The 52,207-nt window shown below is 57.4% G+C and carries 46 protein-coding genes and 4 pseudogenes; 27 read left to right on the top strand and 23 right to left on the bottom strand.

What is annotated here, in order from left to right; all coding sequences use genetic code 11:
• Positions 1 to 82 precede the first annotated feature (82 nt).
• Positions 83 to 223, bottom strand: coding sequence for an IS66 family insertion sequence element accessory protein TnpB (tnpB, locus tag QN219_RS34340; RefSeq protein ID WP_405052288.1), 141 nt, complete (start codon positions 221 to 223; stop codon positions 83 to 85).
• Between the two features lie 966 nt (positions 224 to 1,189).
• On the bottom strand, positions 1,190 to 1,624 hold the full coding sequence (locus QN219_RS30085; RefSeq protein ID WP_284004082.1) for a hypothetical protein: 435 nt from the start codon (positions 1,622 to 1,624) through the stop codon (positions 1,190 to 1,192).
• A gap of 147 nt (positions 1,625 to 1,771) precedes the next feature.
• On the opposite strand from QN219_RS30085, the gene QN219_RS30090 reads away from it, so the two are divergent.
• Entirely contained in the window at positions 1,772 to 2,152 is a 381-nt protein-coding gene (locus QN219_RS30090; RefSeq protein WP_284004083.1) for a hypothetical protein, read from the top strand.
• 995 nt (positions 2,153 to 3,147) lie between these two features.
• Here QN219_RS30090 and QN219_RS30095 read toward each other — a convergent pair.
• Positions 3,148 to 3,852: a GntR family transcriptional regulator gene (locus tag QN219_RS30095; protein ID WP_284004084.1), complete on the bottom strand. Its 705-nt coding sequence runs from the start codon at positions 3,850 to 3,852 to the stop codon at positions 3,148 to 3,150.
• Positions 3,853 to 4,268: 416 nt separating this feature from the next.
• Here QN219_RS30095 and QN219_RS30100 point away from each other — a divergent pair, with 416 nt between their 5' ends.
• The 20 genes and pseudogenes from QN219_RS30100 to QN219_RS30200 form a co-directional block, all read left to right on the top strand.
• On the top strand, positions 4,269 to 5,162 hold the full coding sequence (locus tag QN219_RS30100) for a 3-keto-5-aminohexanoate cleavage protein (RefSeq protein ID WP_284004087.1): 894 nt from the start codon (positions 4,269 to 4,271) through the stop codon (positions 5,160 to 5,162).
• On the top strand, positions 5,159 to 5,935 hold the full coding sequence (locus QN219_RS30105; protein ID WP_284004089.1) for an SDR family oxidoreductase: 777 nt from the start codon (positions 5,159 to 5,161) through the stop codon (positions 5,933 to 5,935). Before QN219_RS30100 ends, QN219_RS30105 begins: the two co-directional genes overlap by 4 nt.
• A gap of 36 nt (positions 5,936 to 5,971) precedes the next feature.
• The gene (locus QN219_RS30110) at positions 5,972 to 7,225 is read left to right on the top strand and encodes an ABC transporter substrate-binding protein (protein ID WP_284004090.1); all 1,254 of its coding nucleotides are present in this window, start codon (positions 5,972 to 5,974) and stop codon (positions 7,223 to 7,225) included.
• Between the two features lie 74 nt (positions 7,226 to 7,299).
• Entirely contained in the window at positions 7,300 to 8,163 is an 864-nt protein-coding gene (locus QN219_RS30115) for a branched-chain amino acid ABC transporter permease (protein WP_284004091.1), read from the top strand.
• The gene (locus tag QN219_RS30120; protein ID WP_284004093.1) at positions 8,163 to 9,146 is read left to right on the top strand and encodes a branched-chain amino acid ABC transporter permease; all 984 of its coding nucleotides are present in this window, start codon (positions 8,163 to 8,165) and stop codon (positions 9,144 to 9,146) included. Before QN219_RS30115 ends, QN219_RS30120 begins: the two co-directional genes overlap by 1 nt.
• The gene (locus tag QN219_RS30125) at positions 9,139 to 9,897 is read left to right on the top strand and encodes an ABC transporter ATP-binding protein (RefSeq protein WP_284004094.1); all 759 of its coding nucleotides are present in this window, start codon (positions 9,139 to 9,141) and stop codon (positions 9,895 to 9,897) included. Before QN219_RS30120 ends, QN219_RS30125 begins: the two co-directional genes overlap by 8 nt.
• Positions 9,890 to 10,597 carry an ABC transporter ATP-binding protein gene (locus QN219_RS30130; protein WP_284004095.1) on the top strand — a complete coding sequence of 236 codons (708 nt, stop codon included), beginning with the start codon at positions 9,890 to 9,892 and terminating at the stop codon, positions 10,595 to 10,597. The genes QN219_RS30125 and QN219_RS30130 overlap by 8 nt, the downstream gene beginning before the upstream one ends.
• 3 nt (positions 10,598 to 10,600) lie before the next feature.
• The gene (locus tag QN219_RS30135; protein WP_284004096.1) at positions 10,601 to 11,053 is read left to right on the top strand and encodes an acyl-CoA thioesterase; all 453 of its coding nucleotides are present in this window, start codon (positions 10,601 to 10,603) and stop codon (positions 11,051 to 11,053) included.
• Positions 11,054 to 11,119: 66 nt separating this feature from the next.
• A complete protein-coding gene (locus QN219_RS30140; protein ID WP_284004097.1) occupies positions 11,120 to 13,213 on the top strand; it encodes a hydantoinase/oxoprolinase family protein in 2,094 nt (697 codons plus the stop codon).
• A complete protein-coding gene (locus QN219_RS30145) occupies positions 13,210 to 14,973 on the top strand; it encodes a hydantoinase B/oxoprolinase family protein (protein ID WP_284004098.1) in 1,764 nt (587 codons plus the stop codon). The genes QN219_RS30140 and QN219_RS30145 overlap by 4 nt, the downstream gene beginning before the upstream one ends.
• 57 nt (positions 14,974 to 15,030) lie before the next feature.
• On the top strand, positions 15,031 to 15,948 hold the full coding sequence (locus QN219_RS30150) for an NAD(P)-binding domain-containing protein (protein WP_284004099.1): 918 nt from the start codon (positions 15,031 to 15,033) through the stop codon (positions 15,946 to 15,948).
• 15 nt (positions 15,949 to 15,963) lie between these two features.
• The gene (locus QN219_RS30155; RefSeq protein WP_284004100.1) at positions 15,964 to 16,662 is read left to right on the top strand and encodes a CoA transferase subunit A; all 699 of its coding nucleotides are present in this window, start codon (positions 15,964 to 15,966) and stop codon (positions 16,660 to 16,662) included.
• Between the two features lie 18 nt (positions 16,663 to 16,680).
• Positions 16,681 to 17,310 carry a 3-oxoacid CoA-transferase subunit B gene (locus tag QN219_RS30160; RefSeq protein ID WP_284004102.1) on the top strand — a complete coding sequence of 210 codons (630 nt, stop codon included), beginning with the start codon at positions 16,681 to 16,683 and terminating at the stop codon, positions 17,308 to 17,310.
• Between the two features lie 71 nt (positions 17,311 to 17,381).
• On the top strand, positions 17,382 to 18,563 hold the full coding sequence (locus tag QN219_RS30165; protein ID WP_284004103.1) for an acetyl-CoA C-acetyltransferase: 1,182 nt from the start codon (positions 17,382 to 17,384) through the stop codon (positions 18,561 to 18,563).
• A gap of 21 nt (positions 18,564 to 18,584) precedes the next feature.
• A pseudogene (locus QN219_RS30170) lies at positions 18,585 to 18,821 on the top strand (UPF0262 family protein); the annotation flags it as partial.
• Between the two features lie 196 nt (positions 18,822 to 19,017).
• On the top strand, positions 19,018 to 20,124 hold the full coding sequence (locus QN219_RS30175; protein WP_284004105.1) for an extracellular solute-binding protein: 1,107 nt from the start codon (positions 19,018 to 19,020) through the stop codon (positions 20,122 to 20,124).
• Complete coding sequence (locus QN219_RS34345) at positions 20,121 to 21,230, top strand: ABC transporter ATP-binding protein (RefSeq protein ID WP_405052289.1); 1,110 nt, start codon at positions 20,121 to 20,123, stop codon at positions 21,228 to 21,230. The genes QN219_RS30175 and QN219_RS34345 overlap by 4 nt, the downstream gene beginning before the upstream one ends.
• A gap of 13 nt (positions 21,231 to 21,243) precedes the next feature.
• Positions 21,244 to 22,074, top strand: a complete 831-nt coding sequence (locus QN219_RS30190) for an ABC transporter permease (RefSeq protein WP_284004106.1) — start codon at positions 21,244 to 21,246, stop codon at positions 22,072 to 22,074.
• A complete protein-coding gene (locus tag QN219_RS30195; RefSeq protein ID WP_284004107.1) occupies positions 22,023 to 22,856 on the top strand; it encodes an ABC transporter permease in 834 nt (277 codons plus the stop codon). The genes QN219_RS30190 and QN219_RS30195 overlap by 52 nt, the downstream gene beginning before the upstream one ends.
• 203 nt (positions 22,857 to 23,059) lie before the next feature.
• Positions 23,060 to 23,381, top strand: a pseudogene (locus tag QN219_RS30200) (IS21 family transposase); the annotation flags it as partial.
• Between the two features lie 269 nt (positions 23,382 to 23,650).
• Here the strand turns inward: QN219_RS30200 and QN219_RS30205 are convergent.
• The 11 genes and pseudogenes from QN219_RS30205 to QN219_RS30255 form a co-directional block, all read right to left on the bottom strand.
• A complete protein-coding gene (locus tag QN219_RS30205) occupies positions 23,651 to 24,400 on the bottom strand; it encodes a DNA methyltransferase (protein ID WP_284004108.1) in 750 nt (249 codons plus the stop codon).
• Positions 24,401 to 24,763: 363 nt separating this feature from the next.
• Positions 24,764 to 25,255, bottom strand: coding sequence for a hypothetical protein (locus QN219_RS30210; protein WP_284004109.1), 492 nt, complete (start codon positions 25,253 to 25,255; stop codon positions 24,764 to 24,766).
• A gap of 45 nt (positions 25,256 to 25,300) precedes the next feature.
• A complete protein-coding gene (locus tag QN219_RS30215; protein WP_284004110.1) occupies positions 25,301 to 25,963 on the bottom strand; it encodes an RloB family protein in 663 nt (220 codons plus the stop codon).
• Positions 25,964 to 25,965: 2 nt separating this feature from the next.
• On the bottom strand, positions 25,966 to 27,159 hold the full coding sequence (locus QN219_RS30220; RefSeq protein ID WP_284004111.1) for an ATP-binding protein: 1,194 nt from the start codon (positions 27,157 to 27,159) through the stop codon (positions 25,966 to 25,968).
• Positions 27,160 to 27,276: 117 nt separating this feature from the next.
• A complete protein-coding gene (locus QN219_RS30225) occupies positions 27,277 to 27,714 on the bottom strand; it encodes a hypothetical protein (protein WP_284004112.1) in 438 nt (145 codons plus the stop codon).
• A 136-nt stretch (positions 27,715 to 27,850) separates the two neighbouring features.
• The gene (locus QN219_RS30230; RefSeq protein WP_284004113.1) at positions 27,851 to 28,225 is read right to left on the bottom strand and encodes a hypothetical protein; all 375 of its coding nucleotides are present in this window, start codon (positions 28,223 to 28,225) and stop codon (positions 27,851 to 27,853) included.
• A gap of 371 nt (positions 28,226 to 28,596) precedes the next feature.
• Positions 28,597 to 29,025: pseudogene (locus tag QN219_RS30235) on the bottom strand (tyrosine-type recombinase/integrase); the annotation flags it as partial.
• Between the two features lie 74 nt (positions 29,026 to 29,099).
• Complete coding sequence (locus QN219_RS30240; RefSeq protein ID WP_284004115.1) at positions 29,100 to 30,299, bottom strand: IS256 family transposase; 1,200 nt, start codon at positions 30,297 to 30,299, stop codon at positions 29,100 to 29,102.
• Positions 30,300 to 31,094: 795 nt separating this feature from the next.
• Positions 31,095 to 32,600: an MFS transporter gene (locus QN219_RS30245; protein ID WP_284004116.1), complete on the bottom strand. Its 1,506-nt coding sequence runs from the start codon at positions 32,598 to 32,600 to the stop codon at positions 31,095 to 31,097.
• A gap of 103 nt (positions 32,601 to 32,703) precedes the next feature.
• Entirely contained in the window at positions 32,704 to 33,489 is a 786-nt protein-coding gene (locus QN219_RS30250) for an HAD family hydrolase (protein ID WP_284004117.1), read from the bottom strand.
• Positions 33,490 to 33,593: 104 nt separating this feature from the next.
• Positions 33,594 to 34,439, bottom strand: a complete 846-nt coding sequence (locus QN219_RS30255; protein ID WP_284004118.1) for a MurR/RpiR family transcriptional regulator — start codon at positions 34,437 to 34,439, stop codon at positions 33,594 to 33,596.
• 278 nt (positions 34,440 to 34,717) lie between these two features.
• On the opposite strand from QN219_RS30255, the gene QN219_RS30260 reads away from it, so the two are divergent.
• The 5 genes from QN219_RS30260 to QN219_RS30280 all read left to right on the top strand — a co-directional run bounded on the left by QN219_RS30260 (position 34,718) and on the right by QN219_RS30280 (position 39,992).
• Positions 34,718 to 35,917 carry an ABC transporter ATP-binding protein gene (locus QN219_RS30260; protein WP_284004119.1) on the top strand — a complete coding sequence of 400 codons (1,200 nt, stop codon included), beginning with the start codon at positions 34,718 to 34,720 and terminating at the stop codon, positions 35,915 to 35,917.
• A complete protein-coding gene (locus QN219_RS30265; protein ID WP_284004120.1) occupies positions 35,914 to 36,837 on the top strand; it encodes a sugar ABC transporter permease in 924 nt (307 codons plus the stop codon). The genes QN219_RS30260 and QN219_RS30265 overlap by 4 nt, the downstream gene beginning before the upstream one ends.
• A 128-nt stretch (positions 36,838 to 36,965) precedes the next feature.
• Positions 36,966 to 37,706, top strand: a complete 741-nt coding sequence (locus QN219_RS30270; RefSeq protein WP_284004133.1) for a carbohydrate ABC transporter permease — start codon at positions 36,966 to 36,968, stop codon at positions 37,704 to 37,706.
• 86 nt (positions 37,707 to 37,792) lie between these two features.
• On the top strand, positions 37,793 to 39,073 hold the full coding sequence (locus tag QN219_RS30275; RefSeq protein WP_284004121.1) for an ABC transporter substrate-binding protein: 1,281 nt from the start codon (positions 37,793 to 37,795) through the stop codon (positions 39,071 to 39,073).
• Between the two features lie 85 nt (positions 39,074 to 39,158).
• On the top strand, positions 39,159 to 39,992 hold the full coding sequence (locus tag QN219_RS30280) for a phosphodiesterase (protein ID WP_284004122.1): 834 nt from the start codon (positions 39,159 to 39,161) through the stop codon (positions 39,990 to 39,992).
• Between the two features lie 349 nt (positions 39,993 to 40,341).
• Here QN219_RS30280 and QN219_RS34350 read toward each other — a convergent pair whose 3' ends face one another.
• From QN219_RS34350 to QN219_RS30320, 9 genes and pseudogenes are all read right to left on the bottom strand, one after another.
• Positions 40,342 to 40,896, bottom strand: coding sequence for a GNAT family N-acetyltransferase (locus QN219_RS34350; RefSeq protein WP_405052290.1), 555 nt, complete (start codon positions 40,894 to 40,896; stop codon positions 40,342 to 40,344).
• Positions 40,841 to 42,616: a GMC family oxidoreductase gene (locus QN219_RS30285; RefSeq protein WP_284004123.1), complete on the bottom strand. Its 1,776-nt coding sequence runs from the start codon at positions 42,614 to 42,616 to the stop codon at positions 40,841 to 40,843. The genes QN219_RS34350 and QN219_RS30285 overlap by 56 nt, the downstream gene beginning before the upstream one ends.
• Entirely contained in the window at positions 42,534 to 43,007 is a 474-nt protein-coding gene (locus tag QN219_RS30290; RefSeq protein ID WP_284004124.1) for a hypothetical protein, read from the bottom strand. Before QN219_RS30290 ends, QN219_RS30285 begins: the two co-directional genes overlap by 83 nt.
• On the bottom strand, positions 43,004 to 45,034 hold the full coding sequence (locus tag QN219_RS30295) for an aminotransferase class III-fold pyridoxal phosphate-dependent enzyme (protein WP_284004125.1): 2,031 nt from the start codon (positions 45,032 to 45,034) through the stop codon (positions 43,004 to 43,006). Before QN219_RS30295 ends, QN219_RS30290 begins: the two co-directional genes overlap by 4 nt.
• 41 nt (positions 45,035 to 45,075) lie before the next feature.
• A complete protein-coding gene (locus QN219_RS30300) occupies positions 45,076 to 45,591 on the bottom strand; it encodes a hypothetical protein (protein WP_284004126.1) in 516 nt (171 codons plus the stop codon).
• 2 nt (positions 45,592 to 45,593) lie between these two features.
• Positions 45,594 to 47,138, bottom strand: a complete 1,545-nt coding sequence (locus QN219_RS30305; protein WP_284004127.1) for a nucleoside-diphosphate kinase — start codon at positions 47,136 to 47,138, stop codon at positions 45,594 to 45,596.
• 24 nt (positions 47,139 to 47,162) lie between these two features.
• The gene (locus tag QN219_RS30310; RefSeq protein WP_284004128.1) at positions 47,163 to 48,449 is read right to left on the bottom strand and encodes a DegT/DnrJ/EryC1/StrS family aminotransferase; all 1,287 of its coding nucleotides are present in this window, start codon (positions 48,447 to 48,449) and stop codon (positions 47,163 to 47,165) included.
• Positions 48,450 to 49,523: 1,074 nt separating this feature from the next.
• A complete protein-coding gene (locus QN219_RS30315; RefSeq protein ID WP_284004129.1) occupies positions 49,524 to 49,829 on the bottom strand; it encodes a hypothetical protein in 306 nt (101 codons plus the stop codon).
• Positions 49,830 to 49,926: 97 nt separating this feature from the next.
• Positions 49,927 to 50,236, bottom strand: a pseudogene (locus tag QN219_RS30320) (hypothetical protein); the annotation flags it as partial.
• Between the two features lie 309 nt (positions 50,237 to 50,545).
• Between QN219_RS30320 and QN219_RS30325 the strand changes: the two are divergent.
• Positions 50,546 to 51,481: a hypothetical protein gene (locus tag QN219_RS30325; protein ID WP_284004130.1), complete on the top strand. Its 936-nt coding sequence runs from the start codon at positions 50,546 to 50,548 to the stop codon at positions 51,479 to 51,481.
• Positions 51,482 to 52,207: the final 726 nt, after the last annotated feature.

Below are 52,207 nucleotides of genomic sequence, written 5' to 3' on the forward strand. Positions count from 1 at the left end.
CGTCGATCGACGCCCCAAGTTTTATGAAGATTATCAATACGATAAAGTCGTGCGGTTGCCCGGAATCTGATGGAGGGATGCATTATGAAGCGCACTGTGCTCTTTTCGCCCGAAACAGGAAGAGATGGCCGCTACAGGGATCGCCATTCAACGTATTGACGACCTCCGCCGACAGACCATCGAACCCACGGCGCAGATCGACCGGCCGGCAAGCCTTGTACACTTTCGTCCCAGCGGCAATCTGGATCGCGACGCCTCACTCAGCGCTGCAAGAACACGCCGCAAGGCGTTCTCGTTAACGAAGGCGTCAACTCGAACGCGAACACCATCGGCAAGGTCCATTTCGATGATGCCGGGGCGCTCGCCTCGTCTAACACGCCGATCGGAATAAAGATCATAGCGTCTGCTTTGAACTTCCCGCATTCTCATCAGATCGTAGAGGCTTACGCAATCGCAGGGCCGACTTCGTTCACTCCCGTGACGACGGCCAAAACCAGCGTGTCATGCAAGGGCTTGAGGCAGACCAACTCGACGTCATCGTGTAGGTGAGAAAACTCGGCGGAGGCTTTGACCATCCAAAGCTGGCTGTCGCCGCTGTGTTCAGCGCCTTCGGGAACCTGTCACCGTTCGTGCAGTTTGTCGGCCGCATTATGCGGGTCACAGACCAGAATGCCCCTGATAGCCTCAGTAACCCGGGTACTGTCATCTCCGGTAAGCTGGCACGAGCCAGGAGGCGTCGGCGCGTTGGCCACGGTGCGGCCGGAACGGTCGCGGTAACGGACCGGGTACGGGGGATCGGTCAGGATGAAATCCACCGACCCGCCCGGGAGGCGCTGCATCAAGGTGATTCAGTCGCCCCAATAGGATCGTGTTGCGCGCCGGTATCGCGGCCGGTCGGGGAATTTCAACGGACGCCGCATCTGAACTCCTGGTGGCGGCAGGCAACCGCAACGCGGGAGCGCCAGCGAATGGAGTGGGCAGCGGATTGCCGGCGGCAGAGACCGGACACATACCCCGACGTGCCGGCCGCGTGGTTCTGGCGGACACGGGCGAAACCGCGAAACAGCAAACAGCAATTCCGCATAGCAGCTCTCATGAAGGAGTAGAGCTTATAAGGCGATACTGCCGCGGAGACGATCTCAGTCGGTGGGCCATACCTTGACGGCAAGACGCTTGAACTCCGGCACACTCAACGCGCCGCGCTCACGGGCTTTCGATCGCGGTTTTGCAAGTCGCTCCGCGACGGCCGCGTCGGGGGCTTTCCACATTTCGCGAAGATCCAGTGTGGCGTTGTCGAGCAACACCAGCAGGACCGTGTCGCATGCGGTTGCCTGCTTAATCCGCCCGAGCCGCTGCCCGGGCTTCGCGTCCGCACCGAAGGCGCGTCCCTTGATCTGGATACGCTCCTCGCTCCCATCGGGGGCAAAGAGGATCGCATCGTGGCCGCCGTGCGGGCAGGAGCCAGCTCGAGACCCAGGACGTCGGCTGCAACCGCTTCGGCGACTTCGCCGGTGACCCCAAGGGGCTCGCCGGTCAGCCGGTAGTACTCGGCGGCCAGCGGCTTGATGGCGGTCAGGATCTCGCGGATCCGGTCGGCTGCGGCGCTCTTGGTCATCACGTCCAAGTCGGACTCTCCTTACCTGATTGGGCCGCAACAAAGGCGAACATTTTCAATTTGTAAAATGCGACGGACCAGACTGACAACTTTTTAAAAGGCCGTGTGTAGACGAGTGCGCGCATAAATTGAGGAAAGGGAAGCAGGGTGTCATTCTTGGGTCGATTCGAAGGCAAGGGAAAGTGGGCATTTGATCCGTGGGCTGGTCTCTGGCTATGGGGTGCGTTCGTGGTTCCGTTCTCCGTTGTGCGGCTATGGATCGGCCTGTCGCCAATCACCACCGCCACGTTAGCCCTGTATGGGGCGGTGATGGCATGCCTGGGCGTGTTTACGATCGCCCGGCCTGTACTTCGTGCCGGAGGCTACAAATCATGGCTTGCGAAGAAGCACATTATCGGTGGAGCGCCGTTTACGGCGAGCTCGGCCGAAAATAAGGAAGCCGAAGAAACAGAAAAGGATGCGCTTGCCGTCAATATTATTGGCCCGGCGCTTGCAATTGTCGGGACTCTCATGAACGGGGCGGGCGGGTTCTATTGATCCTGTAAGTCCGCGGGAGGAGAAGCGTGAGAGGGAAGGCTTCCCGCCCTGACATTGTCGATTCCTACGATTGATCGGGCACCAACGCTTTTGCGAGTAGCGGTCTGGCTGGCGCAGGCCATATCCAGCGAAACAGCTACCAAACGTCCCCGAAACCATTTGGAGGTAAGGCATATCCCAAGGCGAATCGTTCACCTTTTTACACTTACGCACGTGTCGACGAAGGCCGTGACGATCGCTGGGCCTATACAGGTATTCCCGATTTTTTCTTTTGCGACGAAGATAGGCGCGCGTGAGGCGATTTATGAGCTCCGCGAAAATGTCGAGAGCGAGGAGAATGAGGAGTGGTCACTGATGCAACTCGAGAAGATCGAAACCCTTCCGATCTCGAAGGAAAGCATCCTGGCGCTGCTCAATGATGGAATGGGCGCGTTTGTGAAGAGCTACGACGTCATCGAGATTTTCGACTGATTTTCGCGGGTGGGAGGAGAGCGCGAGGGGAGGGGCCGCGACGGGGGCTCTCTTAGCCTTGGCGCGGCGCGGGTCGGACCCGGCCGGGGCAGGTTGCTAGGAACGCGCATGAGATGCACCATCGTATCAAGGTCCGGGCTCTTTACATGGACCGGACTCTTCAAATTGGCGTCCCAAACTGCCCGCCTACCAGGGCCTCGTGGCTTTTTCGATCTCCGCTATTTTTTCCCACCATGATTGAGCCAGAGGTACCAACGCAACACCGGGAGCTGGAGAGTTCGTCAGGTCCGTCAGGGAGGGCTACAGATGTTGTCGGACATTGGCCTGCCCTTGGGCGGGCGCACCCAGGGGCTTATTGCCCCCGGGAGCGAACTAAATCTTCTCGGGCGGGCAATTCGGCGAAGACGCGGTTGCGTCTGCGGCGTGCAAGTTTTTGAGAGCCGTATAAAGGAGATGGCGGACCCGTGGGGTCAGTCATCATTTTACTGCCAGCCGCCCCACCTCGCCGAAGCCACCACACCGTTTCAGGTTCGCTCTGGCCAGCCTTTCTCGATGATAGTCAACATCTTCGCATAGGCTTCCCGAATGTCGTTTTTTAACGCCTCGCTTGCGCCAACGCCGTCACCTGCCGCAAGACACGCGACGACCTCGGAATGGCGTTTATGTCCATGTTGCAACGACATTCCCGCTGTAAGCAAATGGAGGAGGGGGCCGCTCTGAAGCCAGAGAATTTCGATAGTTTTCAAAAGAATTTCGTTCTGAGACAGAGCATAGAGCGTGAAATGGAACGACTGATTGAACTTCAAGTACTGCCGCACGTCGAACTCTTCAGAGTTCTCAAGTTCGTCCAGCTTCGAGTTCAGCGTCGCAAGTTTTGCAATGTCAGCCGATGTGCAGAATTTCGCTGCCCACTCGACCGCCTGGCCTTCATTGACCAAGCGGACCGCCAAAAGGTCGTGAATCTGCTTTTCTGTCAACCGGGGAATGCGAACGGAGCGCCGTGGCGCCTGTTCGAGAGCACCTGCGACCACGAGCCTGTTCAGAGCTTCGCGAACCGGCATGTGACTGGTTCCAAAAGCCGTCGCAAGCTCCTCTAGCCTCATTGGCTGCCCGGGCTGAAACTCTCCAGCCATAACCGCATGCTTCAACTCCGAGTAAACATGGTCGAGCGTCGAACTGGGAGAGACCTCTCGGAGTGGGGGAACTTTGAACTTAGTGATGGCGAACATCCTTACCTAAATGGCGCGCCGAACCCTATAGTGTCGCGGACGGCGGCATCAATAGCTTGTGGAGATGAAATCAACAGCCAATTGTTGATCAAATGTCAAGATGCTGGCAATCGAATATGGCTGGTGTTCCTGTTTCATGAAAGAATTGCGACACTGCTTAGTTCGAAAAGAAATAATTGAAATCAGTTACATAGAAGCCTTCTGACAATCGTCTCGTGCGTTTTTTTAAAATTTCGTTGACAAACAATCGAGTTGAGCTACTGTTTTCTTGATCAAAGATCAATGAATGGGAACAGCCTTATCGCCCGATTTCGTGCCAGCTCTCTGAGTTGGTCCGTGCTTATCCACGACGGGAAGCGAAACCGTCGATTGGATGCGGACGCTTGCGCAGGTCCCGCAGCTCGGAGAACTAGCGTATGAACAACGACGTCTTCATCACATGTGCTGTTACGGGAGCGGGTGAAAACTTTAAAAAGAACCCGAACGTTCCGATCACGCCGGAGGCGATCGCAAAGGACGTCCTTGCAGTGGCAGAGGCCGGTGCAGCAATTGCACACATCCACGTGCGTGATCCTGAGACAGGCGTCGGCAGCCGCCGTACCGACCTCTACAAAACCGTCATCGAGCTCGTTCGTGAAACGAACAAAGACATCATCATTAACACCACTGCCGGCATGGGAGGGGATCTGACCTTCGGCAAGGACGACCCGTACGCATTCGTCACTGAGGAAAGCGATCTCGTTTCCCAGAAAGAGCGCTTGGTGCATGTCGATGCTCTTAGGCCCGATATTTGTACGCTGGATTGCGGCAGCTACAACGTTGGCCCTGGCAATCTCGTTTACATCAGCACCTCAGAGCAGATCCGCCAAGGCGCGGAAATGATCCGCGCTACGGGCGTGAAGCCGGAGCTCGAAGTATTTGATCTTGGCCACATGAGCTTTGCGCTCGAACTCCTGGATAAGGGATATTTTGAGGGAAGCGCCATGGTGCAGTTCTGCTTGGGAGTGAATTACGGCGCCCCAGCCACGACGACCGCGATGAAGGCGTTCGCGGATATGGCTCAAGGAAAGAATGTCGTCTGGTCTGCCTTTGGCGTTGGCCGGATGCAGCTTCCGATGGTGGCCCAGGCTGTCTTGCTTGGTGGCAACGTCCGTGTCGGCCTTGAAGACAATATCTGGTTGAAGAAGGGTGAACTTGCCACCAACGTTGCTCTCGTGGATCGTGCCAAGACGATCATCGAAGCTGTGGGCTCTAAGGTGATGAGCTCCAGTGCCGCCCGCGACCTCCTCGGCCTCAAGGCAGGTGCATGATGGTCAGCCTCGTCAACCAACGTGCAATCGTTTCTGCAGGAGCGAGCGGGATCGGGCGTGTAGTCGCCCGTACGCTCCATTCAGTCGGGGCGAAAGTCGCGATCTGCGACATCAGTGAAGCTGCGCTTCAGTCTTTCCGCCAGGAAAACCCTGAGATCGCGGCCTACCAGTGCGACGTGCGCGACGCCGCCGCCGTCACGGCAGTTTCCGAAGAAATGATCGCGACGCTTCAGGGCGTTGACATTCTGGTCAACAACGCTGGCATCGCCGGACCGACGAAGAACGTCGAGGATATCGCACCGGCGCAGTGGGACGAAACCGTCGTCGTTAACCTCAATGCGCAGTTCTATTTCTGCCGGACCGTGATCCCTCACCTCAAGCGCCAGAAATCCGGGAGCATCATCAATCTATCATCCGCCGCTGGACGCCTAGGGTTTCCGTACCGCACACCATATGCGGCCGCCAAATGGGGTGTGATCGGCTTTACCGAGTCCCTCGCCATGGAACTTGGTGAGTTCAACATCCGGGTGAACTCGATTCTGCCGGGATCGGTGAACGGTGACCGCATGAACCGCGTCATTGCCGAGCGTGCGAAGCTCTTGGGCATTTCCGAAGAGGCTGCCTGGGCCGACGAGCTCAAGAATATCTCCATGCACAAGATGATCGACCCTGAGGAGATCGCCGACCTTATTGCCTTCGTATGCTCGCCGTCCGGACGCTCGATTTCGGGCCAGTCACTCGGCATCTGCGGAAATACGGAGGTCATCCGCTAGACACCACTCCAACTCAAGCAAAGGGGAACTACCAGAATGATAAAGCGACATACTCTTGCGGCAGCAGCCGCTCTGGCCACAACCACATTCGCGCACGCCGACGCAATCAAAGTCGGCGTGATCACGCCCCAATCGGGACCGTGTGCTCAGTACGGCATCCCGATCACGCGTGGCGTTGAGATGTGGGCCGACGAGTTGAACAAGGCAGGTGGCATCGCCGATGCGATCGGCAAGCAACATACAGTCGAAGTTCATGCATACGACAACAATTGCTACACGCCAGGTGATGAGCTTGCTTCTGCCCGTCGCGCCGTGCAGGACGACGGCGTCCAGTTTCTTCTCCAGACGTGGACGCCCGCGGCCCGCAAAGCAATTGCCTCCTTCGTGACCGAAAACAAGGTTCTCACCATAACCTATGGTGGGGGCTATCTGAGTAAGCAGTTTCCGTATCTCATCGGTGCAATCACTGGAGCACCAGCAAACTACATGCATGTCGCGGCACAAGTCGTCGAACATCATCCCGAGGTCAGAAAGGTTGCAATCCTGGTGCCGGATGCTTCTTACGGCCATACCGCTGCGGCGTACTTCAAGGCCGGCTTGGCGCCGTACAGCGACCACGTCGAGATAGTCTACGAGACTCCATACGACATGGCGATGTCGAACGACATCATGGGTGTTGTAACGCCTGTCGCCGCCGCCCAGCCAGACCTGGTCCTTGAACTCGGGTTCCCCCCGGGTCAACAGGCTCTGATGGTCGAAGCGATGCAACAGCTTGGCTACAGAGGACTTTTTGCCAGCGAAGGGTGGTCTTTGAAGTTCCTGCTGGAACGCCTCGCGCCCGAAGATATTGCCAACCGCTTCTTCAGCGCTTACGCGATCGATGCCCAGCTAAAGGGCCAGAACGAGCGTCTCGATGCTCTCTTCTCCGAATATGCCAAGAAGTACGGTGAGGCCGACTGGACCTATTTGACGTCGATGGCTTACGCATCGATGACAACGTTTGAACCGGGGATCAAGGCTGCGAAGTCTCCGGATGGAGCATCTGTTCTCGCTGCTCTGAAAAGCGGTCCATCTGTTGAACATCCGATTTTCGGAACCTCGCCGTGGGGCGGAATGGATATTTACGGTGTCGATAATCTGCTGACCACGCCAATGCCGATCTACCAGATCGATGAAACTGGCAAAGCGATCAAACGGGATGACACGGTCGACACGGCTGCCTGGTGGAAGAAGAACAAAGCGGCCGCGCTGCCCGTACTTCAATCGACCGGTGAAGTGACGAAGGACTAAGCAAGTCTCATCGAAAGGGTTCTTGCGCACGGCGCAAGAACCACCCCCTGTGGCTTTTCCGAGGTGAGCGCGTCATGCAAATCACGTTGAATATCCTATCGTTGACCTCATTCTACGTCTGTTTTTCCCTTGGATTGGCACTCGTTTTTGGAGTGATGCGGGTCGTTAATTTCGCACACGGCGACTTCTACATGGTCGGTGCGTACACAGCTTGGGCGACATTGGCTGTCATCTCACCGGTCACCGGCAGCATTGTCGGCTACGCAGTGAGTGCCGGTATAGCCGCTTTGGTGCTCGCAGCGATGGGTCTTCTTGCCAACGCAGCAATCATACGGCCACTCGCCGATCGGCCTCTTGGTATCTATGTGGCCACGCTCTCGCTCTCCTACATTCTGCAAGTCTGCGTCGTCCAAGTCTTCGGCGCCGTTGGCCAAATCGTCAAGCCGCCGGTCCCAGGAGTCCTGTTCTTCGGGGGAGCGATCATGCCCTATCAGCGCGTGCTGGTTATGGTGGTTGCCGCGATCATGATCGTTGCCCTTTGGCTGTTCATGGAGCGCTCTCGACTCGGTCGAGCAATGCGGGCCGTCGCTCAAAACAAAAGAGGCGCTTTGCTTCAGGGCGTCAACATTAAGCTCGTCGGATCATTGGCGGTGGTAATAGGTGCCGTCATGGCGGGAACCGCAGGTGTCGTCATGGCACCCGTGGCGGGCGTTAATCCTTTCATGGGAGTCGACGCTCTCTGGAAGGCATTCATTATCATCATCGTCGGTGGGATCGGTTCAATTTGGGGCGCGGTCGCAGCAGCCTTGATGTTCGGCATCTTTGACACGTTGGTGTCCGTGGCAGGCTTCGGCAGGTTTCTCGCAATGTTTAGCGCACTCATCATGCTGATCGTTCTGTCAATTCGGCCCCAGGGTCTTTTCGGGGAGAACGACTGATGAGCGGATCGGTCGCAAAAGTTGCTTCTCCATCCATCCCGGTGGCGACGCAGCTGGCAATATTGAGTTGTCTGATGGTGGGGTTGGCAGTTCTGCCGGCACTTGTAACCTCCTACTGGAAGGATGTGACTGTCATCTTCCTTCTCAACTGCCTTCTGGTTGTTAGCTACCGACTCATTACGCTGATGGGCGGATGGTCGTTTGCACATGTGGCAACGATGGGCCTCGGTGGGTATTCTGTCGCGCTCCTTTCCCAGGCGCCGTACAATCTTCCGATCGGCGTCACGATTGTGATCGGCGGTTTTATCGCCCTGATCTTCGGGGTAGTGATCAGTTATCCGGTTCTTCGAACGCGCGAGTATTACTTCTTCCTTGCGACGTTCGCTGCGGGCGAGGCTCTTCGCCAGAGCTTTATCCAGTTTCGCGAAATAACGGGTGGCACCAGCGGGATCGCGTTTATCAAACGGCCCCAGGGCTTCGAAGACGTGACAAGCTTCCACTTCCTGCTTCTGACTGTGTTGGCGATCGTAATTCTTGCACTCCTCGCATTCGAGCGGTCTCGGGTCGGAAAGACCGTTCAGGCTGTCGGCCGGAACGAGGAACTGTCCGTTTCTCTCGGGATCAACGCCTGGGGTTATAGGAGTCTCGTGTTCGTCATGGGATCGGCGCTCGCCGGGATCGCCGGAGGGTTCATGGCGAGCTACAACGGTATCGTTTCGCCTGCCGATTTCAGCTCAACCTTGATGTTCAAGATTGTCGCTTCCGCAATCGTCGGCGGCGTGAGCAGCTGCATCGGACCTATCGCAGGTCTCATCTTCTTGACGGGCATCGAGCAGCTCTTTCGTGGCGTACCCCAGGTCGTGCCTTTGATATGGGGCGTGTGCGTTATCTTCGCCCTCCTTGTCGCGCCCGGCGGCATCGAATCCAGAATCCAATCCTTCCCTTTGAGACGGCGCTGGAAAAAGGAGGTTTCCAATGCTTGAACTGGAAAATGTTACCCGTCGCTTTGGCAACCTTACCGCAATCGAGAGCGTCTCAACCAAGGTTTCGAGGGGGCACATACACGGATTGATCGGTCCAAACGGATCCGGAAAGTCGACGATGATGAACCTGATCAGTGGGTTCCTGAAGCCGACCACCGGAAGCATCAACTTTGAAGGGACGCGAATTTCCGGCCTGAGGCCGCATGTCGTCTCACGCGCTGGAGTCGTTAGAACCTTTCAGCTCATTAAAGTCTATTCTGAGGCAACGGTTCGCGAAAACATCCGTATGGCTGCCATCGCGCGTCTTTCTCCTCCCTGGGCTCCAGCCGGGTTTCTCAACAACCCGGGATCAAAGGAAATCGAGGGAGATGTCGACCGCGTGCTCGAGATCATGAAGCTTGGTCATGTTGCAAACCAGACCGCAGGCATCCTCCCAAGTGGAATGCAGCGGACACTTTCCGTCGCGTCCGCCTTTGTTGCAAAGCCAAAGCTTCTCCTTCTGGACGAGCCTCTCGCAGGTCTGAATGCAACGGAGAAGGCAGGGCTGGCGGCGTCAATTCGTGAAATCAACAAGAGCGGCATCACGATCCTGCTGGTCGAGCATGACATGAAGACCGTTCTCAGCCTCTGTTCGCACATGACTGTCATCAACTTCGGAAAGAAAATTGCCGAGGGGCCACCCTCTGACATCGTCACTAACAGCGCGGTGATCGAGGCTTATCTTGGAAGCCGGGGAGGGAAAGATGCTTGAGGTTCGCAATCTCTCCGTCGACTATTCCGGGATCAAGGCGGTCGATAAGGTCTCGATCGATGTCGGCGCGGGCGCCATCACCGCTCTTATCGGGAGCAACGGCGCCGGCAAGACGTCATTGCTAGGCGCGATATCGGGGCTGATCACGCCGTCAACCGGAACCATAACCTTCAACGGTGTTGACCTGACAGCTGCCAACCCGGCGGCCATTGTCGCGGCCGGTGTGGCCCAGGTTCCGGAAGGACGTGAGCTCTTCCCGCGAATGACCATACAGGAAAATCTGCTTCTCGGAGCGCACCTTCGAACCGACAAGCGCACAATCAGCCGCGACATGGATCGCGCTTACGAGATCTTTCCTGTTCTGGCGCGAAAGCGCGCGTTGAAGGCGAGGCAATTGAGCGGGGGCGAGCAGCAGATGTTGGCGTTCGCTCGAGCGATGATGTCTGACCCGAAACTTTACGTTCTCGATGAACCCTCGATCGGGCTTGCTCCACTCATCGAAGCGCATCTCATGCAGTCGATCGTTCAGATCTGCAAGGAGACAGGGGCGGGTGTCCTCCTCGTTGAGCAGAATGCCATGCTCGCCCTGGAAATCTCGACGAATGCTTACGTGATGGAACTCGGATCGATCACGCTTTCCGGACCTTCTTCGGGTTTGATCAACAATCCTGCGGTCGCCGCAGCATACCTTGGACAATAAGCAATGACCGATGACACCTGGATCGAGACGGCGCGGACAATGGTCTACCCGGCCGACTGCGACTCCCAGAACCATTTGAATACGGCAGGATATATGCGGGTTTTCGACATCGCGATCTTCCAGCTGTTCTTTCGGCTCGGATATACCGTCGACGATCTCGAGACGAACATGGTCGGCTGGGCCGATGTGTCTCACCAGATCAGCTATCTCAAAGAGGTGAAGTCTGGCTGGCCACTCTTCGTCAGAAGCGCGGTCGTCAAGATCGGCCGCAGTTCGATCGGCTCCGTCCATGAGATTGTTGTCGAAGGCACCGGCGAAGTGACTGCCAGATTGCAGGCAACGACCGTGCAGTTCGATTTGCGGGCGAGAGCCTCACTTCCGGTCCTGGATGCGGTGAGGAACGCCGCCGAAATGCGTTTCGCATCTCGCCTGGAGATCAGACCTTCGGCGTCGTGACAAGCGCAACTCAAGCGCGCCGACCGCAACCCGCTTCATAAAACAGAGATACTAAGGGGAGTCAAAATGAGATTAGCTTGTGACACTGGGGGAACATTCACGGACCTGATGGTTGAGGGCGATGACGGATCGCTCAGAATGTTCAAATCGTCGACGGTCCCGTCGGATCCCGCTCAGGGGATTCTCGATGTCCTGTCGCTGGCGGCTGCGGATTTCGGTCAGACCCTCTCCGAGTTCCTCGCCACCTGCGGAACATTTATCCACGGCACGACGCATTCGATCAATGCCATCATCACCGGCAACACCGCCAAGACCGCGTTCCTGACATCGCTCGGTCACCCTGAGATTCTGCTACTTCGTGAGGGCGGTCGCTCAAGCGCATTTCCGGACCATATCAGCTATCCTGAGCCCTATGTTCCGCGTTCCTTGACGTTCGAAGTCCCAGGCCGACTGCTCAGCGACGGTTCGGAAGATACCCCGCTCGACGATGTTGCGGTGATGGCGATTATCGACGAGCTCAAGAGACAAAACGTGGAAGCCGTCGGCGTCTGCCTTCTCTGGTCGATCGTCAATCCCGCCCATGAAATTCGCGTTGGCCAGTTCCTTGCCGAGCATCTCCCAGATGTAGCTGTAACGTTGTCGCACCAGCTCAACCCGTCGATGCGTGAATTCAGACGTGCATCGTCGACCTGCATGGACGCTTCGCTGAAGCCTCTAATGGGCAAATACCTCGGCCGCCTTGAAACGAGGTTGCGCGAATCCGGATTTGACGGCCGTCTGCTCGTTCTTACCTCGCAAGCAGGGATGATCGACTCTCACGAACTGGCTAAGACGCCGATCCATTCCCTGAACTCTGGTCCGTCGACCGCTCCGGTTGGTGGTCGGCACTTTTCGGTTCTCGATACGGGCAATTCGACCGCGATCATCAGTGATACAGGCGGGACGACATACGACGTCAGCCTCGTGCGTCACGGCGCCATTCCCACGACCCGCGACATGTGGATCGGTGAGCCCTATATCGGCCACAACACGGGTTTCTCCTCGGTTGATGTCCGCAGCATTGGCGCGGGTGGTGGCAGTATCGCTCGGATCGACGAAGGCGGAATGCTGCACGTCGGCCCGAAGAGTGCGGGCGCCATGCCTGGCCCCGCCTGCTTTGGAAATGGCAACACCGAGCCCACTTTCACCGACGCATGCGTCGTTCTTGGATACATCGACCCGTCTTACTTCCTCGGCGGCCGCATGAAGATCGACGCTTCTCTGTCCCGTGCCGCCGTCGAACAGGCTGTGGCGCGCCCACTCGGCGTAACGATTGAGGAAGCTGCTGCTGCCATCGTCGACATCGCGACCGAGAACATGGTCCAGGCGATCGAGGAAATCACCGTCAATCAAGGAATCGATCCCTCCGAAGCCACTCTGATTGGCGGCGGCGGTGCAGCCGGCCTGAATTCCGTCTTCATCGCAAAGAGGCTCAACTGCCTCGACTTGTTGTACCCCGAGACGAGCGCGACCTTGAGTGCCGCGGGTGCGTTGATGTCCGATCTGGCAGCTGACCACCAACTGACCGGTTACACCATCTCCGATCGTTTCGACCGCGAGAAGGTGAATGGCATCATCAACGATCTTAAGGCGAAGTGCGATCAATTCGCTTCCGGCGCCGGCAAGGGCGCGCTCGAAACCACGATCCACTATTTCGTCGAAGCACGCTACGAAAAGCAGGTCTGGGAAGTTGAACTTCCGCTGCCGAAGGCCGCTTTTGTTACGGACGCCGACGTCGATGCCCTGATCGAGGCGTTCCACGCAAAACATCGTGATATTTTCACTTTCCATGACGAGAATTCGCCCGTCGAATTCATCACGTGGATCGCGAGAGTTCGTTGCCGATTCCGCGACGCGGCACTCGGTCGCCTTTCCAACCGTTCGACGGGCGACCGTCCCAGTCATAGGCAATGCTACTTCAGCGGCTACGGCACCATCGAGACGGCGATCGTCTCGTCCTCCAGCATGCGGGTCGGCGAAGAATATCGCGGGCCGGCTATCTACGAATCCCCGTTCACCACGATTGTGATCGATCCCACCTCATCCTTCAGCCTGACGGGTGCGGGCAGTGTACTCGTTAAAGCTGGCGCGATCGGCTCCAGCATGGAGAAAGCGCAATGACCTCGTCAGCCAATATTTCAGCCGCGCAGATGTCGATCTTGTTCAACAGGATCGGCGGTATTAACCGAAAGATGGCTAGCACCATCCTGCGGACCGGGCGTTCCGGGGTGTTGAACCGCGCACGCGACTTCTCCACCTGCATTCTGACCGCTGATTGCAAGCTTCTGTACTCAGCAGACGCCATCCCGATCCATACCCTTTCGGGTCCGGACTTGATGGCGAAATCCATGCTGGAGTTTCATCCGAAGCTTAAAGCGGGAGATGCCTTTATCCATAATTCACCGTATCACGGAAACTCCCATGCGGCGGACCACGGCTTCATCATCCCGGTCATCGATGATGAGGGGATCCACCGCTTCACGATCGTGACGAAGGCGCACCAGGCAGACATAGGCAATGCGGTTCCATCGACGATGGTGGCAACAGCGAAGGATGTCTACGAAGAGGGCGCTCTGATCTTCCCATGCGTGCAGATTCAGCGCGATTATCAGGACATCGAAGATATTATTCGAATGTGCCGCGCACGCATTCGGGTGCCCAATCAATGGTATGGCGATCTTCTGGCGACGATCGGCGCAGCCCGCATCGGCGAAACCGAGCTACTTCAACTCGGAAAGGAAATCGGTTGGGATAAACTCTCTGCATTTGTCGCACAATGGTTCGACTATTCCGAAAAGCGAATGGTCGATGCGATCGGAAAGCTGAAGAGCGGCTCCACCATTATGCGGTCCCAGCATGATGCGTTTCCAGGCACCGGGCCTGACGGTGTGACGGTCACGGCCAAAGTGACGGTCGATGCAGAGGCTGCGATGATCGACATCGACTTCCGGGACTGCCCCGATGCATTGCCAAGCGGGCTCAATCTTACCGAAGCAACGTCGCGAACTGCTGGCATGATCGGGGTGTTCAACTCGATCGATGGTTCCGTACCGAAGAATTTCGGGAGTTTCCGCAGGATCAGGGTTCACCTTCGCGAAAACTGTGTTGTCGGGATCCCTCGCCACCCTACCAGTTGCTCGCTCGCCACAACGAATCTCGCCGACCGGGCGGGAAACTGCGTTCAGATGGCGATCGCCGAGATTTCTGAAGGCGCCGGGATGGCCGAAGTCGGATACAGCCTGTGCCCGACCACCAGCACGGTTTCGGGTATCGATCCTCGTGACGGCAAGCCTTATGTCAACATGGTTTTCCTTGGACACACGTCCGGGGCAGCGGGTGCCTACTCGGACAGCTGGCTGATCGTGCTGAATGTTGGATGTGCGGGTATCTGCAACATTGACGGTGTCGAACTGTCGGAGCTCTTCCACCCCCTCGTTGTACGAGAAAGAAGGCTTCTGCCGGACACCGAGGGAGCAGGCCGCTTCCGGGGAGCACCAGCAATCCGGGTCGAATACGGTCCCATTGGTGCGGACATGACCTTCATCTTCGCAAGCGACGGTACGGACAATCCTCCGCGGGGTGTCCGCGGCGGCGGTTCGTCGCACGGTGCGGGTCAGTTTGTACGAAACCTGCAGGGTGAGGTTACGCCGATCGACAAGGTCTCCAATATCACCTTAAAGGCCGGCGAAAACATGATCGGCATAGCCTGCGGTGGCGGCGGATACGGAAATCCCGTCGAGCGTGATGTCGATCTCGTCTTGAAGGATGTGGCAGAGGGCTGGATTTCCCCCGAGCGGGCGCGTGACGTCTACAAGGTGGCGATCATCGACAGCGTGGTCGACGCCAAAAGAACCAGCGAACTTCGGAACGTGTCCCATTAACGCCTAAGAATGCGACGTTGCCGGTCTGCGCCGGCAACGTCGCTAGAGGTTGAATTCATGAAAATGGATAGCGTACGCCACGTTGCTGTAATAGGTGCGGGAAGCATGGGAAGCGCCTTGGCGGAAAGCCTGCTTGCAGAGGGGTTCAACGTCAGTGTCTGGAATCGGACACCTGAGAAACTGGCGCCGCTTGCTACTTTGAATGCGTTCGCTTCAGCGGATTTGAACGAAATCATTGAGCGCTCTGAGATTATTGTTGTCTGCCTTTCAGATCACGCAACGACTGAAAAGCTGCTGTTCGTCGATAGCTCGAGCGAAGCTCTGCGAGCAAAGATCCTCGTTCAGCTTACGACGATCACTCGTAGCGAATCTCAAAAAATGGCCGCCTTATGTCAGCTGAAGGACATCCTCTATTTGGATGGCGCGATCATGGGCCTGCCTCAGCGCGTGAGGGATGGGGATTGCATCATCGCCTACTCGGGCGCGCAGAGCGTTTACGCTCACTGCGAGCCGGTCCTGCGCGCGCTTGGCAAAAAGCCTATGTTTATCTCAGAGAGTTACGGCGCCGCTCCCAATCTTGAGCTCGCGCGGTTTGCTTACATCTATGGCTCATGGCTTGCCTATTTCCAGGCCCTTGCCCTCTGTTCTGCGGGGGGACTGCCGCTAGACGTTATCGTCGAGATAATCGACAATGGAGAGCATATCCGTAACCGCACGACCAAGCGGTCTGGAGATGCCATTATAAAGCGCGATTACAGTGCTCCCGCAGCAACGATCGACGTTCACGCTGCTGCCTTCAAACTTGTTTCCGAACAAGCGGACTCTCTCGAGATGAGGTCGGATTTGATCCAGCTTGTCGGCGGTCTTTTCGATGAGGCGAAAGCAAAGGGATACCGTCAGAAGCAGCTTCCCGCTCTCTTTGAAATCATGGCTGAGGACCCGGGGCGCATAAGCTGCGCTTGGCAACAAATTTAAAAAATGTGGAGTATTATGAATAAGATTCACGACAATCCAAGGTCTGCCCTTGGGGGCTTGCTGTTCGACGGCATGTTCATCGCGGCTGGCGGCTTTGGCCTTTGCGGCATACCGGAACTGTTGATCGACGCCGTTCGCGAGGCGGGCACAAAGGACCTGACGATCGCATCGAACAATTGCGGCGTCGACGACTTCGGCCTCGGCGTGCTGCTGAAGACGAAGCAGATCAGGAAGATGATCTCGTCCTATGTCGGCGAGAACGCCGAGTTCATGCGGCAGTATCTGAGCGGCGAACTCGAGCTCGAATTCAATCCACAAGGAACGCTCGCCGAGCGCATGCGGGCCGGCGGAGCGGGCATTGCCGGCTTCTACACCAAGACCGGCGTCGGCACTGTGGTTGCTGAGGGTAAGGAGGTGAAGAGCTTCAACGGCGAGACCTACGTTCTCGAGACCGCCATCGTCGCGGACCTGTCGATCGTCAAGGCCTGGAAGGCAGACACATCGGGCAATCTCATCTTTCGCAAGACGGCGCGCAACTTCAACCCGCCGGCGGCGACCTGCGGCAAGATCTGCGTCGCCGAGGTCGAGGAGATCGTGCCGGTCGGCAGCCTCGACCCTGACCACATCCACGTGCCGGGCATCTACGTGCATCGCCTGATCCAGGGCGAGCACGAGAAACGCATCGAGCAGCGCACCACGCGCGCAGCGGCTTAAGGGCAGGGGAGAGACAAGATGGCCTGGGACAGGAACCAGATGGCGGCGCGCGCTGCCCGCGAACTCGAAGACGGCACCTACGTCAATCTCGGCATTGGCATGCCGACGCTGGTCGCAAACTATATCCCTGAAGGTGTGCATGTGACGCTGCAGTCGGAAAACGGCCTGCTCGGCATCGGGCCGTTCCCGGCTGAAGACCAGATCGACGCCGACCTGATCAATGCCGGCAAGCAGACGGTGACGGCGTTGCCGCATTCGGCCTTCTTCGATTCGGCACAGAGCTTTGCAATGATCCGCGGTGGCAAGATCGCGATGGCGATCCTTGGCGCCATGGAGGTGGCCGAGAACGGCGACCTCGCCAACTGGATGATCCCCGGCAAGCTGGTCAAGGGCATGGGCGGGGCGATGGATCTGGTCGCCGGCGTCAAGCGTGTCGTGGTCGTCATGGACCACACCAACAAGGCCGGCGAGTCCAAGGTGCTGAAGGCCTGCACCTTGCCGCTCACGGGTAAGAGCGTCGTCGACCGGATCATCACCAATCTTGGTGTGCTCGACGTCGTCGATGGCGGACTGAGGCTGGTCGAGCTTGCCGAAGGCGTTACCGACGGCGAGATCCGCAGCGCCACCGAGGCGACCATCGTCAACTGACCTGACGGAGCCTTGCCGGGACATTGGCCACGGCCTCGGCCGACTTCGACAAGACCATAGAGGAGATCACCATGAGCATCCCATCGATCGTCATCGCCAGCGCCGCCCGCACTGCGGTTGGCTCTTTTAACGGTGCATTCGGCAACATGCCGGCGCACGAGCTCGGCGCCGCCGTCATCAAGGGCGTGCTTGAGCGCGCAGGCGTCGAAGCAGGCGAGGTCGACGAAGTGATCCTCGGCCAGGTGCTGCAGGCCGGCGAGGGCCAGAACCCGGCGCGTCAGGCGGCGATGAAGGCGGGTGTCCCACAGGAAAAGACCGCCTGGGGCATGAACCAGCTCTGCGGTTCGGGCCTTCGTGCCGTCGCGCTCGGCATGCAGCAGATTGTAACCGGTGATGCGGATATCATCATTGCCGGCGGCATGGAGTCGATGTCGATGGCGCCGCACTGCTCGCATCTTCGCGGCGGCGTGAAGATGGGCGGCTTCAAGATGATCGACACGATGATCAAGGACGGCCTGACCGACGCCTTCTACGGCTATCACATGGGCATCACCGCCGAAAACGTCGCCCGCCAGTGGCAGCTCAGCCGCGAAGAGCAGGACGCGTTTGCAGTAGCCTCGCAGAACAAGGCCGAGGCCGCCCAGAAGGCCGGACGCTTCGCCGACGAAATCCTTCCCTTCATCGTCAAGAGCCGCAAGGGCGACGTCACCGTCGACCAGGACGAATATATCCGCCATGGCGCAACGCTCGATCAGATGACGAAGCTACGCCCGGCCTTCGACAAGGAGGGCACCGTCACCGCCGGCAACGCCTCCGGCCTTAATGACGGCGCCGCCGCAACCCTCTTGATGACCGAAGCGCAGGCCTCCAAGCGCGGCATTCAGCCGCTTGCCCGCATTGTCTCCTGGGCAACGGCCGGCGTTGACCCGCAGGTCATGGGCACCGGCCCGATCCCGGCTTCGCGCAAGGCGCTCAAAAAAACCGGCTGGGCGATCGGCGACGTCGAACTGGTCGAAGCCAACGAGGCCTTCGCCGCCCAAGCGTGCGCGGTCAATAAGGACCTCGGCTGGGATCCCTCGATCGTCAACGTCAATGGCGGCGCGATCGCCATCGGTCACCCAATCGGCGCGTCCGGCGCGCGGGTGCTCAACACGTTGCTCTTCGAAATGAAGCGTCGCGGCGCAAAAAAGGGACTGGTAACGCTCTGCATCGGCGGTGGCATGGGTGTCGCCATGTGCGTGGAAGCGATGTGACGAAAAGGTCTCTGCGATGTCGAACTCGACTGCTCCTTCAGGACACGAGACGCGCGCGTCGAGCGTGGACAGGCGCTGGCGATTGTCGATCCTCTCGATTCTAACAGCTTCATGCCGATTGGCCATGACGACGGTCCCTATCGTCTCCAGATCGAAATCACCGACGGACGTTTGGCAATGCATGTTGCCCACGAGAACGGGCGACACGTTGCAAAGAGCGGGGTCCCCGGTGACCTCGGCGGAGATCAGAACGCTTAAGGCGGTCCGCCATATCAGCGAGGCTGGGATCGGGTCACAGTCGACACCAACATCCCATTTTGATGAACCAGCTTTTTTATTGAAACGCATCACGCTCGCTCTTGACACTGCGATCTTTGATCAAAGATCATAGAAAATACAAATATCAACGCCGTTCAGCAGGGAACGCTGACCGACAACATGGGAGAGCCCATAGATGAATCGTCGTGAATTTCTCACTCGCCAAGGAGCGCTGCTGGGTGCTGGTGGCATCGCTGCCGTATTTCCTTCATTGAGCGCGCGGGCGGCCGGGTCGCTCAATGTGACTCTCAAGTTTCTGGGATGGCAGGGCTATGATGACCCGAAGGCAATGGGAACGCTTACTTCGCAAGGCCTCACGATCGATGCCCAATATATCACCGGCAATGCAGAGATTGTGACGAAACTCCGTAGCGGCGGAGTGGGGTCGATCGACGTCGTCACGCCGGGCATCAGTGCCGTCGCGCCCCTGATGAGGACAAAATTGGTCGAGCCAATTGACGCAACGAAGCTGCCAAGCAGCGAGCGCTTCTTCAGCCAATTCCGTAACACGTCGTGGCAGCAGTCGGATGGCAAGACCTACGCCGTGCCGGTGAGTTGGAGCGACTATCCGGTGAGCTACCGCGCAGACCTCTTTAAGGATCTTCCTCAGAAGTGGGCCGATCTTGGCGATGAGAAGTACCGCGGAAAGCTCATCACACTGGATGATCCGGCAAACCTTTGGATCTTCGCACGGGCACTCTTTAAAACCTCCGATTTCTCCAAAATGACCAAGGACCAGGTTAGTCAGGTTGCCGAAGCTTTCTTGCCCGTCAAGGCGAACCTTACGACGATCGCACCAAGCTTTGGCGACATTGCTGACGTTCTTGCCCGCGGGGATGCGCAAGCAAGTGTACTCGGATGGCGATTTATCGAAGCCAAACTGAAGTCAAAGGGCATCGATGCGGCGTCCTATGTTCCACCAGAAGACGGCACATTCCTTTGGTGTGACTCATACTGCATCCCCAAAAAGGCTCCGCATCTGGAGCAGACTTACGCGTTCCTCAATCAGATGCTTTCCGCAGAGGGCAACGCCATTATCGGCGCTGCAATCGGCTGTGGCGTTGTGAACGCCGATGCGGTTGCGCTTCTGCCTGACGATCAGCGAAAGCTTTACCCTTACGAAAATCTTCCGGCCTTCCTGGAAAAGAACACGTTCTATATTCCGCCGGCTCTCAAGGTCGAGGGCGAAATCGCAACCATGCGCGATTGGACCGAAGCTTGGGAACGGATCAAACTGTCATGAATTCGCAAGTAGGAAATTCAGCAGTCTCGGTCCAAGGGGTCACGAAACAGTTCGGTATGTTCACCGCTCTGTCGAGCATTTCGCTCGATGTGGCACCTGGCCGCTTTGTCTCTCTTCTTGGCCCGTCTGGCTGCGGCAAGACGACATTAATGCGCATCATTGCCGGGTTGGATCGCCAGTCGACAGGTCGCGTCGTGATAGCAGGGAAAGACCTCTCGCTCGCACCCCCGCATCGCCGCCCAGTTGGTCTCGTTTTCCAGCGCTATGCTCTGTTCCCCCACATGACGGTAAGCCAGAATGTCGGGTTCGCACTATCCCTGCAGCGGGTGGAAAAAAGGAACGCTGCCAATCGCGTTGGCGAGCTTCTCGAAATTGTCAGGCTCAGTGCCTTTGCGGATCGCCCGATCGATCAGCTCTCCGGGGGCCAGGCTCAGCGAGTGGCGCTCGCCCGAGCTCTGGCGGCTGGGCCGCCAGTTCTACTGCTCGACGAACCGATGTCCGCGCTGGACCTTAAGCTTCGCCAAGCGATGCAGCTCGAACTTCGGCAGCTGCAGCGTAGCATCGGAGCGACCTTCCTGTTCGTCACGCACGATCAGGATGAGGCGATGGTGATGAGCGACGAAATCGTTCTCATGAACAGTGGCACCATCGTTCAACGTGGTTCACCTGAGGAAGTCTACAGCCGGCCGAGAACTTTGTTCAGCGCAAAATTTTTGGGCCAGGCGAACATCTTCACCGGGTCGCTCCGTCGCGAAGGAAAGAAGTCTCTGCTTCAATCGGCAAGCATCAACATCCGCTTCAATGCTGCTGATGATCGGCAAACAAGAGCGGGCCTTGTCTGCATCCGACCCGAATCCATCAAGATCCAGGAAGCAATCGACGTCGCCTCGGCCGCGCCCGGCCCGAATTCGGCGACCGGGCAGGTTAAAGAGGCTATCTTCCAGGGGGCATTCAGGCGCTACCTGGTTCAAGTTGGTGAGCAAACCGTAATGGTTCAGCAGCCGGTTCTCCCCAATGGAGGCGGCACATTCTCGCAAGGCGACCGCGTGCTTCTCAACTGGCCGGACAACTCCGTCGCGCAAATCGAAGACGACAGCAATGGTTAGGCAGTTTTACCTCATGGCTGCGCCGGCCAGCCTCTTCATGGCCGTGTTCTTCATTATCCCTTGCGGAGTGCTATTCGCGTATTCTTTCGGCAGCACAAGCTACGCTGACATTTCGTTTGGTACCTCACCGGCGAACTACATCAAAATCTTCACGGACCCACTGTTCCGTGAGATTCTTCTGCGATCTCTTTGGATGGGAGCGACGATTGGGCTGGCGTCAGTCGTGCTTGCGTTTCCGTTAGCATATGCGATCACACTGGGCCCGCTTCGTCGGGTAGGGACCATTATCCTTCTCCTGGTGATGGTCTCCCTGTTCACGGCCTACATCGTGCGGATCTACGCATGGCGGTCACTCCTCGGCCGCAATGGTGCGATCAGCCAGTTGTTGAGCTGGACCGGTGTCACCGATGCCCCAGTGGAAACCTTTGCGTATAGCAAGGCTGCTGTGATCGTGACCTTGACGAGTATCCTTGTCCCGGTCGCTATACTTCCGCTCGCATCGGCGCTTTCCGGGGTGTCTGCACAATGCATTGAGGCGGCCAAAAGCCTAGGCGCTACTTCCGTCGGCGCCTTTTTCCGAGTCACCGTCCCAATGGCGAGCCGCGGTATCGTGTCCGCGTTTGCGCTGACTTTCGTCATCGCAGCCGGCGACTTCGTCACCCCTCAACTCCTTGGGGGGCCCAAGGCGCAGCTTGCCGGGAACGCGGTAGTCGGCCGCTTTGGTCTGTCATTTGACTGGCCCCTCGGGTCTGCAATTGCATTCAGCCTAGTGATTTCCATGGGAATATTCCTGTGGGCGGTCAATGCTTTGCTGCGACGTATTGGACTCAAGGATCGACCATGAACCAGGGACGTCTCTCGACTTTCGCCTTCAGCGTATACACGGCCATCCTACTGGCATTTCTCTTCGCTCCTATCGCCATCGTCGTCCTTTTTTCCTTCGATGCGAAAGGGCTTGCTGCCTTCCCTTTCGAAGCCCCTACGACGGAGTGGTATGTCTCGGTCGCGCGCGACCCGATCATGCGTAAGGCCGCGGTCAACAGTGTGTTTGTCGCGCTCGGCACCACTATCTGCTGCATATTGATCGGAACTTCGGCGGCGTTTGCCATCGCCAGATTTAGGTTCCGTCGTGCATCAATATTCGCTGGCTTGATGGCGCTGCCCTTGCTCTTGCCGCATCTGCTGCTCGGGATCTCTCTGCTGTCGTTCTTCACGAGCCTTGGCATCGGCCTCTCTGTTTGGACGGCAATCATCGGTCACGTGCTGATCACCTTGCCATTCCTGGTGTTCACACTCACCAGCCGAATAGGCAGCCTTGATCCGCAAATCCCCGAGGCAGCCGCAACACTTGGAGCGAACCCAGCGCAGGCATTTTACCGGGTCACGTTGCCTCTGCTACGGAGTGCCATGATAGGCGCTATGCTTCTAGTTATCGCGTGGTCGCTCGACGAGTTCAGCGTGTCATTCTTCACAATCGGATCCGACAATACACTTCCGATCGTAATTTGGGGTCAGATGCGTGCCGGCGTCAGTCCGACGGTAAATGCTATTTCGGCGCTGATGGTGCTCGCGACCATACTGCTGATCTACGTCGTGCATCGACTTTCCGATATCCGCTTCCAGTAGAGCGGATGTCGCCTCCCAAGACGGCCCGAATTGCCTTCGGGCCGTCGATGTTTAAAAGCGTGCAAATTCCGAGGCAATCCGCCCCTGATTCCGAGATGATGCCGCCCCCTTCGGAAGGCATCTGGCGTGGGTGTCTGCCGGTGTGAGGTTTCTTCCTTCGACTGTGACGAGGAAGGAACGGGATGTCTGCGGAGAGACTGGAGATGCCGCGTGTCCGCGAGATATTGAGATATCGCTTCGAACAAGACTTGGCCACAAGTCGATTGCGGTCCGGGTTGGCGCTGCGCCATCGACGGTGCGCGAGACGCTTCGGCGTGCGGCCATTGCGGAGCTATCGTGGGTGACGACGTCAGCGATGCGGCCCTGGAAGCGGCGCTTTACAAGGCGGTGGGGACGAAGGCGGGTCATCGTCCGAGCTCTGAGCCGGATTGGGCGCAGACATCGCAGTTGACGTTGGAGATTCCACCTCGCCGCGAGGGCGGGGTCCATACCATTGGTCTCCGCCTCGCAAGGGGAGACGATCTATCGCTTTATTTATGGCAAGGAAGATCAGCATAATGCTCGCGGATTCGCTTCTTGGCGTCGTTTTGCAGCAGACCATAGGGTGCTTCTTGTAAGGTCGGGGAAGCGAGCTGTATCTGGCAACATATCGATCGGAGGCATGGCTGTAGTCCAAAAGACGCGGCTCATTGCCGGAACGTATCACAGCGGCCGCGGCTATCGGGGCAGAAGATCCCTGCAGGCATCGCGTGCAGCGCGACGACCAAGATGCGGATCTCAGCCAGATTGTCGCTCTACAGTAAGTCGAGACTGTCGAGCATTTTGCCCCGTCGGGCGGTTTTCACCCACAGCGAAAGCTTAGCGATCTCAACGCTCTCGGCGTTCACGTCGACACCAAACAGGTTGTTGGTGAGGATCTCGCTGTCGGGATCAAAAAGCCCTCGAGCACCCCCGCGGAGATCCGCAATCTTATCATTGACGCGGGTGAGCTCGGCCTTCATGAAGTCGAAAGCCATGACGAGGAACACGCCCGACCCGCATGCCGGATCAACAATCCTGAGCGTTTTCAACTTGTCTCGGTATGCTTCCCAAGCCTCCAGTTCGGCGCTCTTGCGCCTCCATTTGATCTCCTGGTCGTCAGCGCGGGCACCTTTCTGAGCATAGGCAGCCAGGATCGCTTGGAAAATATCCCGCAGATGTGCACCGAGTGTTTGCTCGACGCTAAAACGCGCAATGTAATCAGGGGTATAAACAACCCCATCACGCTTACGGCGGCCGGTTGTGCCTGATGTCTTCTTTTCGTCAACCTCTTCGCCTCGGGCGATCGCCTGTAGGCGCTCTAGGTCTGCAATCGAATGTTCAAAGATGTGACCCAGAACGGTGACCGAGACTTGCGAGGCAAAATCGTAGTCCCCGATCTTCTTGAAACCCTCACAAACCTCATCAGGGAGAGTAATCGCATCAACGATCGGATCAGGTGCAAATAGGCCGCCATTGTGCGGAGGTACGTCCAAGCGAGCGTTGCCTTTGTCGATCGCCGCCAACAGGCCCTTGAAGTTATCCCATACCGGGCAGGGATTGAACGGATCGGCATGCTCGAAGGCCTTTTCCAGGATCCGTTTGGGCAGGAGGCCGGTGTCTTCCGCAAAAGCCGTAAAAAGCCCACGATCGAGGACCGTCTGCGCGGCGGCAATTGCACCTAACGGTGCGACGGTTGGGCGGCCGCGCGAACGGCGCTAATCAGATTGCCGCGCAACTCCTTGTAATCGCGATAACTCATAGGTAATGTCCTTGTCTTCCTTGCGACTTTCCGCGAGGAGACCGAGCGTGCGGCCGGACAAGAGATTGTCCGCACTCAACAAAACCTAAAGCGGCCATACTCGGCAGGCTCGGTAAGCTTGGCGAGGTCAAACTTCTCGTAGGCCTGGGGTGCCTTCACCGAATCCGTAGGGGCGGAGTTCCACATAATTCGATACCAGCACCCATTTCACCCCGGGCGCTTTGGTGGCGTATTCCCACGCCTGTTGGACCGGGCTTTTGGCGCGGCCTGGCATAATGGCATCGAGGTCTCGGGTCTTTGCTCCTTTGAATTCCAGCGGCGCGATGATCTGAGATTTGTCGGCTCCGAAGTGCCCCAAAGCCAAGTCCACCGAGCCGCGCAAAATTGCCTGTTCCGAGGTCACGGTATGATCGGGGCTGTGGACGGCGCTCACATAGCCCAAAACGGCTTCAATGATGCTTGCCTTGAAATCACCGTGCAGAGACATTTCTTTAATCCGCTCGATTCGACCTGAGCGGAGCTCCGCCCATTCTTCGAGCCGAATCCTGTCGCCGTCGGGAAGGGGCGTCCTGGCACTGTAGTGCCGCGAAAGCGTTTTCGGATTAAAGAGATTTATCATGCGTTGCCTGAAGTAACTTTTTTGACGAAAGACGATTTTGCTGCTTTACCCAAATCGACCGGCGATCTTTAGAAGCTCGGCCGTCAGCACATCGGCATCCGTATAAGGATCGTTGCCATCGTGCTTATCGAACCGTCCGCGAAGGATGACGCCACGGCCGGAGGCTTCTGGAAGACGGCCCTTCGTGTCCTGGTAAACTGTTTTGCTGTTTTTGGCATAGGTCGGGTAATGGGCGAGCTTGCGCAGCGCGGCATAGACCTCGTTGCGGTGTATCGGGGCGAGCACGTCGCGGAAGTGCAGCAAGACCCACAGCTCGAAATTCGGGACGGAAGGAACCGCCATGAAGGGAGTGGCGGTTCCTTCGTCGTTCTTCAGCTTTTTGTCAGTAGCTTCCGCTTTGGCGAGCGCATTGTGGTAACTGTCATGGTCATCCCGGTCGAACACCGCATACACGCGGTCAAACGCTTTGCTTTTCTTAAAATGATCGATCGCGTATTCAACGATATTGAGCGGCGAGGTCCCATAGTCGGACGGCACAATCTCGATATCCGCATTCGGAATCCGCTTTTCGCGCCGGATGGCTTCGAAGTAATTGACCTCGGTCTTCTCACCCTCACAGACGATCAGCATCCGGTCATACGACCGTTTGTGGCCTTGCCGACGAGCCAGACGTGCCTCGGTACGTTCAAAGCGGTGTTTCTTGGCCAAGGCTAGTGATCCACCGTACCGAAGATCGGGATGCCGCCATAACGACCGCCTAAGTATCCCTTTTCCAAGGCTTCGCCTTTACGTGGCGAGAAATCCAGCAACGGGAAAAGATGCGAGACCTGCTCGTTATCCTTCTCCGTGAACCAGACCTGGTCCCGCCTGAGCTTACGCCCTTCCAGGAGCGAGACGTCATGTGTGGAAAAGATCAGCTGGGCACCCTTGGTGTTGATCTCAGGATTGTTGAACATATCCAGGATCTTTTGCACGAGCAGGGGATGGAGGCTCCGGTCCAGCTCATCCACGATCAACAGGCGGCCACGCTGGAGGATATCGAGGATTGGGCCGGCGAGATTGAAAAGGATCTGCGTGCCGGCGGACTCATCGTTGATCTCGAAATTATACAATTGCCCTTCCGCAACATGCCCGAATTGCGGGATATCTAGTTCGGTGTCACGGACTTCCGGCTGACCAGAGGATACGTTGATCTGGTATTGGCGGCCGGGGCGCTTGGTGAAAGACACATTGGAAATACCCGTGTCGGCCGCGGAAATTAGAGATACGACGCGCCGTAGATTCTTAGGGTCCTGAGCGTACCCTGCGGAAAAGCCGAAGCCGATGCTCCCTCCCTCGGGGAATATAACCATCTCTTCCGAAAACCGCTGATAAAGTGGCTTGAGCTGCTCGTTATTAAGTTGGATCGCTGTCGTCAGGAACAGTGTTTCCTGACGGGTGGCCGTTTCCCATACTTTTTTCGGCCCAAGGAAGTAATCGCTGTAGTTGTAATCGTAGCGACTCTTCTTCTTTTCATTGTAGGCGCGGGAAAACCAGACTTGCGGCTTGGCTCGCTCGTATACAAGCAGCCATTCACTAATGACACGGCGCCGGTTCAGCTCGAAACCATACTGGTATCGCTTGCCGTCGATGATGAATGTAGCCTCGAACAGGGTGGGGTAGGTCTCGAACCCCGGACGCATACGGAAGGGCGCAAGATTGTTTTCCTGATCCGGCTGTACCTGGTTTGAAGTCATCACCATCGACTGCATGAACTGGAAGGCGCGGATCACGTTCGTCTTGCCGCTGGCGTTCGCACCATAGATGGCCGCGGTGTTAAGGACGCGCTTGATCTTCTCTAGGCCGGTTTCCCGGGTATGGGTGCTCTCCAGCGTCAAATCGGGGCTAGCCGCAAGGCTCAGCACGGCCTCATCCCGAAAGGACCGGAAGTTTTTGACACGAAACTCTAGCAGCATTTTTACAAAAGTCCTGTTATAATGGCATCCTTTGCACAAAACATGCAGATTGACAATTTATTTCGGCTACAAATCCGGAAATAGCATGAAGCCGGCGAGGCGAACCCCACGCATCTCTTCCAGCCGGATCATGCTGAGGCGTACGCGCCGCTGCAAATGCCGAAAGGTGCGCGCTCCAAGTAAACAATGAAGAGTATCGGGGAACCCGCGACACGGTGGTCTTTTCGAGCGCCTCGCTCGCTCGATAAAGGAGGCGGATGCCGCCAGCGCGAAGAGGAATAGCCTGTGGGTTGGTTTCCAGATCCGTTCGATCTCGTCGAGGCTGACGTCTTCGTTACGGCGATCGTAGAGTTGGGTTGTAGATGTCGAAGCGTGATTGGCGATGTTGGCGGCCTTTTCCAGTGTACCGCCATTTTTCAAATACGCGGTGATGCGGGTGGCGCGGAACGTATAGTTGCAGACCGCCGTGCTGATCCCGGCCGCCCCCGCACGGCGCTGGATCATCGCGTGGGCTTCGGCCTAGGCGAGGACAATTCCGGACAAATGGCCCGTGCCGCGCTTGATGGTCTGGAACAGCGGCGCCCGGGGGGTATCGCACAGGACGGCCGCCTCCATATAGTGGTCGACGTAGGATTCGAGACTATGGTGAACGGCAGCTCAAGCTGCTTGCCGCCTTTCTCGTGCAGACGCACCCACAACCGCCGGTTCTGCAAATAGACGTCCCGGACCTCATGCCGATTGCTGCCCCAATCCGCGCAAAGGTGTAGGTCATCAGGCCGATCAGAGCGCGGTCGCGCTGGCCCATCAGCGTATCAGCCGGAATGCTGTCGAGCAGTTGCCGTGCCTCCTCGGGGGGAAAGCGCAGGGGTCTTGCCGCGTTTGCGCGAAAGCTTGGGGCGCGCACCGAATGTGCCGGGTTGACGGTCATGACCTGACCCGTGACCAACCAGTCGAACAGGTGACGCACGGCCGCCGGGCGCTGGTTGACGGTTGGCGCGGCATGTGTGCCGGTCAACTCTTCAATCCAGCCGGCGACGTGGATCGGGGTGATCGAGTCCAGCTCCCGTCCCGCGTCCCTGACAGCGATGCAGGAACTCGACGGTCGCTTTCGCGTAAGAACGGCGCGTGTTTAGGTTCCGGATCTGTGCAGTAAAGAATTCCCGAGTCCGGGTCCGATCGTCGGCCGACTGAATGAGAGCAGGAGCGCCAGCGCTCTTGCTCTCAATCGGCAACTGGCTCATCGCTTCATGACCTTGTTCCAGTCGATGGTATGCCCGGCGGCCTCGAGCTCGCGGGCGAGGCTCGCTTTCCAACCGCCATTATCATCCATGGGCTCCCAAACGACCCCGGCGAAATCGCTAGGAATTTTAACGTTCCCACGCTTCAGCGAAGACCACAGACCTCCGAGACCCCCAGACCGGCGGCATAGCCCGTTGTCAGAGCTACCCGCGCCTTCAAGCTGGACACGGCTTGCAGAAATTCGACGACCTCGTCGCTCGAAAGAACAACCGGCAACTGGCGAGGTTCGCGCGCATACGGAATATGCTCCGGGATCGTCTTCTGGCCGAGCGTTACGCCATAGAGGAACCGGAGTGCGCAGACGATCCGCTTCAATCCGGACCAGGATATGCCCGTAGACACAAGGTGGCCCTGGAAGGCGTGGACCTCGTCTAAGCCGAGCCGATCCGGTGATCGGCTGAAATGACGGCTAAACTTTGCGACTGCATAAAGATAGGATTGCTGCGTGGCCCGAGAACGATTGCGGACCGTCATGTCCTCGATCATCCGGCGACGCACATGGCTCATCTCGGCCATCGCCATCGATCATGTCCCAGGGAGTGGTGTAGCTTCGGCGATCGCCGTGCTTTCCGGACGGAGCCGGGAATGGGTCAGCTTGCCGCAGCGGGCAGGCTGATGAGCGGATCATCGCTCATTGCGGCGATGGTCTCAAGGGTCAGGTATCTGGAGCGCTGAACGGCCCACTCGTCGTTCTGCTCGAGCAGCAATGCGCCGACGAGGCGGACGATGGCGTCATCGTTGGGGAAGATGCCGACAACCTCGGTGCGCCGCTTGATCTCGCCATTGAGGCGCTCGATGGGGTTGGTGCTGTGAAGCTTGGTCCAGTGCTGCCTGGGAAAGGTCATATAGGCGAGCACGTCTTCTTCAGCGGTGTCCATGAGTTGGGCGAGCTTCGGCACTTTCGGCCTGATCTGGTCGGCGACATTGCGCCACTGAGTGCTTGCGGTCTCCGGCGTATCCTGGGCGAAGGCTGTGGCGATGAAGGCGGAGACCACTCGTCGGCCGCTCTTTCCGGCATGGGCCAGCGCGTTTCTCATGAAGTGAACCCTGCACCTCTGCCAGGTGGCCGATAGAACCTTGGAGACGGCGGCCTTGATTCCTTCATGGGCATCGGAGACGACGAGCTTGACGCCTCTGAGACCCCGTCGCGTGAGTTTGCGCAGAAAATCCGTCCAGATCGGCTCGGCCTCGGACGTGCCAATCTCCATGCCCAAGACCTCGCGCCGTCCGTCAGTGTTGACGCCGACGGCGATGATGACGGCGACCGAGACGATGCGGCCGCCGCGACGAACCTTCAGATAGGTGGCGTCGATCCACAGATACGGCCAGTCGCCTTCAATGGGGCGGCTGAGGAACGCCTTCACCTTGTCGTCGATCTCCTCGCACAGCCTCGAGACTTGGCTCTTGGAGATGCCGCTCATGCCCATCGCCTTGACCAGGTCGTCGACGGAGCGGGTCGAAACGCCCTGGATATAGGCTTCCTGGATGACAGCCGTCAGAGCCTTCTCCGCCATGCGACGCGGCTCCAGAAAGCTCGGGAAATAGCTACCTTTGCGCAGCTTCGGGATGCGAAGCTCGACCGTTCCAGCCCGTGTCTCCCAGTCCCGGTCACGGTAGCCGTTGCGTTGGGCGAGCCGCATCGGGTTCTTCTCGCCGTAGCCAGCACCGGTCGCGCTGCCGATCTCCAGCTCCATCAGCCGCTCGGCCGCAAAGCCAATCATCTCGCGCAACAAATCCGCGTCGGCGCTCTTCTCAACAAGCGAGCGCACGTTCATCATCTCGTCGGTCATCGGTGGTCTTTCCATCAGGTTGGTCTTGAACAACCCGACCCTGCCGGAAAAACACTGATGACCACCTAACCCTCAGGACCTACACCACCTGAGGGGACACGACCCGGCCATCTGGATCTCATGTCTGAAGGGTGGGTTTGCAACACCCAAATCCTCTCAGACAGGAGGCATCTCTCAAAGCGGGCACCAATTGCCGCGACTAGCGGCTTGGTTCAAGCCGCATCCTTCATCGACCGCGAGAAATGTTGACGTGATGGAGATATTGGATGCACTTCGCGGTAGGATTCATGAACGGGAAACCTCCAAGAAGCGGAATGGTGTTTCCATTCAGCCCGTCCAGCACACTTGCGAGCCCAACCGCTGTCGAATGCCGGATATTGGTCAAATGACAGAGCGGGAGCCCAATCCAAATCGTGTCTGTCGGCAACGGCCCATCTAGCCAGTTCCGTAAAGGAAATGCCGCCGCATGGCTTGGGAACTGAGTCTCATAGAACGACCTTGCCTCCAGCCGAAGGATGCGCGACCGAGGCCGAAACAAAGCACCCCCGCTCGGATCAACGCTTCGACCTTGGGTGGCGCTATGCCGGCGCGCCGCAGATCTTCAGTCGTGCACCACCCCCGAGGAAGAAGGGCTAACGGTTTCAGCAGGTCGGGGAGAGGCTTCGGCGGGCGGCCGACGAGCTTCGCCGCTGTTTGCGAGGATATGATTGAAGGATACAGACTGGATTGCGCTTCTAAAACGAAATGGCTTCCGCGCTGCGTTCGATCCGGCAAAGACCAGAAAGCTCCGTAGCTTCAGCTTTCCAGCTGCGAAATGGGTTTTCTCACGCGCAGAGTGAACGTCAAAGCGACGATCACGCATAGTACCAAAATGGTACCGGTGATCCCCTGCAACACTGCATCCATTGCTGCAGAGAAGGCGTGCTGGGCTGCCGATAGCAGTGCGCTTCGATCTGCGGAGTCGAGCGCACCAGCCGCAATCGCCGTTCGATCCATCCCCTCCCATGCGGCTGCTTGCAGTACAGGAGAACGCGGCGCTGAAAACACTTGGCTGTAAATCGTGGCCATGAGACTTCCAGCGACCGCGACGCCAATCGTTCCTCCAAGTTCGTAGAAGATCGCCTCGACGGACGCGGCTGCCCCGGATTGATCTTCCGGCGCGTTGGTTAAAATAGCGGTCGATGCGACTGACATCACGGCGCCTATGCCTAAACCGAGCAGGGCTAGTGTGGTCATTTCAAATGGCGCGGTCGATCGAAAGCCTATGTAGGTAAACAGACCGGCGCCCAATGCTGCAACGGACAGGCTGAGAACGAGCAGCCGCTCCAAGCCAAGCTTGCCCATGAGCGGACCAATCAAGAAACCAGCCGCCAGACTTGCCGCCGCGATCGGCAAAAGCTGCAGGCCTGCGATTGCGGGCGAGAGCCCGCGGAACAGTTGAAGCTCCTGGCTTAGCGCAAATTGGAGGGCAGCGAAGGCAAGGCCAATGAACAAAGCCACAAACGCGCCCAGAGAAAACAGCGGCACCCGAAACATGTTGAAGTCGATCAATGGGGCCGCAGTCGATCTTTGCCGTTTTACGAAAAGCGCCATGAGAGCCGCGCCCACGGCTGCCGAAGCGACAGGGATTATCCACTCACCGTTTGATTTGAAGGCGGTTTTGAGCGCGAAGATCAGCGCTACCAAGCTTGCTGCCAAAAAAAGAGACGCGAAAGGATCCCAGGGCCGGTTCGGGTTTGCCGGATAGCGCGGGATCCACCCAAGTGACAGGACCACGGATATGACAATGACCGGAACGTTGATCAGGAAGACTGCGCCCCACCAGAAGTTCTCAAGAAGCACACCGCCGAGCACGGGCCCAAGAGCAGCAGCGCCCGACCAGATCGCTCCGCAGATCGCGATAGCCATTGACCGTTCTGCATTGGTCAAAAACTGCGTGCGGACGATCGACAAGGCCGCGGGCACAATGGCAGCAGCCGCCATGCCGAGAAAGGCACGGGCGACAATAAGCATAAAAGGCGTCGTGGAAAACGCAGCGGCAAACGACGCTGCCCCAAACGCGACAAGTCCGGTGCACAACATCCTCCGGTGGCCAATCCTGTCGGACAAGGCACCAAATCCTGGCAGCAGCCCTGCCATGAGGAGCGAGTAGCCGTTGACCATCCACAGCTTTTCGGAAGTCGAGGCGCCGAGCTGTTCGGTAAGATGAGGAAGGGTGATGTTGAGTACCGTCATATCGATGCCGATAAGGCCGAGGGCACCGGAAAGGGCGGCCAGGCAAAGCCATGGACGAGGTATCATGGAAAACCCCAGAGAGCCGATGATGGCCGTGGTGGGTGAAAAACAGCGGACGGGGGTGGGCGAGGGACGCAGAAGGCGTCGAGAGCCCCACCCCAGCAACATCTCACATCGTCAGCGCGACTTCACTGCGGAGCTCAGACGGACCAAGGCGCTCTCCCGAGGTTCCCTCGATGATTGCCAGCAAATCTTCAAAGCGGCTGAATACCTGTTTGGCTCCCGCCTCCTTCAGCCGCGCGGCGTGCGAGGGCGGGCAGTGCCCGCCGCCCACGAAACCGAGAGCGGTCATGCCAGCTGCTTTAGCCGCCGTAACGCCAGCGATGCTATCTTCGACAACGATGCAGTCGGCGGCCGGCACGCCCATTTTTTCGGCGGCGTAGAGAAAAATATCCGGAGCGGGCTTGCCGTGTCGTACGAGGACCGTGGAGAAGACATTCGGATAGAAAAGGTCGAACAGCTCGGTCTTTGCCAGGGCGAGGCCAAGCCGGTTCGGTGCGGAGCTTGAGGCGACGCAGCATGGTATCTGCAGCGCGCGGACCGTTTCCCGCACACGGTCTATCGCGGCGAGTTCAGAGAGATACAACTCCCGAACCCGTGCATCGATGCGGGCGGAGAGATCGACCGGCAGCGGCATGCCCAACCGGTTCTCGATGATACGATACATGTCGGTGGCAGGAACGCCAGCGAACTGTTCAACTGCTTCTTCGACGCTGATGCTATGACCGGCTCGGGTTATCTCCTCAGCTTCTGCAGCGCTGGCAATGAGCTCGCTGTCGACCAGCACGCCGTCACAATCGAAGATGATCAGTTTTGGTTTGGTGTCCATTATTCCTGCTCCAAGCAGCAGACTTGACGTCCGCCTACATGATCCAAGGTGCTGGGGCTGGTTCAAGGCAGCGGCTCATCCACTCCTTCGTCCAGCCCGCTGCACGGTCCCGGCGGAGCACCAGTAATAGATTAAAAATCCAAACGCAATGGATTATGTGGAGTGAATTATTAGGTGTCTGCTGTCGTCGTCTTCGAGTTCTTGGCGTGATCAGCAATGGCGATGGCCAGCGCTTCGGCAATGAAGACAGCGCGTGGTAGCGCGATCATCTGCTCGCTGAGACCAGGCTGCGGAAGCCGGGCCATTTGCAGCACGACGCTCGAGACTTTCGCAATGCTGGATTTGGGATGGCAGGTGATCGCCAGCGAAAAGGCGCCGACATGGTGAGCTTTGCGCAGGAACTCGACCGTGTCAGGAGAGGCGCCTGATTGGGAGACGGCGATCGCCGCATCCTCCTTTGTCATCGCCTCCGCCGCTTCATGAGCATAACCAACATTGGCGAAGACGCGGGCGTTAACGCCGATACGCCTGAGACGATGAAACAGCACCTCAGCAGCAAGGCCGGAGTCGCCTGACCCATAGATATCGACATGGCGCGCGTTCAATAGGGGCGGTGCGGCAGAAGCCAGAAGTTCGGGCTGCACCAGCTGCCGTGTCTGTGAGACGGAGCGAGAGATCAGCGAAACCGTTTCGTCGAGTGAATTAGCGGTCAAACTCACATCGCGCATTGGCTTGGTCTCGCGCTGCCCAATCTCGGCGGCAAGAGCCAGCTTGAAATCCGTGAAACCTTTGAATCCGAGCTCACGGCAAAGCCGGAATATCGTCGCCTGGCCACTTCGGGAAGCAGCGCTTAGTTCACCAAGCGACTGACGTACAGCCTTCTTGGGATTTTCCAGGATGTACTGCGCCACCCTGGCCAGAGCATTGGGGTAATCCAGCGCGGTCTCGACCTTCAACAAAACCGGCGTATGCGTCTCACCCTGTTGCGAGGAAAGTGGCGCGCTCTCACCATGCATGACTATCATTCTCCAAATCATGATTCTCGCTCGGCGTCCCGGTGCACACACCCCGTCGCCTATACAACTCTCTACCGTCCAACCATTGTAAACAAGTGTCAGACGTTCTCGGCATTGTCCCCAGTTGACTGGCGCCAAGAATGAGTGGGCACCATTGGATACAATCGTTTTCGCACAGTGGGGAGGGCGCCGTTCCAATAAGCGCGGAGAAAAAATCCATATGCTGTCACATAAGTGATAAAAAACTCCACTATTGACACCCATCAAGGGAGAGCGACATGACAGGATCGGCAGTTCGGCTATCGAAAATCGCAAAGGGATATGGTGGGAGTCAGGTCCTTCGAGACATAGATCTGGCGATTAATGCCGGTGAGTTTATGACGCTTGTCGGACCCTCGGGTTGCGGTAAGTCGACGCTGCTCAAGATTCTTGCCGGCCTTGACCAGGCGGACGGCGGATCGATCGAGATAGGCGGCAGAGTGGTAAACGGGCTCCGCCCCAGCCAACGCAACATTGCCATGGTGTTTCAGTCCTACGCACTTTATCCGCATATGCGGGTCCGGGACAACCTCGCAATGCCTCTGATCATGGCGAACTTGCCATTCGTTGCGCGCATGCCTGTAATCGGCGGCCTGGTGCCGGGCATGAGCGCAAAACGCCGGCAGATCAACTCGACTGTCGGAGAGGTGTCGAAGTCGCTCGGCATGGAAGCGCTGCTTGAGCGCAAGCCGAGTGAGTTGTCAGGGGGGCAACGGCAGCGCGTAGCGCTCGGACGTGCGATGGTACGTCAACCTGGCGTCTTTCTGATGGATGAACCGCTATCCAACCTCGATGCGGCTCTTAGGACGCAAGTCCGAACCGAACTGGTCGAGCTGCAAAGACGCCTGAATGCCACCTTTCTCTACGTCACGCATGACCAGGTCGAAGCCATGACGATGTCCGGAAAGATCGCGATCATGATGGACGGCGCCATCGTGCAAGTTGCCACACCCGCGGTGATTTATGCCGCGCCCGCGGACGTTCGTGTGGCGCGTTTCATCGGGTCGCCGCCGATCAACATCCTGCCGGCCGAGATCGGCGACCGGGGCGAGCTTCATCTCTTCGGTGAAAGCCAAAACTTGAGGACGGGTTTAATGGCGGGCGATCAAGCCCAGATAGGCATTCGGCCCGAGGACGTGACCTTTGTTGCCCAGACCCACCTGCGCGGCGCCTGTCCCTATTACGAAGGGCGCATACGTCTGATCGAGAACCTTGGGAACGAGGTTATCCTTTATCTTATGCTCGCCGGCGACAAGCAAATTCCCGTGACTGCACGCCTGCCGCAGCGGGAATGGTCGCAGATCCGGGAGAAAAGCAGCGATCCTGACCTTGTCCGGGTCGGGCTGTCTCCAGAGCGCTTTCTCGTGTTCAATTCGGCCGGCCGGCTCCTCCGATCTGAGGAAGTACAAATTTCGAAGCGACTTGAGGCGGTGTCATGACTTCGTCCGTGGCCTCTGATGCCCCGGCAAAAAAACATGGGGTGCTCCAAAACGTCGGCCGGATGAACTCGGCTTACTTGTTCGCTCTGCCAGCCGCCACACTGCTTGCTATCGTGGTCCTTGCTCCAATAGCCATCGTGATTGGATTGAGCTTCTCCGATTACAGCCTGGGAGCAACGGAGTGGTCGCTGATCGGAATTCGCAACTATACCGCTCTCGTCCATGATCGTAGCTTCCTGAATGCGTTGTCGAACACCGCCCTCTATGTTTCTGTCGTGGTGTCGATGTCGGTATTGCTTGGATTGCTGTTGGCGATCCTGGTTCACGGCACGGGCCGTCTGAGGCGTCTTTACGAAGTCATCTTTTTTCTGCCCGTCGCCAGCACGCTCGTCGCGCTGGGGCTTGTCTGGAAGTTCATGCTGCATAATCGTATCGGGCCCGTGAATGAGCTCATCTCCTTCCTCGGATTCCAGCGCGTCGACTTCTTCAATAATCCATCGATCGCGATCTTCGCGCTGGCCGCGATCGGCGTCTGGCACCTGGTCGGCTTCAATATGATACTGTTTCTGGCCGGGCTCACCGGGATCCCCTGGGATCTTTATCAGGCGGCTGCGATCGATGGTGCCGACGGCTTTTGGGATCGCCTGTTTCGCGTCACCTGGCCGATGCTCGGACCAACGACGATATTTGTAACCATCACCTCGACGATCACGGCCTTCCAGGTCTTCGACACCGTAGCCGTCATTACGCATGGCGGGCCAGCGGGATCGACCGACGTCATCCTCTACCAACTCTACCAGGCGAGCTTCCAATATTTCGAGACGGGCTATGCCTCAGCGCTCACCGTCGTCTTCCTGATCATCATGATGGCGATCTCGGCTGTGCAGATCTTTGCCGCGAGGGGGGTGCATTACTCATGACATCCGCCAAACACGACGTGTCCGTGAGGAGCCCTCGATCGCTCCCACCCACGCCCTTTTTCGCAGCCGCGTCCAAACACGGACTGCTGTTGATATTCGCAGCGATCATCCTTCTTCCGTTCGTCTGGATGATCTTGGCAGCGGTGAAGAATCCTGCAGACATCTTTTCCGATCCGTTCTCGCTCGACCCGGCGAAGCTGCATGCCGGCGAAAACTTCGGCAAGGCACTCAACGCCGCACCGATGGGCCTGTTCATGCTCAACAGTCTGATCGTGGTCGTCGGGGTCCTGAGCGTACAGCTCATCACCTCCATTGCCGCGGCCCATGCGCTTGCGCAAATGAAGTTCCGCGGACAGGCGCTGATGTTCGGACTTGTGTTGTTTGCCCTATGCATCCCGGTTCAGGTCCCGGCCCTGCCGATGTATATCGCACTGGCGAAACTTGGACTGCTCAACAGCTATTTTTCGCTGATGTTTCCCTGGTTCTTTTCGGCTTTCGCGATCTTCCTCTTCCGTCAACAGTTCCGCACTTTTCCCCGCGAGATCATCAATGCCGCCAGAATCGACGGTTTTACGGAAATCGAGATCATCGTTCGCCTCATCGTACCAAGCGCTCTGCCGGCAATCGCCGCCTTCTCGGTTTTCTCCGTCACCGCTCACTGGAACGATCTCTATTGGCCGCTGATCGTCGTCAATGTCACCGACAGGATGACGGCGCCCCTCGGCCTCTTGAACTTCCAGTCAGCAGAAGGCGTCAGCTATGGCCCTCTGATGGCTGCGGCAACCATCATCACCTTGCCGCTGATCTGCGTCTTCCTTCTGGCGCGACGGTATTTTGTTGAAGGGGTGACGATGACCGGAGTGAAGTGACCTCAGTCCGCGTCAGGCGAATTCCTGGCAGCCTGCTACCCAAAAATCTCTCTGTTTCCAATCAACTCAGCGAAAGGAATATCGCGATGAGACAGACCTTGGCTTTCCTGTTGGCAGCCGGCTTGACGGCGGCTGCGGTGTTTAGCGCCGCTCCGGCACACGCAGAAACGACCCTGGAGGTCGTGCATGCCTACGGCGCATTCCGCGAACGATTCTACCAGCCGCTCGCCGATGCGTTCATGAAGGAGCACCCCGACATCAAGATCAAGTTTCGCGCCCCGGCGACTGACTACTATGAAGGGCATTTGGCCGTCGCCCGCGAGGCTATGACCGGTCAGACGCCAGACATTTTCTTCGCCGGCATGAACCTTCTTCCTGATCTCGTATCGACGCTGGCCCCGCGTCATCAAATCACAGACATGAAGCCTTTGCTGGACCAGGAAGGCCAGGCCTGGGTTGATGACAACTATGACGCGAACGTGCTCGAGCTAGGACGCTTTGGCGGGCACCAGTGGGGCCTGCCGTTCAACGCCTCCACGCCGATTGCATATTTCAATGCCGACCTCATGAAGAAGGCCGGCCTGGCCCCTCAGAAGCTTCCGAAGACCTGGGACGAGTTCATCGAGGCTGCAAAGAAGATCAAGGCGGCCAACGGCGACGTCGACGGAATGCAGATCAACCTCGCCCTCGGTGACTGGTTCTGGCAGGCCATGGTCTACAGCAATGGCGGCACGATGATGAGCCCCGACAGGAGCAAGGTCACCTATGGTGACGAGGCGGGCCTGAAGGCGGCCACCACCGTGCGCCGTCTTGTCGAAGAAGTGGGCATGCCCTGGATTGATGAAGACGCCGGCATGGCGCAGTTTGCGGCAGGCAAGCTCGGTATTTTCATCGGTTCGACCGGCGACATTCGCACCATGGACGAGGCCATCGGCGGAAAGTTCAAGTTGATCACGGGCACCTTCCCGATGGGAGCGGAAGACGGTCACGTTCCAACCGGCGGCAACTTCGCGACGATCCTGACTCAGGATCCTGAAAAGCAGAAGGCAGCGTGGGAGTTCGTGAAATTTCTCACCAGTCCCGCCGGCCAGAAGGTAACTGTCCTCGGCTCCGGTTATATGCCGACCAACAAGCAGGCTTTGAAGGACGAATATCTTGGTGAGTTCTACGCGTCGCATCCCGATTGGAAGACCAGCTTGACGCAGTGGCCGATTGCCGTCGCTTGGTTCGGCTACCCGAACGTCAAGAGCATTAAAGTCTGGAAGGCCCAGTCCGAGGTCCTATTCCGGATCGGAAATGGTGATGTTTCGCCAGCAGATGGTCTGAAGGAAATGGTTCAGTCGACCGAGTCCATAATCAAAGAATAAGTAAGCAAAGACGGGGAGGGCGTTGATGCTTTTCCCTGTCCTCCGGCCGTTTTCACCTTTTAGCCACCTTTGAAGGTCAGTACAGATGCTGAAAATTATCCACGTCAGCGATACGCATGTTGCGCCGTTCGGCCAAGCCGTTGTGGGACTCAATCCTTGCGCTCGGCTGAGCTCAGTTGTCAGCTCGATCAATCGGCATCACAGCGATGCGGCGGTTTGTGTTATTACCGGTGACCTGACTGACCGGGGAGAAGTCGCGGCGTATGAGACGCTCGCCGAGATCTTGAGCGAGTCTCGTGTCCCTTGTCGCTTGCTCCTGGGCAACCACGATAACCGTCCGAACTTTCGGCGTGTGTTTCCCAACGAACCCGTCGATCGATTTGGCTTTGTTCAGTCTGCAATGGATCTCGACGACGTGCGCCTAATCTTTCTTGATACTCTCGATGATGATCATCCAGGTTGGGGGCGCATGTGCGCCGAACGCATACAGTGGCTGGAAGAGGTTTTTAAGGACAAGGCGGCGAGTAGATCGCTTATTTTCATGCACCACCCTCCATTCTCAGTGGGGGTGCCAATCTTCGACGACATCATGCTCAACGAGCCGCATCCGTTCCTGTCAACAATCAAGGCTGAAAAGTCCATTTTGCACATCGCCTTTGGACATCTTCATTTAACGACAAGCGGAATTTGGCACGGCATTCCCTTTAGCTGCAATCGGGGCGTTTCCCATCGTATCGCATTGAGCTTTAAGCCGGGCGTGACCGAGTTCATGGAATCCGAACCGACTTATGACATCATCACAGTTACCGAGGCTGGAGTTCTTGTGCATCACACGTCTCCCGTGACCGATGGCGACATTATCGCCCGGGAATATCCCACGGACGATGGGATGGGCCGCCTCGAGTTCACGCGCCCCTAAACGATGTTAAAATGTAAGGAGCAGCGGATGCCAGCTGCTCGCGGATTGAATGCACCCCTGAACGTTGGATGAGTTGGCGAAGCTGATTGATCGTTCTCTCGAGTTATTTCCTGTGCTTGTAGAGAGTTACGGCGCATTTCAAGGAGCCGTCCGCGAGGCAGGTATCTGCCTCGGGATTCCTTCTCCGCTCCTGCCGACCTGGCCCTCCCTGATCATTCATGTTAGCTCGAACTTAGCCAGGCACGTCGGATTCGGTTCATGCACTCGCAGGTAATTGTTTTTCGAATCGATTGTGCTGCGATGGACCGGCTTAGCCGGGAAAACTAGCTTCGATCGCAAGGATGTGCCTTCAAGCAGCGGACAATGTCCATCGCGTTTTCGTGACCGGTATGGCGCCGAGAGAGCTATAGAACGCCTTTGCGATCTGGTTCGAAAGAATCGTCTGCCACTGAATCTCTCGGCACCCATGCTCCCGCGCAAACTCTATCAACCTCAGTATCATCGAACGACCAATGCCGAGACGCCGAACCTCGGGCTTGAGGTAGATGCAGTCCAAAAATACGTATGGTCTTGCAGACCACGTTGAGATGGCGACTTGGGCTGTCATGTAGCCTCTCAGCGTACCGGGTGCCGCCGTACCTTCGTCGCAGACCCAGCCATGGAGCTGTGGCGGCGCTCCAAAGAACGCGGAACTCCAGTGCGTGGCTTGGTCGCTTTCAGAGATCACCGATCCTTCATATGCTGCGTGCTCGGAGCAAAGACTAAGAAGCTCAGAGAAATCTTCGGGAAGTATGGGGCGAATTTCCAAAGTGTCCTTCTCCTCATCGTTGCGGAAGAGCGGTGCATGGCTAAAGGGCGCGCATAGTGGCTTTGAGATGTTGGGCCAGGCGAAGGGAGAGCGCACATATCGTCAATGTCGGATTCGCCGCTGCTCCGGTCGGAAACACTGCGCTCCCAGCAACGAAGAGATTCCTGTGGTGATGTGCCGTACAATTTGCATCTACTACCGACGTCGTCGGATCGTTTCCCATTACAGTAGTGCCCATGATATGACTACCACCAGCATCCGATGCCGTTCGATCATCTTGTATGTGAATGCCGATATCAGTTACGTTGCAGCCTAGTTTACGGAAGATCTCTCGATGAAGGCGTGCTGCCGCCGCGATCCCATGACGGCTGTATTTGTCGAGTCGGAACTGGATTTTCGGGCGAGGCAAGCCAAGGCGGTCGATCTCGGAGGATAATGCAACCCGATTGGCTGGGTCTGGAAGCATTTCTACAACGCTCTGCAGGGCAAATTGGCGAATTCCTAGTCGGTGTACGTTATTGAAAAGATCCTCGCCGATAAGGTGCTGCTGGTCGACCAGCTCAAGCAAACCGACCGCAGCCGAGGATAGGGGCTTGTATTCAAACGGCGCGCCACTCACGTTGCGCCAGCCGTCATTGCGCAATGCGGTCCGAAAGGCTGCCCGATCTCGCCGAAACGGTCCGTCGCGGAAGAGCTCAATCCCGGATGTCGATTGTGGTCCCCTGTAGGGAAAGATTTGATCTGGCACGATGGCCCACGAGTGCTTTTCCACATGATCCATAAGATTCCGTCCGACGAGACCACTTTCATTCGCCAAACCTGCGGCACGTTGATGATTTGACTGTAATAGCAGCCTCGGTGTTTCTATTCCGTTTGCAGCCAATACGAACGCGCGGGCCTGGACGCGCCCAGTCGATCCATCGCTGGTCTCGAACCAAGCCGACGTTATTCGGCCATCCTCCGACGCATCCAGCTTCGAGACTGCAGAGCCGGCAAGCAACTCTGCCCCGTTCAACAATGCAAGTCGTAAATGGACCAAGGGATCGTATTTAGCCCCGGCAGGACAAAGGGGCACGCAGGACGAATAACCCTCGCAAAGTGGACGACCATTGTAGCCGTCGACTGAATTGCGAGCTTGAGGAGTAGGTACGATGCTGATTTCCCGGGAGTCAAAATGCAGCCCCCCGATCCGGTCGATTACATATTTATCAGCGTAGCTTTGCGGGATGGCCGGCATCGGAAAGGGCTTACTTCTTGATGAGTTCAAAGAAGTGTCGGCTTCCGGACTGCCGGCCACCCCAATTGCCTCTTCAGCCGCACAATACCATGGCTCTAAGTCATCATACGAGACGGGCCAATCTCGCCCGCGGCCGTACATCGTCTGCATCAGAAAGTCGTTCGGGCACATTCGCAGGGCCGTTCCCAACCAGGCGAGGCCGGTTCCGCCAGTAAGACGCATATACTGGCCTTCAAAACGGTCGGCTGCGGCTTCTTGGATATAAGATCCGGATTTGTAGCCTCTGTCTTGCGGCGCAATGAGATCTGTATAAGGGGCGAAGACTTCAGCTTCGTCCGAATTGGCAAAGGTCTCGCGCCGCCTTTGCCTAGCGTGCGTCTCGTCGTCCATTGGCAAACCAGCTTCGATTAGCACAACGTCCATGCCGGCCTGAGCCAAGGAATTTGCGATCAGGGATCCCGCGAAGCCCGATCCGATTATCGCCACATCGCGGAGGTTAGTGCTCATAGCGTCGCTCGCTTCGCCGATCTGGCCGATCACGTTGTCGAGGTTTGCAGGCCCAATCGGCAAATTCACCATCACCCCGCGTCATCGGCGAATGAACACCGAGTGCCCTCCAAACGAGCGCATCCTCATGTTGCCTCCAACCACAACGTTTCCAATGGCCATCGACGCAAATCGATCCCAGGTAAAAGAGATAGAGGATCTGCTTGAGCGTCGCAGCAAACTCGCCATTGCTCCGAAGTGCTTGGCAACGCAACGCGATATCCCCTGGTCCGCTTTCTTCGCGGAGCATTTTGTATGCCTTAAGGAGTTGATCGATATCGCCCACAGCAGCCTTTTCAGCTCTCAAAATAGACAGGTTGAGAGCGAGAAGCTGAGTGTCAAAATCATCGAAGCCGGTAAGCTCACAGACCAGCAGGCCGAACAGTGTCATTTCCGATTGCGATGGCGAAGTCATTGCGGTCATACTGCGCTTCTCCTATCGAGTCTCTGAAGAGCGGGAATTTCATGAAGACATGCGCGGAAGGCATCGAGGAAATCATCGACGTGATGTTTTGTCATTGACGTCGAGATGCTCCCCCAGAACGGGGCGGCTACGTAAAAGCCGCGCTCTAGCATTCCAGCATGCAGCAGCCGCAATACTTCCTTTTCGGAGGCATCATGATGGGCATTGCGATATGACCAAGGTCGATTTTTTTTTGCATGGAATCGAAACAGCGATCCGGCTCCTTGCGCCGTGATAGCCACGCCTACATCGCAAGCAGCGCGCTCGGCTTGTTCACGGAGGTAGTCACCGAGTTCGTTAATCCGGTCAACTTCGGCCACTGTCAACGCTGCAAGGGCTGCGCGCCCAGCGGCCATCGTAAGGGGGTTCGCCGAAAACGTTCCACCTTGAGGCACTCGAGCCCTATCTTGGGGAGCGAACGCTTCCATGATCACCGAGCTTCCGCCGACTATCCCTATCGGAAGCCCTCCGCCTACCACCTTTCCCAAAGTGACGAGATCAGGCACAAAGCCCCTCGATGCAGAAGCGCCGTGATAGCCAAGTCGAAAGCACACAACTTCGTCGCTGATCAAAACGATCCCGTGTTGCTTCGCTGTCTCCTGTAACATCGCCAAATAATCGGTTTTGAGCGGAATCATGCCTGCAGCGCAGGGAAGCATATCGACGAGAATGCAGGCGAGATTGGAACCATGCTGCTCGATAATGTTCCTTGATCGCTCTGTATCGTTGAGGGGAAGAACCAAGACGTCCGCGCACACGTGCGAAGGCGTGCTAAGATATGGCGGATTTGAGTTCGGGTACTCACCCCCCCAATTACTTGGGTTGCTGCGGGTGCTTACCTCAGCCCAATCGTAAGTACCGTGAAACGCCCCCTCCAGCTTTGCTAGCCCGGTCCGCCCCGTCATCGCCCGAGCCGCCTTGATGGCAAACATCACAGCTTCGGTGCCGCTGTTCAAAAAACGGAGAAGTTCAATGGCGGGGACGCGGTCGCAAATCGCCTGCGCGAGATCAATATCGGCGACCGTTGGGTTGCCAAAAGCAGTGCCGCGCTCCAGCTGGGAAGTAATGGCGGCGATGGTTCCCGGATGTCGATGGCCGTGGACCAACGTCGAAAAATTATTGTGAAAATCGATATAGCTGTTTCCGTCGGCGTCTTGTATGCGTGCGCCTTCTCCGGCGTGCGCGTAGATGGATAAACCATCGTTTTCCTTATTGAGTTGAACCGTTCCTATGGAAACTCTGGTGACGCCGGCTGGGTAGAGAGCCCGGGCGAGCTCGGTTAGCTCCCGAGATTGGCCGAAACCATTATATGGCTTCTCATGGCCTTTGCGGATCTGCATAAGTCTATATGTTGCTGTCCGAGTCGCTTGCGATCCCTGAATCAGAATGGATGACTCAAGCCCGTTTTCCCGAACAATCTCTGAAAGAATGTCGTCGCGGGCGTAGCTACCGAAGCCCAGGATTATCCGGCCATTTTTCGTAAGCCACTGCGGCCCCTCTGCCAGGAACCGCCGCAGCAAAGCGTAGCCGGGATCAATTATCCCGCGTTCTAGCTCGTTGTGGCACTCGAAGTCGTCCGGGGCGAACTGGCTTGGAAAATTCCAAAAGATGATATGAAACCGTCGAGTGCGAGGAACATTTGAGAAAATGTCGCTTTCGAAGGCTTCAATATTCGAGATGTTGTTGCGGCCAGCGTTTTCGATTGTGTTGATGACTGCTCGTGAGTCAATATCAACCGACGTTACAGTTTTCGCACCCGCTCTTGCGAGGTGCAGGCCAGGCAAACCAAAGCCGCAACCGATCTCGAGGATATCTAGTCCCAGAACAGGGGGAAAATTCTCAGTTGCCCACCTCCATCCAGCAAACTCTTCTGGTGGAAAAACTCCTTCATGCACAACCAAGTCCAGTCCAAACTCGCTCATTCGGAGTGGAAAGCTCCGATCTTGGCTGGCACTTAGGATCCTTCTTATTCTTTCAACGGTCGTCATGTGAGGCTCCCTGGCCGGCGGTCACGCTCACCAGCCTCGTTTCAAGAGTTGGCGTTCAGGATTCCCAGCGCAGCGAGTTGGAACCTTAACCACGCAATGTCGAGTTCAGCTCCAACGAAAGGTACGTTGCGAAGGAGGCAGTGAAGATCCTCTCGGTGTTTGATGAGTCCGTCGTGTTTGTACATCTCGATTTTGCGTGCCACGATGGCTGCATAGTTGGCGCGCACGCCGAGGGACGGATCAAGAACAAGAGGCGGCGGAGGCCCAGCCTCCAAAACCCAATTAACTGCAACGTTTCCCTGCGCGTGGGCAAAAGTTCTCTCGTGTTCCGTCGAAGAGACTTTTGACGCCGTAACCACGAATCCCACCCCGGCTAGCTCATTAGTGTCGCGCTCGATCGCATAATCGAATGCCTTTTGTTGAAGATGATGGATATCAATGTCGTTCGGAACTCGCTCCAGAAATGGGGCAATGACGCTGCTACCTGCTAGCCAACTTTCGTCCGATCGATTGGCTGCCATCGCAATGAGCGCCGCGCGCATCATGTCCAAAGTCATGCTCAATCTCCGTTTTGAATTCTCCGCGAGCCGCTTGTAAGTGAATTCCAGTAAGGCATCGCCAGTAGACCCGCTTCGAGCAGAAGACGGTCCCAAGCCGAAAGTTCGCCCGCCCTATCGAGCAGCACTTGTAGGCTGGCACTATCACCCGCAAAGAATCTTTGGACCGTTTCCGCCAGTCCGAGGCTCACGGCGACTGATTCCGCCAGTTCGAAGGCGGCGCGTGCGTTCGAAAGCGCATCATCGTCTTTGCTGCTAACGTCGGAATGAAGTGCTTGGGAATTTCCGAGAATCGCCAGCAGCACGCGGAAAGACGAGTGAGAAATCTGGCCGGTGTTGAGCGCTCGCCAGGTCGTCTCGTCTGTGCCGATGGAATGCGCCCGAAGGATTCTCAGTTCCTCGCGCATGACACCGTCGCTGTCGCTCACGTGAACGAGATTGGTGACTGGATTGTCGCAGAAAAAGCGACTGCGAATGGTTCCTTTGGCAGCTTGCGCTGGCTGGGCCTTACCCTTCAGATTTTGAAGGTTCGACAACGCGTCATTACCGATCCACAATGTTGCGCAGACTGGGCGCATGTCGAACAAATCGACAACGAGCGGCCAGTGCTTTCCGCCGCTAGAGTTCGTTAAGGAATAGAAGGCTTCTATCGATCTGCGACTGTGAATGGCAAAGAACCTATCACAAACCTCGAGTTTTCCTTCTTGTGCGATAAAACGATCAAGCGCACTGGTCAGGCCGGATTTTGCAACGTCGGGCCCATAGACAGTAAGACCGACGGAACGCGTCTGTCCAGTTCTCCGTACGGGCTGGGCTTGCCGTTCGCCGCCGCTATCCAGAGCTTGGCGGATGAGCGTGCCGGTCACTTCTCGACCTTCAAGCCAATCCCTCAATCGCTGTGGAAAGGCACCGTTTAGCACAACACCCGAGAGCCCACGTCGCGCCATGAATTGAGCAGCGCATGCATCGATTGACGTATGACCGAGGCGCGCAAGCTCGTCAGGAGCAATTTCAGGTATCAGCGCCGATGGATCATCGCTCCTACCGTTCCGGTAAACGCCGTCGACATCTGTGAGGACCGCGAGTTTGTTCGTACTCGTTAGCCATGCGATCCATGCGGCGATAGCATCTGAAGTGATGTCCCAGCTCCACTCAACGGGATCCAAGGCGAAAAGAATTCGCGAAGGTAGCAACACGGGAATTCTCCCTTGCTCCATGACGAGCCGGCACTCGCCGAGTGTTGAGCACGGGACTAGATTCGAAGAAAACGCAGGATCGGCGATCATATATCCGGTCTGATCCTGGGCGAGCGCACATGCATGATGTGCGGTGAATGCGTCGAGAGGATATGATGAGTCGACGGCCTCGATGGCTTTGTCCGGAATCCCGCCTCCTGGGACAATCATGATTCGGTGACCCGACGTACGGATCTGCTCAAGGTCTGCGAGAACCGTTCTGCAGGTCTCTAGATCGCGCATGAGACTTCCGCCAAATTTCACTACTGCGGAGAACCCGTAAGGTGGAAAGCCGTTGGAAGCTGGCTGCATTTTTTCTGTCGCCCTCAAGCTCTCCTAAGCGGTCGGCACAACATCGGGCATCCTTCGGAGAATTCGCGGTAGGACACTCCAGATTTTGTGAAATGCGTCAGCATATAGTTTCATGATTTCGGCATCGTTCGGTGGGGCGATCTCCGAGACACAGAACATTGTGTCAAGTAGCCTCATCGTGTTCGGAAACTCGGCCGCGTTCCAGCGTCCGCGCACTGCCGGCAAGTATTCGAACACTGGTCGCGTGAGCCAAACCAAAACCGGCACGCCCTCAGCCCGAAGCAGCTTAACAATAAAATCTCTGCCCGCAGGGCCTTGGGGAAACCCCAAAATTTCTGGTTCGATCCGCAGAGGGAAGTTAAGCATTGAGTGGGTATGGTCGGCGGGATCGAATAGAGGGAACAGTCCGGAAAGACCACTGATCATCTGCCATAAGGACGTCGCATTGCGTCTTCGCTTCCGCAGTTGCTGGTCTAAGCCCTTGATGCGCGCGCTTGCTATCGCAGCGGAGAATACGTTTGGCCGATAGTTGTAGCCCTGCGAGTCAGGCGAAAATATTCGCGCTCCACTTCGAGACGAACTTGTCAATGAGACATGGTCGACATGATCGATGAGGTTGGGGTCCTTCGTGATAACAAAACCCAGTTCTCCCGCGCCGAGATGTTTGGCGCCATTGCCTGACAATGCGAGGGCGTCGCTTTCCAGGTACACACTATTCACGATATTTTTGACAGCACCGATCGACTGGCACACGTCATCGATGAGTGCTATCCCTCGGCTCCGAGCTGCCGCGCGCGTTCTTTGCGCGAGAATATTGTTGCCGAATAGGTGTGTAACAAGGACCGCCGCCACATCCAATTCCATTGCGCCGGCTGCTGATTCTTCGTCAATACCGGCAAGCTCTAAATCAACGTCGATGAAAATTGGTTCTAACCCGCAGATTAAAATCGGGCCAACCGCCCCCGGCCAATTCAGCGCTGTGGTGATGACATGGTTTCCTCGATCTTTGAAGTAATCCAGTTCTACGTGGATAGCCGCAGTTCCGCTACCGACCGCCCGCACTGCCCAATTCCCTGCCCACTTCGTGAGGCGCCGCTCGAGGTGAGAAACGACCGGATGGTTGACCCGATGATACTTGCCGCTACGCACAACTACGCCAAGAGCCTTTAGGTGCTTCTTTTTGGCGGCCGGCCACGATGTAATCCGTCCAGGAGCGATAACAGGGTCTCCGCCGAAGAGTGCGACAGATGCCTCCGGTCGGTCAGTCGCCCTCGAGGCAGCATCCAAGTCCAAACTGACATACTTGTTCATTCAGCCGCTCCATGAAATAGGAATTTAAGCGTCGAGCGGCCGTAGGCTCTAACATTGGTATCCGGCCAAGCTGCCCTCGGATGGGAAGCCTTCAGCTGTGGGATCTGTTGGAGCTTGGCCATCTCAGTGCATCTCCGATCTCGCCGGCCCTTTTCGATCCTGCAGTCGCGTCGATGCGTACTTACGTCTGGATCTTGCGACAGCGCTGCGGCAACATGCGCCCACGGTGCAAGAGCAAGTTCGATGCCACTGCCAAGGATGCGCGGACGCAAGCGCCGCCTTGGTTTTAGACCCTGCCCGCCACAACTTTCGTCGCACTTTAGCGGTGTTGCGCAAGGGTTGATTCACAGCACTGTATGTGAAACGAGGCACTCTTGCCGTTGCAATCAGTTTCCAACAAAATCTTTCTCCCTGCCTGTGATGCGGCTGGGGATGGTCCTGCACGAAGCGTGCCAAAGGAGAAACTCGTTTAGAAATACCGTGAGACTTCAAATTTGATGTGATGTTTATCCGACATTGTCGGGCGTACGACAACGGAGGAGCGCGCTTGAACGATGCTCTTCTGCCCACGGTATAGAAATGTAATTTCGAACCTAAACCAGCGGCTCCTCGATGGTATAGCGGGCCGCAAGCCGGAAGATCGAACGGGAAAGGTGAAGTTCGCCGGCGAGAGCCCGCGCGGTGATCCTCGAGACTTCGGTTGGCTTTGTGTAACCAACCCTCGGCAGTTGGTGCCGAAGTTATCGAAGCCCTTCGCAATCAGGAAACCGTGGCAGCATGATTAAGGAACGCTTGGCATTCGATCCACCCCGACGTTTCCGGCTTCCAACCACGTGCGAAAACGCCCGAGGCCGAGAAAAGCGCGATCAAGCTCGGAACGGCTTGACACCCATCACGCCAAACCTGCAGCACTACCGCAGTAGCTCCGGCAACCTGTGGATCCGATGCGCGCAGGCTGCGCCGCACTAACCGGACGCCACGACAGAACAGAACCGGGCGCAGCAGATGAGTCCACATTTCGTTGGGCAGGTAATCTGGTCTGAAGTACCGAGCGACTTCCAGTGCCTTCTGACTTCAGCCAGCTTCTCTTCCGCTCGTATGCAGCAGAGCAGTTGTGGCGGCGCTCGAATAGGCTGGAACCGCAAGGACGAAGTTGCTGCTGAGGAACTGGTCGGCGGCTCCGAACTCCGGCAAGCGCCGCAAGTCGTCGTCTTCGATGGCTGCGCGAAGGGCGTCAAGGTACGCCCCACGTAACCTGCAATTCAGCCATGAACCGGCAAGCCTCCAGGAGACCAGCCTCACCCCCTGCCAGTTCTGCAATCGGGAAAAGGCCGTGCCGAACCACTCTGGATAGGGTGCATAACGGTGCTCGATCAGCATGGCGAGCCGCATGATATTACTGACCACATGCGGGCGATGATGCGAGAGCCGATCTCGTCCCCCCACGTCGCCAGTGCGGCCGACATAGGCGCGTTCAACGCATGGTCGGCCGTGTGACGGCCTCGCAGATCGCCTCCGCGTCGGCCGCATCGGTCTTCCCACGCTTGACGTAGCTTTCACGTAAGCCGGCGGCATCAGCCGGACCGTGTGGCCGAGCTTGCCCAATTCCCGGCCCAATAAAGGGCTGTCGCGCACGCCTCGATGCCGATCAGCCAGGGGGAAAGGCCAGCGAAGAATTTCAGCACCTCGCCACCGCGCAACGGCTTACGGACCACTACTTTGCCGCATGCGTCGATGCCGTGACGCGACAATGTCGGAGACTCGACAAATGTCGGACATGCGGCGATCGATTGCCATGCGTTTAAAGAGTTCTTCCTTTGGCACGCATGTTGCTTCGGGTGTCGCTAAACGCGTCTCGCGGAGAGTGTCGCAATGTTCGCACAATGCTGTCTGCTGGGATCAGCCCGTACCATAAGGGACCTCCCGGTGCAAAAGAAGCAAGCGCCGCACTGGAAGCAATAGCCGGGCCAAGGGCTGCACAGCCCTTGGCCACAACGATCCTCTTGCCTGGAGCCGACCTCCAGTCGGTCCAACCTGGGCGAATTTCTGGATGTCCCGACAGTACCCGAAAATCAACACAAAGGAGAATTTTGCCGATGCGACGAGTGCTTTTGACATATGTCGTGCTTTGCGGTCTGCCGGCGGGCGCCGCCGCTGCCGACGCCACGGTGGCCGGTGACCCGGCGGCGTTAGCCGGCGCGGCATCCCCGGTCTTTTCGTTCGAGGGCGGGCTACGCTACTGGTACAGCAGCGGCGAAGCGTCGAAGGACCTCTACGGTACCGGCGGCACGGTGATGGTCTCGCGGCTAACATACAACGATCTCGATGCGCGTTCGGGCGAATTCTTCTTCAACGCGACCCACAATCCGACTGGCATCTTCATCAAGGGCTTCATCGGCGCGGGCGGGATCGCCCAGGGTTCTCTTACCGACGAGGATTTCCTACCCTATTCGAACACGTTGTCCGATCAGCACGGCGGCCGCATCACCTATTTCACCGCCGATCTCGGATACAATTTCTGGAACACGCCACGTTACCGCATCGGTGCTTTTGTCGGATACAATTTTTGGAACGAGAGCTACCACGCCTTCGATTGCGCGCAGCAGGCGGCCAACCCGGAGATTTGCGTACCAGCCATTACGACCAATATGGGCATTATTAGCCAGGATAACGATTGGCATTCGCTGCGACTCGGCCTGGCCGGGCAGACGCAAATCACCGAACGGCTCAGCCTTTCTGGTGATGTTGCGGTGCTGTTCACGCGGCTTGACGGCGAAGACCAGCACCATCTGCGCCCAGATATCAATCCGCTGCCCGAAGACGGCAACGGGCACGGCATCCAGCTCGAGGCAATGTTGAACTACAAGGTCACGGATTTGTTCAACATCGGCATCGGCGGCCGCTACTGGCGCGCGGGATCTACTGGCGCCGCTCATTTCGAGGAGACGCCGTCCGGTGGCAGGGCGCAGGTCCTGCATTGGGAGGCTGAGCGCTACGGCGTGTTCGTGCAGGCGAGCATCAAGTTCAACTGAGAAAGCGCTGCCAGCACCAAGTTGCCGTTGGACAACAACAGTCCTGAGAGAAGCTGCAAGCTCGGACTCGGCTGCCGTGAGGTACGCGCGCAACGCGTACGCCCTTAAAGCCAAATCAACCTAGCCCGCTTCTCTCACCGCCGCTGGCGTTGGGCGGGCGTTTTGGCCCGGTGATGCGCTGACATCGTGCCTCGACGATGGAGATGAGCACGGTCGGCGCCGCGGTGCGCGGGGAGTCCGGGTTCGGCGATGTGTCCTCTGTCGTTTGCGGGGTGGGTTCAGGTCCGGCGCCATCGGGCCGCAAGGCCTATTCGGGCATGCGCCAGCTAGTGCGTTGAGAACGAGCCGCGAAGCTACAGGCCCGCGCATGATCTAAATCGCATGAGCTTCTTCGCTTTGTCGTTGCACTTCAAGCCGCCGATTAAACGTCAATCGTGTGCCAATCCATTAGTCCGGATGCGCTAGATCGCTTGGATACCCCGACGCGCATGCGCGCGATCAAGATCCTCTGTTACAGAAAGCGTGCCGGCGAAGCCCGGGGGATCTGTGCGAGCTCATTCGCTGACTGCTCACGCCAAAACCGCCTAGATGTTCCATAACATAGATTATGCGATCCGCTCGTGTAGCGGGGTACATTCTATTTCCAAGTGCGACATGGCAATAAAAACAATGACTTGGCCCTTGGAGATTTGTGCATGTCGCAGTGCTATTTGCAGCTCACCCTTC

The organism is Sinorhizobium sp. 8-89, from assembly GCF_030124325.1.
Lineage (GTDB): Bacteria > Pseudomonadota > Alphaproteobacteria > Rhizobiales > Rhizobiaceae > Sinorhizobium.

Excerpts from the sequence above, each read along its gene's own strand:
- QN219_RS30295 (WP_284004125.1), bottom strand. The coding sequence starts at position 45,034 with ATGACGACCGTTGAAAGAATAAGAAGGATCCTAAGTGCCAGCCAAGAT.
- QN219_RS30305 (WP_284004127.1), bottom strand. The coding sequence starts at position 47,138 with ATGCAGCCAGCTTCCAACGGCTTTCCACCTTACGGGTTCTCCGCAGTA.
- QN219_RS30325 (WP_284004130.1), top strand. The coding sequence starts at position 50,546 with ATGCGACGAGTGCTTTTGACATATGTCGTGCTTTGCGGTCTGCCGGCG.
- QN219_RS30275 (WP_284004121.1), top strand. The coding sequence starts at position 37,793 with ATGAGACAGACCTTGGCTTTCCTGTTGGCAGCCGGCTTGACGGCGGCT.
- QN219_RS30115 (WP_284004091.1), top strand. The coding sequence starts at position 7,300 with ATGCAAATCACGTTGAATATCCTATCGTTGACCTCATTCTACGTCTGT.
- QN219_RS30175 (WP_284004105.1), top strand. The coding sequence starts at position 19,018 with ATGAATCGTCGTGAATTTCTCACTCGCCAAGGAGCGCTGCTGGGTGCT.
- QN219_RS30140 (WP_284004097.1), top strand. The coding sequence starts at position 11,120 with ATGAGATTAGCTTGTGACACTGGGGGAACATTCACGGACCTGATGGTT.
- QN219_RS30265 (WP_284004120.1), top strand. The coding sequence starts at position 35,914 with ATGACTTCGTCCGTGGCCTCTGATGCCCCGGCAAAAAAACATGGGGTG.
- QN219_RS30130 (WP_284004095.1), top strand. The coding sequence starts at position 9,890 with ATGCTTGAGGTTCGCAATCTCTCCGTCGACTATTCCGGGATCAAGGCG.
- QN219_RS30245 (WP_284004116.1), bottom strand. The coding sequence starts at position 32,600 with ATGATACCTCGTCCATGGCTTTGCCTGGCCGCCCTTTCCGGTGCCCTC.
- QN219_RS30105 (WP_284004089.1), top strand. The coding sequence starts at position 5,159 with ATGATGGTCAGCCTCGTCAACCAACGTGCAATCGTTTCTGCAGGAGCG.
- QN219_RS30125 (WP_284004094.1), top strand. The coding sequence starts at position 9,139 with ATGCTTGAACTGGAAAATGTTACCCGTCGCTTTGGCAACCTTACCGCA.
- QN219_RS30150 (WP_284004099.1), top strand. The coding sequence starts at position 15,031 with ATGAAAATGGATAGCGTACGCCACGTTGCTGTAATAGGTGCGGGAAGC.
- QN219_RS30160 (WP_284004102.1), top strand. The coding sequence starts at position 16,681 with ATGGCCTGGGACAGGAACCAGATGGCGGCGCGCGCTGCCCGCGAACTC.
- QN219_RS30280 (WP_284004122.1), top strand. The coding sequence starts at position 39,159 with ATGCTGAAAATTATCCACGTCAGCGATACGCATGTTGCGCCGTTCGGC.
- QN219_RS30190 (WP_284004106.1), top strand. The coding sequence starts at position 21,244 with ATGGCTGCGCCGGCCAGCCTCTTCATGGCCGTGTTCTTCATTATCCCT.
- QN219_RS30240 (WP_284004115.1), bottom strand. The coding sequence starts at position 30,299 with ATGACCGACGAGATGATGAACGTGCGCTCGCTTGTTGAGAAGAGCGCC.
- QN219_RS30285 (WP_284004123.1), bottom strand. The coding sequence starts at position 42,616 with ATGGTGAATTTGCCGATTGGGCCTGCAAACCTCGACAACGTGATCGGC.
- QN219_RS30315 (WP_284004129.1), bottom strand. The coding sequence starts at position 49,829 with ATGCTGATCGAGCACCGTTATGCACCCTATCCAGAGTGGTTCGGCACG.
- QN219_RS30210 (WP_284004109.1), bottom strand. The coding sequence starts at position 25,255 with ATGATAAATCTCTTTAATCCGAAAACGCTTTCGCGGCACTACAGTGCC.
- QN219_RS30110 (WP_284004090.1), top strand. The coding sequence starts at position 5,972 with ATGATAAAGCGACATACTCTTGCGGCAGCAGCCGCTCTGGCCACAACC.
- QN219_RS30155 (WP_284004100.1), top strand. The coding sequence starts at position 15,964 with ATGAATAAGATTCACGACAATCCAAGGTCTGCCCTTGGGGGCTTGCTG.
- QN219_RS30270 (WP_284004133.1), top strand. The coding sequence starts at position 36,966 with ATGATCTTGGCAGCGGTGAAGAATCCTGCAGACATCTTTTCCGATCCG.
- QN219_RS30120 (WP_284004093.1), top strand. The coding sequence starts at position 8,163 with ATGAGCGGATCGGTCGCAAAAGTTGCTTCTCCATCCATCCCGGTGGCG.
- QN219_RS30135 (WP_284004096.1), top strand. The coding sequence starts at position 10,601 with ATGACCGATGACACCTGGATCGAGACGGCGCGGACAATGGTCTACCCG.
- QN219_RS30255 (WP_284004118.1), bottom strand. The coding sequence starts at position 34,439 with ATGCATGGTGAGAGCGCGCCACTTTCCTCGCAACAGGGTGAGACGCAT.
- QN219_RS30260 (WP_284004119.1), top strand. The coding sequence starts at position 34,718 with ATGACAGGATCGGCAGTTCGGCTATCGAAAATCGCAAAGGGATATGGT.
- QN219_RS30225 (WP_284004112.1), bottom strand. The coding sequence starts at position 27,714 with ATGATCCAGCGCCGTGCGGGGGCGGCCGGGATCAGCACGGCGGTCTGC.
- QN219_RS30300 (WP_284004126.1), bottom strand. The coding sequence starts at position 45,591 with ATGACTTTGGACATGATGCGCGCGGCGCTCATTGCGATGGCAGCCAAT.
- QN219_RS30100 (WP_284004087.1), top strand. The coding sequence starts at position 4,269 with ATGAACAACGACGTCTTCATCACATGTGCTGTTACGGGAGCGGGTGAA.
- QN219_RS30310 (WP_284004128.1), bottom strand. The coding sequence starts at position 48,449 with ATGAACAAGTATGTCAGTTTGGACTTGGATGCTGCCTCGAGGGCGACT.
- QN219_RS30165 (WP_284004103.1), top strand. The coding sequence starts at position 17,382 with ATGAGCATCCCATCGATCGTCATCGCCAGCGCCGCCCGCACTGCGGTT.
- QN219_RS30145 (WP_284004098.1), top strand. The coding sequence starts at position 13,210 with ATGACCTCGTCAGCCAATATTTCAGCCGCGCAGATGTCGATCTTGTTC.
- QN219_RS34345 (WP_405052289.1), top strand. The coding sequence starts at position 20,121 with ATGAATTCGCAAGTAGGAAATTCAGCAGTCTCGGTCCAAGGGGTCACG.
- QN219_RS30290 (WP_284004124.1), bottom strand. The coding sequence starts at position 43,007 with ATGACCGCAATGACTTCGCCATCGCAATCGGAAATGACACTGTTCGGC.
- QN219_RS30095 (WP_284004084.1), bottom strand. The coding sequence starts at position 3,852 with ATGTTCGCCATCACTAAGTTCAAAGTTCCCCCACTCCGAGAGGTCTCT.